General features: G+C 37.7%; 47 protein-coding genes and 1 tRNA gene (1 of these 48 running past the window's edge). 16 read left to right on the top strand and 32 right to left on the bottom strand.

The features are described from left to right. The 5 genes from EJF25_RS14110 to EJF25_RS14090 form a co-directional block, all read right to left on the bottom strand. Positions 1-545, bottom strand: partial view of a chain-length determining protein gene (locus EJF25_RS14110; RefSeq protein ID WP_125041706.1) — the 5' portion only. It extends 586 nt beyond the left edge of the window; the window shows 545 of its 1,131 coding nt (coding positions 1-545); its start codon is at positions 543-545; its stop codon lies beyond the left edge, outside the window. 12 nt (positions 546-557) lie between these two features. Beyond that, entirely contained in the window at positions 558-2,972 is a 2,415-nt protein-coding gene (locus tag EJF25_RS14105) for an SLBB domain-containing protein (RefSeq protein WP_200832913.1), read from the bottom strand. Positions 2,973-2,990: 18 nt separating this feature from the next. Continuing rightward, positions 2,991-3,356, bottom strand: coding sequence for a UpxZ family transcription anti-terminator antagonist (locus tag EJF25_RS14100; protein ID WP_125041705.1), 366 nt, complete (start codon positions 3,354-3,356; stop codon positions 2,991-2,993). 1 nt (position 3,357) lies between these two features. Then, positions 3,358-3,942 (bottom strand): UpxY family transcription antiterminator, encoded by a 585-nt coding sequence (locus tag EJF25_RS14095; protein WP_125041704.1) that lies wholly within the window; start codon positions 3,940-3,942, stop codon positions 3,358-3,360. A 299-nt stretch (positions 3,943-4,241) separates the two neighbouring features. Next, complete coding sequence (locus EJF25_RS14090; protein ID WP_125041703.1) at positions 4,242-5,186, bottom strand: tyrosine-type recombinase/integrase; 945 nt, start codon at positions 5,184-5,186, stop codon at positions 4,242-4,244. A gap of 267 nt (positions 5,187-5,453) precedes the next feature. Here EJF25_RS14090 and tilS point away from each other — a divergent pair, with 267 nt between their 5' ends. Next, positions 5,454-6,734 carry a tRNA lysidine(34) synthetase TilS gene (gene tilS / locus EJF25_RS14085; RefSeq protein ID WP_125041847.1) on the top strand — a complete coding sequence of 427 codons (1,281 nt, stop codon included), beginning with the start codon at positions 5,454-5,456 and terminating at the stop codon, positions 6,732-6,734. On the opposite strand, the gene EJF25_RS14080 is transcribed toward tilS, so the two are convergent. Then, entirely contained in the window at positions 6,719-7,555 is an 837-nt protein-coding gene (locus tag EJF25_RS14080; protein WP_125041702.1) for a 4Fe-4S binding protein, read from the bottom strand. The two genes, tilS and EJF25_RS14080, sit on opposite strands and share 16 nt — an antisense overlap. 236 nt (positions 7,556-7,791) lie before the next feature. Here EJF25_RS14080 and rho point away from each other — a divergent pair, with 236 nt between their 5' ends. The 9 genes from rho to EJF25_RS14035 all read left to right on the top strand — a co-directional run bounded on the left by rho (position 7,792) and on the right by EJF25_RS14035 (position 18,088). Then, positions 7,792-10,008 (top strand): transcription termination factor Rho, encoded by a 2,217-nt coding sequence (gene rho, locus EJF25_RS14075; protein ID WP_125041701.1) that lies wholly within the window; start codon positions 7,792-7,794, stop codon positions 10,006-10,008. A 270-nt stretch (positions 10,009-10,278) separates the two neighbouring features. After that, complete coding sequence (locus tag EJF25_RS14070; RefSeq protein WP_125041700.1) at positions 10,279-11,601, top strand: MATE family efflux transporter; 1,323 nt, start codon at positions 10,279-10,281, stop codon at positions 11,599-11,601. A gap of 59 nt (positions 11,602-11,660) precedes the next feature. Next, positions 11,661-12,983, top strand: a complete 1,323-nt coding sequence (gene ffh, locus EJF25_RS14065) for a signal recognition particle protein (protein WP_125041699.1) — start codon at positions 11,661-11,663, stop codon at positions 12,981-12,983. A 45-nt stretch (positions 12,984-13,028) separates the two neighbouring features. Further along, a complete protein-coding gene (locus tag EJF25_RS14060; protein WP_125041698.1) occupies positions 13,029-13,871 on the top strand; it encodes a DUF4886 domain-containing protein in 843 nt (280 codons plus the stop codon). Between the two features lie 102 nt (positions 13,872-13,973). Continuing rightward, positions 13,974-15,080: a TlpA disulfide reductase family protein gene (locus EJF25_RS14055; RefSeq protein WP_160119419.1), complete on the top strand. Its 1,107-nt coding sequence runs from the start codon at positions 13,974-13,976 to the stop codon at positions 15,078-15,080. Positions 15,081-15,092: 12 nt separating this feature from the next. Continuing rightward, complete coding sequence (gene folD, locus EJF25_RS14050; protein WP_125041696.1) at positions 15,093-15,974, top strand: bifunctional methylenetetrahydrofolate dehydrogenase/methenyltetrahydrofolate cyclohydrolase FolD; 882 nt, start codon at positions 15,093-15,095, stop codon at positions 15,972-15,974. Continuing rightward, positions 15,971-17,137: a CapA family protein gene (locus tag EJF25_RS14045; RefSeq protein ID WP_125041695.1), complete on the top strand. Its 1,167-nt coding sequence runs from the start codon at positions 15,971-15,973 to the stop codon at positions 17,135-17,137. Before folD ends, EJF25_RS14045 begins: the two co-directional genes overlap by 4 nt. 61 nt (positions 17,138-17,198) lie before the next feature. Continuing rightward, positions 17,199-17,274: transfer RNA gene (locus EJF25_RS14040), tRNA-His, on the top strand. A gap of 574 nt (positions 17,275-17,848) precedes the next feature. Further along, positions 17,849-18,088 carry a PspC domain-containing protein gene (locus EJF25_RS14035; protein WP_125041694.1) on the top strand — a complete coding sequence of 80 codons (240 nt, stop codon included), beginning with the start codon at positions 17,849-17,851 and terminating at the stop codon, positions 18,086-18,088. 169 nt (positions 18,089-18,257) lie between these two features. On the opposite strand, the gene EJF25_RS14030 is transcribed toward EJF25_RS14035, so the two are convergent. Next, positions 18,258-20,129: a DNA polymerase III subunit gamma/tau gene (locus EJF25_RS14030; protein WP_125041693.1), complete on the bottom strand. Its 1,872-nt coding sequence runs from the start codon at positions 20,127-20,129 to the stop codon at positions 18,258-18,260. A gap of 217 nt (positions 20,130-20,346) precedes the next feature. Between EJF25_RS14030 and EJF25_RS14025 the strand changes: the two genes are divergently transcribed. Next, entirely contained in the window at positions 20,347-20,649 is a 303-nt protein-coding gene (locus EJF25_RS14025; RefSeq protein WP_125041692.1) for an FtsB family cell division protein, read from the top strand. Beyond that, the gene (locus EJF25_RS14020) at positions 20,646-20,987 is read left to right on the top strand and encodes a hypothetical protein (RefSeq protein WP_125041691.1); all 342 of its coding nucleotides are present in this window, start codon (positions 20,646-20,648) and stop codon (positions 20,985-20,987) included. Before EJF25_RS14025 ends, EJF25_RS14020 begins: the two co-directional genes overlap by 4 nt. Positions 20,988-21,099: 112 nt before the next feature. Here EJF25_RS14020 and EJF25_RS14015 read toward each other — a convergent pair whose 3' ends face one another. Then, positions 21,100-21,717 carry an OmpH/Skp family outer membrane protein gene (locus tag EJF25_RS14015; RefSeq protein ID WP_200832918.1) on the bottom strand — a complete coding sequence of 206 codons (618 nt, stop codon included), beginning with the start codon at positions 21,715-21,717 and terminating at the stop codon, positions 21,100-21,102. 26 nt (positions 21,718-21,743) lie between these two features. Continuing rightward, positions 21,744-21,977: a hypothetical protein gene (locus tag EJF25_RS14010; protein ID WP_125041690.1), complete on the bottom strand. Its 234-nt coding sequence runs from the start codon at positions 21,975-21,977 to the stop codon at positions 21,744-21,746. 184 nt (positions 21,978-22,161) lie between these two features. Between EJF25_RS14010 and EJF25_RS14005 the strand changes: the two genes are divergently transcribed. Both EJF25_RS14005 and EJF25_RS14000 read left to right on the top strand, forming a co-directional pair. Further along, on the top strand, positions 22,162-23,571 hold the full coding sequence (locus tag EJF25_RS14005) for an aminoacyl-histidine dipeptidase (RefSeq protein ID WP_200832917.1): 1,410 nt from the start codon (positions 22,162-22,164) through the stop codon (positions 23,569-23,571). Then, positions 23,552-24,724, top strand: coding sequence for an endonuclease/exonuclease/phosphatase family protein (locus tag EJF25_RS14000; RefSeq protein ID WP_200832912.1), 1,173 nt, complete (start codon positions 23,552-23,554; stop codon positions 24,722-24,724). Before EJF25_RS14005 ends, EJF25_RS14000 begins: the two co-directional genes overlap by 20 nt. 265 nt (positions 24,725-24,989) lie before the next feature. Here EJF25_RS14000 and EJF25_RS13995 read toward each other — a convergent pair whose 3' ends face one another. The 8 genes from EJF25_RS13995 to EJF25_RS13960 all read right to left on the bottom strand — a co-directional run bounded on the left by EJF25_RS13995 (position 24,990) and on the right by EJF25_RS13960 (position 39,193). Continuing rightward, complete coding sequence (locus tag EJF25_RS13995; protein ID WP_125041689.1) at positions 24,990-26,165, bottom strand: mechanosensitive ion channel family protein; 1,176 nt, start codon at positions 26,163-26,165, stop codon at positions 24,990-24,992. A gap of 128 nt (positions 26,166-26,293) precedes the next feature. Beyond that, entirely contained in the window at positions 26,294-27,841 is a 1,548-nt protein-coding gene (locus EJF25_RS13990) for a sulfatase family protein (protein WP_125041688.1), read from the bottom strand. 4 nt (positions 27,842-27,845) lie between these two features. After that, positions 27,846-29,663 carry an alpha-L-fucosidase gene (locus EJF25_RS13985; RefSeq protein ID WP_125041687.1) on the bottom strand — a complete coding sequence of 606 codons (1,818 nt, stop codon included), beginning with the start codon at positions 29,661-29,663 and terminating at the stop codon, positions 27,846-27,848. Between the two features lie 40 nt (positions 29,664-29,703). Next, entirely contained in the window at positions 29,704-32,772 is a 3,069-nt protein-coding gene (locus EJF25_RS13980) for a glycoside hydrolase family 2 TIM barrel-domain containing protein (RefSeq protein ID WP_125041686.1), read from the bottom strand. Positions 32,773-32,837: 65 nt separating this feature from the next. Further along, a complete protein-coding gene (locus tag EJF25_RS13975; protein ID WP_125041685.1) occupies positions 32,838-35,165 on the bottom strand; it encodes a glycoside hydrolase family 20 protein in 2,328 nt (775 codons plus the stop codon). A gap of 18 nt (positions 35,166-35,183) precedes the next feature. Beyond that, entirely contained in the window at positions 35,184-36,764 is a 1,581-nt protein-coding gene (locus EJF25_RS13970; RefSeq protein WP_125041684.1) for a sulfatase family protein, read from the bottom strand. Between the two features lie 249 nt (positions 36,765-37,013). Next, on the bottom strand, positions 37,014-37,766 hold the full coding sequence (locus EJF25_RS13965) for a nucleotidyltransferase family protein (RefSeq protein WP_200832911.1): 753 nt from the start codon (positions 37,764-37,766) through the stop codon (positions 37,014-37,016). Further along, positions 37,763-39,193, bottom strand: a complete 1,431-nt coding sequence (locus tag EJF25_RS13960; RefSeq protein WP_125041683.1) for a RapZ C-terminal domain-containing protein — start codon at positions 39,191-39,193, stop codon at positions 37,763-37,765. Before EJF25_RS13960 ends, EJF25_RS13965 begins: the two co-directional genes overlap by 4 nt. A gap of 104 nt (positions 39,194-39,297) precedes the next feature. On the opposite strand from EJF25_RS13960, the gene EJF25_RS13955 reads away from it, so the two are divergent. Continuing rightward, the gene (locus EJF25_RS13955; protein ID WP_125041682.1) at positions 39,298-40,818 is read left to right on the top strand and encodes an arylsulfatase; all 1,521 of its coding nucleotides are present in this window, start codon (positions 39,298-39,300) and stop codon (positions 40,816-40,818) included. Between the two features lie 78 nt (positions 40,819-40,896). On the opposite strand, the gene fsa is transcribed toward EJF25_RS13955, so the two are convergent. The 3 genes from fsa to gpmA all read right to left on the bottom strand — a co-directional run bounded on the left by fsa (position 40,897) and on the right by gpmA (position 43,454). Beyond that, the gene (gene fsa / locus EJF25_RS13950) at positions 40,897-41,553 is read right to left on the bottom strand and encodes a fructose-6-phosphate aldolase (RefSeq protein ID WP_125041681.1); all 657 of its coding nucleotides are present in this window, start codon (positions 41,551-41,553) and stop codon (positions 40,897-40,899) included. A gap of 63 nt (positions 41,554-41,616) precedes the next feature. Continuing rightward, positions 41,617-42,669: a class I fructose-bisphosphate aldolase gene (locus tag EJF25_RS13945; protein ID WP_125041680.1), complete on the bottom strand. Its 1,053-nt coding sequence runs from the start codon at positions 42,667-42,669 to the stop codon at positions 41,617-41,619. Between the two features lie 38 nt (positions 42,670-42,707). Further along, on the bottom strand, positions 42,708-43,454 hold the full coding sequence (gene gpmA, locus EJF25_RS13940) for a 2,3-diphosphoglycerate-dependent phosphoglycerate mutase (protein WP_125041679.1): 747 nt from the start codon (positions 43,452-43,454) through the stop codon (positions 42,708-42,710). Between the two features lie 243 nt (positions 43,455-43,697). Between gpmA and EJF25_RS13935 the strand changes: the two genes are divergently transcribed. Then, positions 43,698-45,518 (top strand): PAS domain-containing sensor histidine kinase, encoded by a 1,821-nt coding sequence (locus EJF25_RS13935; RefSeq protein WP_125041843.1) that lies wholly within the window; start codon positions 43,698-43,700, stop codon positions 45,516-45,518. A 198-nt stretch (positions 45,519-45,716) separates the two neighbouring features. Here the strand turns inward: EJF25_RS13935 and glf are convergent, their stop codons facing one another. The 12 genes from glf to EJF25_RS13875 all read right to left on the bottom strand — a co-directional run. Next, positions 45,717-46,829 carry a UDP-galactopyranose mutase gene (glf, locus tag EJF25_RS13930; RefSeq protein ID WP_125041678.1) on the bottom strand — a complete coding sequence of 371 codons (1,113 nt, stop codon included), beginning with the start codon at positions 46,827-46,829 and terminating at the stop codon, positions 45,717-45,719. 8 nt (positions 46,830-46,837) lie between these two features. Beyond that, entirely contained in the window at positions 46,838-47,749 is a 912-nt protein-coding gene (locus tag EJF25_RS13925) for a glycoside hydrolase family protein (protein WP_125041677.1), read from the bottom strand. Positions 47,750-47,764: 15 nt separating this feature from the next. Beyond that, positions 47,765-48,478 carry a glycosyltransferase family 32 protein gene (locus EJF25_RS13920; RefSeq protein ID WP_125041676.1) on the bottom strand — a complete coding sequence of 238 codons (714 nt, stop codon included), beginning with the start codon at positions 48,476-48,478 and terminating at the stop codon, positions 47,765-47,767. Positions 48,479-48,582: 104 nt separating this feature from the next. After that, a complete protein-coding gene (locus EJF25_RS13915) occupies positions 48,583-49,575 on the bottom strand; it encodes a hypothetical protein (RefSeq protein WP_125041675.1) in 993 nt (330 codons plus the stop codon). 11 nt (positions 49,576-49,586) lie between these two features. Continuing rightward, the gene (locus tag EJF25_RS13910; protein ID WP_125041674.1) at positions 49,587-50,315 is read right to left on the bottom strand and encodes a hypothetical protein; all 729 of its coding nucleotides are present in this window, start codon (positions 50,313-50,315) and stop codon (positions 49,587-49,589) included. Between the two features lie 293 nt (positions 50,316-50,608). After that, the gene (locus tag EJF25_RS13905) at positions 50,609-51,484 is read right to left on the bottom strand and encodes a TIGR04149 family rSAM-modified RiPP (protein ID WP_125041673.1); all 876 of its coding nucleotides are present in this window, start codon (positions 51,482-51,484) and stop codon (positions 50,609-50,611) included. Between the two features lie 36 nt (positions 51,485-51,520). Then, a complete protein-coding gene (locus EJF25_RS13900; RefSeq protein WP_125041672.1) occupies positions 51,521-52,465 on the bottom strand; it encodes a glycoside hydrolase family protein in 945 nt (314 codons plus the stop codon). A 90-nt stretch (positions 52,466-52,555) separates the two neighbouring features. Further along, positions 52,556-52,891, bottom strand: coding sequence for a transposase (locus EJF25_RS13895; protein WP_262352042.1), 336 nt, complete (start codon positions 52,889-52,891; stop codon positions 52,556-52,558). 192 nt (positions 52,892-53,083) lie between these two features. Beyond that, complete coding sequence (locus EJF25_RS13890; RefSeq protein ID WP_125041670.1) at positions 53,084-53,800, bottom strand: hypothetical protein; 717 nt, start codon at positions 53,798-53,800, stop codon at positions 53,084-53,086. A 482-nt stretch (positions 53,801-54,282) separates the two neighbouring features. Beyond that, a complete protein-coding gene (locus EJF25_RS13885) occupies positions 54,283-55,155 on the bottom strand; it encodes a TIGR04149 family rSAM-modified RiPP (protein ID WP_125041669.1) in 873 nt (290 codons plus the stop codon). 40 nt (positions 55,156-55,195) lie between these two features. Then, entirely contained in the window at positions 55,196-56,140 is a 945-nt protein-coding gene (locus tag EJF25_RS13880; RefSeq protein ID WP_125041668.1) for a glycoside hydrolase family protein, read from the bottom strand. Further along, positions 56,137-57,671 (bottom strand): glycosyltransferase family 2 protein (locus tag EJF25_RS13875; RefSeq protein ID WP_125041667.1); only part of this gene is annotated, 1,535 nt, incomplete at its 5' end. The genes EJF25_RS13880 and EJF25_RS13875, both read right to left, overlap by 4 nt.

The raw sequence follows: 57,671 nt of genomic DNA, 5'->3' as shown, positions 1-57,671 counted from the left end.
ATTCCAGATCTCATTTTATCAACAGTACTCTCTTCATTGTCAACAGTAAATAATGATTTCACACCACCTATTACCATACCAGGTATACCAAAAACATAGCTCCACCAAGGAGAAGACTGTGTATCCAAATAAGATGTCAAAGTTGTGTTCCCGCCTTTATCTGAAACAGGAACATTGATCTCTAAAAGTTCCAATAAAAAAGGTGTAGAAGATACAATATCAGACGAAAGAGAGGCATTCAATGCATCCATACCATCACCAACTGTTGCTCCACTACCTAAAAAAGAAGCGGCAAGACCGGCAAGCCCATTGTTTCCTTTAGAGTTTCCCATTTCGGGAGATAAGGTAATTTGAACAGTATATTGTTTCGGAATACTTAAAGCAACTATAATGCCTATGATTAATCCTATCCCAGCAGCCTTATACAAAGTCTTGCGGATACCGATTATTTTGCGTAAAATATCCATCAGATCAATTTCCATCTCATCTGCTTTTGATGTGTTGGAAACAGATAGGGTTTCTTTATCTAGTTTCTGTTCTGTCATAATAGGTATCTATTATTTCTTTATCAAGTTAGCAATAGAAGCAATCATTATGCCCAAAGAACTGAAAGAAGTGGCATAACCCAAAATCTCACCCATATTAGTACGCTTCTTCGACTTGCTCGGAACAATGATCTCACAACCGGACTCAATCTGTTTTCTACCATTACCTTTTACCTTAGTCACCTGACCATTCATGTATACGATAAATTTCTTGCTCTTCTTGGCATTGTCAGAATATCCACCAGATTGGTTTAAATAATAATTAACATCCTTACCTTCTAAGTAAGATACTGTATTTGGCACCATTACAGCACCGTTGATAGTGACTGTATTCGTATTCTTCGGAATGGAAATGACATCACCCTCACGTAGAACAAGATCAACCGAGCTTTTAGGATTAGCTAATGCTTTCTCCAAATCAATGCCTACGGTAAAGGTATCCTCAACATCGATTCCCAAAGAATCAACCATCGCTTCTCCCAACTGACGTCGCATTAAATGAACCACATTCGCCATACGTTTTTTCTCACTGGCATTGGCTACTCGAGTCAGTTTGGCACCACGTAAGTAAGCGTAATTTGTAGCACCGCCGGCCTTATTCACCAAATCAGAGAGACGTTCTTCGCGGCTAGTCAAGGCATAAGTACCACCAAACAATATCTCACCTTCTATACCTACGTTTTGTTGTGCCTGGTAACCCGGACTGCGACGGACATAGACTTCATCATAGGGCTGAAGAACAAAACCGGACTGACCGTCGATGACAAAACCGTCTTTCAAGGAAAAAGAGAACATTTGGCCAATGGTGTCGTTATCGGCCGTACTACGGGGATTCTTGATGCGTCTGGTTACATCAACGCGAACGGTTGAAGCGGCCTCGCGTAAACCACCTGCTTGAATGATCAGGTCCTCCAAGGTCATGTTATCGGCATAAGGATAGGAATCGGGTTTGGCGACTTCACCATGAACGGTGATATTACCGCGGTCGGACAAATCATGAATGCTGGGGATATATAGGATATCGTTCTTTTGCAAGGCAATATTAGGAGAAGTGCCGTCCATGATGGACTTGATATCGATGGGTAATACTTCGGTGGTTAAATCATCATGCTGACGGTATAAAACTGAACGGTTCAGGAAAGCATCACCGGTCAGACCTTGGGCTTCATTCACCAGTTCACGAATGGTATTCAGGGTACCGCTCAGCTGGTAGATACCGGGACGATAAACTGCACCGCGAACTTCAAGCTTGTTGGTGAAGCGGTTCAGGATGGCTTCGGCGGTTACTACATCACCGTTACGCATCTTATAGATGCTATAATCGATATCTTTGACTGTATTTACTTCGTATTCCTCACCATTCTGGCGTACAACACGCAAAGAACGGGTATAGGCGTCGGCATCAAAGCCACCGGCGTATTTGATTAAGGTGGAAAGGGGTTCGTCTGGCTTCATTTCAAAACGCATCGGGCGTTTTACTTTACCGCTTAGCTTTACCAGAACGTCATAGGCAGGAACGATGACAACATCGCCTTCCTGAAGACGGATGTCATCTTGGGCGTTGCCTTTCATGATGAATTCGTAGACGTCGATGGTGGTAAGTTTCTTGCCATTGCGCACTAGTTGGACGTTGCGCAGACTACCGATATCACTCACACCGCCTGCACGATAGAGGGCGTGGAAGACTGTGGAGAAAGCGGAAAGGGCGTAGGTACCGGGCTGAACGACTTCTCCCATGATATTTATCTGGATGGTACGGATATTGCCCAGGGTCAGGCGAATATCGGAACTCGGATCGGTAGCGTTATTAAGGCCGTTATAGATTTTATTCAACGATTTCTTCAGATAATCATTGGCTTCAGAAACGGTCAGACCACTCAGATAGACAGGACCGATCTTCTGGATATTAATCGTTCCGTCAGGAGAGATAGCTTGACGGATGGTATTCTGGCTGGCGCCCCAGATATCAATAATGACTTCATCGCCGGGGCCCAAGCGATAGTTAGGCGGAGTAGCAAGATTGGAACTTGGTTCAAATGTCAGATTTCTAGTATTAAAGATATTGCGTCCGAATACTTGATCTTCGCGGGATAAATCTTGAGTACTGGGATGGTCTTCCAACATGTCGGAAGTGTTTTCTTTCATCTCTTCGCGAAGGCGAGATTCATTTATATCTGTACCGGTAGCATTGGAAGTGTTTACATTATTCTGTTTCTCGTATAATTCTTTTACTCGAATGGCTTGTTCCTTGGTTACACCTTTACGGGCTAATTCTGCGGCCATTTGTTTCTGTTCCTTGCCTTGTTTGATACCCTCTTTGACATATTCAAGGACTTGTTGGTCACTCATAGTCTGAGCCATCAGCAAAGAGGTGCTACTCAACACTAGAACTAATAGAAATAAGCGAAATAGGTTTTGTATTTTCATTTACTAATCAAATAAATATCAATTAATTGAGAATGAGTGTTGTAATTCATTATAAGTTAAAAGAAGGTCTTCTTTTAAAGGTGATGGGGGAAGAAGGGAAAGAATGTTACGGGTACGAAGTAAGATGGTGTGTTTTTTTAATTCGTCTTCGGGATTAGCATACATCGACACACTATATCCCATTAAAAGAGCTAAACACAAAGTGGCTTCCTCCTCCGAAGTTCTCCCATGCTGAAAATATAGCTCATTAATCTGGTCGTGAATGCTTTTATTTAAAAAAGATAGGTCATCGGCATAGATATCCAAGTTACTCCCGTCAGGAAGTAACTTATGAACTGAACTTAACAAGTTGTCGATTTTCTCCTGTAATACGCTCGTATCCATCTTAGACGCTTACCCGGCTTAGCAACGGTTCAACATAACCGATAGGCATATCGACACAGGCACAACCCAACATATCCAGGCGAACGGCAATTTTACTTTTGCCATCCATAGTCACCAGCTCACCAACAAGACCGGCCAAAGGACCTTTGATCACACGAACTTCTTCACCGCGAGCCAAAGGAGTGCTGTTCATGTGAACGGCTTCTTCTGAATAGTCGAGCATGAAACGGAAACGGGCCATCTGATCATCTGGAATGACCGTAGGAGTACTTTCACCGCGCATCACCATATAGCGGCTGACAGTGGAAAGAGTCAGAACTTCCATGCGTTCTTTAGGTGTAACATGGACAAAGACCATCATAGGAAGAAGAACAGCTTCTACTTTTTTACGACGGTCACTCCATTGATGGATTTCCTGCTGAACAGGAATAAAACTGTCAATCCCCATTTTGCCCAAACGCTCGGCGACTTTCTTCTCGTGATGCATACGAACCATTGCAACGTACCAACGTTTTGGGTGTGCTACGCCTTCCCCTGTCCCATAAATAGGCCCAGCAATTACTGATTTTTTTTCTAATGAAATCATATTTTTTACCCCATATTCATCCGTTACTTCTTAGGTAACGGATGAATATGGGGTAGCTATAAAAGAGTATTAATCTTTAGTGATCGAGGGTATTCTTTTGAAAACAAGACATATAACTGCTGAACATGAAGATTGGACCATTTCATGTTCAGATATTTATTTGCCATATATTGAGAAGAAAAAGAGATTTTTATTTGCTGTCTATATATAATTTTGTCTATCTTTGCGCCGAATTCACATCCGTTACCTAAGAAGTAACGCACATAATTCATTACTATAAATCAACAATTTACACAAATTCACTTAGTCACAAAATAATTTTTCACGTAAAATAAATTCTTCCTGTTAACTTCTGTACGATCTCTTAATTCAAAACCTTTAAGGTAAGTTTGAGTAGTTTTGATAGAGGTATGTCCCAAAGACTCACTTATCATTTCGACAGGGACTCCACGATATTTAGCTGTAGTAGCCCAAGAATGACGAAGTGTATAAGATGTGACATGGGAACGTAGCTTCAACGCCCGTGCCAGAGATTTCAGGCTATTATTAAAGTTACGGAGTGCTGATTGATATTCCCGATAAGAACGCACATCTTTTCGTGGCTTGTCACCGCATAGAATATCAAAAAGATAATCAGGGCAACCAGGTCGGGGAGGTAAACGATTACGAAGACTCCTTATTGTATCTCGGGCAGTATCAAGTATCTCTACGCACATAGGAGTTTTAGTTTTAATACGGTTATAATGGAGAATATTCTGTTCCAAAGCCGTTTTCTCCAAGTGAGCAAAATCGGCAAAGGACATTCCACAGAACTGAAACATTAAACCCGCAACGGACTGAGTACGTCGTAAACGTTCCGTACCGGGATCTTCATATAATAATCGATGGAGTTCCCCAACAGGCAAAGCTTTCTTTTGATGAACAGCCACCCCCGTATAAACCTCATGAAACAATAAAGGGACATAGTTAGCATTACCGGACTCTACTCCTCGATTGTAAATACTACGAAGCATACGCATATACGTTGAAACTGTGTTAGGTTTAAGACTACTCTCGTAAAGATAACGCTCATAATGACGCAGGCGATCTCGAGTAATCTGATTGAAAGATACGCCAGACACACCACAAAAACGAGTGAAAGACCTTAATGCACTCTCATACACATGGGCTGTAGCGTGACGACCCTCTCCTCTTAAACGGCCGATGTAACGCTCTGCACACCGGCTAAATCCATCTTTTCTCATAATTTTACTCTTGTTTTATTCATTACAACATGGAAAACAAGCAATGATTACTTCATCCATGAGCAGACAAAATTAACTAAATTACAGTTCTCACATTATTGATGTATCCATTGACACCGAACAGAATCTCTCCTCTTTATACATAATAAGAAAAAATGCTTTGATACACTCTGTATAAGACAGATAGCATTAAAATAATAAAATATGAATACTTACCTCCGATTATTTATTTTTTGCTTTTTCGATAAAAATCATACCTTTGCAGATATGATTGAACAGCGAGTCATACGATACATCGAAAAAGAACAACTATTTTCTCAAAACAGTAAAATACTTGTAGCATTGAGTGGTGGAGCCGATTCAGTGTCTCTATTGCGTATTCTTCATTCACTCGGCTATGATTGTGAAGCTGCACATTGTAATTTTCACCTACGAGGTAAGGAATCTGACCGCGACGAAATGTTTGTATGCCAGCTTTGCCAACAATATAATATTCCATTGCACATCATTGATTTCGATACAATCCGATATGCTGAAGAGAAACGTATTTCGATAGAAATGGCTGCCAGAGAGCTTCGGTACGAATGGTTTGAGAAGAAAAGAATTGAATGTCATGCAGATAGGATCGCTGTTGCCCATCACCAAGACGACAGTATAGAAACAATGTTATTAAATCTCATTCGTGGAACAGGGATCACCGGTTTATTAGGTATACGTCCTATAAACGGGTACATAGTCCGCCCACTTCTTTGTGTCAGCCGGAAAGAAATTATCTGCTATTTACAAAATATCAAACAAAAATATGTTACAGACAGCACTAATCTGGAGGACGAATATACTCGTAATAAAATCCGACTCCACTTACTTCCACTGATGCAGGAAATCAACCCAGCCATCAAAAATAGCCTAATTACAACAAGCAATCACCTAAATGATGTAGCTACCATATATAATAAAAGTATATCGGAAGCAAAAGCCAGGGTGATAACTTCGGAAGGTATTCTAATCAGCGCCATATTGCAAGAACCCGCTCCCGAAACCGTTTTATTTGAAATATTACACCCACTGGGATTTAACCCGACACAAATCAAAGATATCTACCATTCACTCGACGGGCAGTCGGGAAAACAATTCAGCAACAAAGAGTGGAAAGTGATCAAAGATCGTGATTTCCTGTTATTGGAAAAGATACGACCGGAGAGAGAAGATACACCTTCTTTTCAGTTAATCAGAGAAGAAGGTGAATACACAACCGATTTCCAAATTCCCCACGAAAAAGAAGTAGCTTGCTTTGATGCAGATAAACTAAGTGGAACCATTACCCTTCGCAGATGCCAAACAGGAGACACTTTTATTCCATTTGGAATGAAAGGAAAGAAAAAAGTAAGCGATTATCTGACCGACCGTAAATTCTCTATCACTCAGAAAGAACGCCAATGGGTACTTTGCTGCAACGAACAAATCGCCTGGCTGATAGGTGAAAGGACGGATAACCGCTTCCGCATTGATAAAAACACCCGAAGAGTAGTAATTTACAGAATGGTTTGAGGTAATTTCTGCTTTTTAAAACAATCAGATAATATAACAGAAAACGGAGTATCAAATACTCTTGCCTTTTTAGTACAAGATTTCACACATGCACAACACTTGATACATTTATCTGCATCCGTATGCAATTCATCCCCTTTAATAATAGCTCCTACCGGACAATGTGTTACACACAGTCCGCAATGAGTACACAAACTTTCATCTTCCACCCAAGGGGTACGGGGAAGTGGAGTACCACTCTTACGCAATTTAATAACCTTCCGCAGAAAACGAAACAAAGGAAAGAAAGGCTGACTGGGACGACGGATGGCACGTACATCTACCTGATAAAGTTTATCAGAAGTAGGAGCAGCCTGTATCTTTTCCATAACCTTATTTCCAAATTCATTAGCGAAATCCAAATCAGAATCATCCGGACGTCCCTGGGCTATCGGAGACTGAGCTGTACTATAAGAATGCTCTCCAACAAAGGTGGCTCCTGCTATCACTTTAAATCCATGAGGAATGGCAAAAGCATCCAATTCCATCAACGCCTTTTCATAAGCGCGGTTTCCATAGACTACAACCAATACAGCAGGAGTATCTACTCCACGAATATTTTCCAAACGTTCCATAGCTAATGGAGCTACATGTCCTCCATAAACAGGAACTACAATAATGGCCAATGCAGACGCAGGAATCACAGTTTCCTCAGCCATTTGCATAGTTAAATTCACCGGAATCACATTTTTTATGCCTGTTCCCTGAACAATCGCCTTTGCCACTTGTTTAGAAGTATGGGTAGGCGAAAAATAAATTAAATGAGCTTCATTTACTGTCATACTATTTTTTTTATACAGCAAAGATAGGCTTTTACATGGAAAAAAAAGGCTGATTGTATATGAAACCAAAAATATTTATTATCTTTGCCCCGTTGAAACTTTCTACGATTCAACATTAACATCCCTAATTCATAATTAAGAATAAAACATATGCATGCATATCTGTAGCTATCAAGCAACAGTAATGCCGTCCATATTTCAGCTTAAAAAGAAATATTAATAACTTACTATACTATATGTATAACATTATCCAATTAAACGACAAGAATCTGTCGGAACTTCAAGTTATTGCTCAAGAACTTGGCATAAAAAAAGCAGACTCATTTAAAAAAGAAGAACTTGTTTATAAAATACTCGATGAACAAGCGATAGTAGGAGCTACAAAGAAAGTTGCCGCAGATAAACTCAAAGAAGAACGTAAAGAAGATAAGAAAAAGCGTTCGCGTGTGACTCCAGTTAAAAAAGAAAATAAAGTAATGGCTGCAACGAAAGAGGGCGAAGTTACCAAGAATAAAGAAACTGCCCCCGTTGCTAAACCACAACCAAAAGAAGAAATTGTAAAAGAAGAAACTGTAGTCAAAGAAGTTATAAACAAGGAAGCTGCAAATAAGGAAGTTGTTACTAAAGAAAAAGGGACTCCTGTTGCCGAAACTAAGGCAGAGCAAAATGCAACTCCTAAACGCAAAGTGGGACGGCCGCGTAAAGAAGCTAAACCAGCTGTGAAAAAAGAAACAGAAGTAGTTAAACCTGTAGAAAAAGCAGTTGAAAATGCTCCGGAACAAAAAGGAGTTGCAGAAATAACAGTTATAACTACTGTGAAACCCATTCCAGTTGAAACAGAGAAAAAAGTGAAGGTAAACCAACCTATTGCAGAGCAAAAGCCAATATTAAAACCTAAGAAGGCTGAGCCTGTAATCGACGAAGAAAGCAATATTTTATCTGATTCCGACGACGAAGACTTTATTCCTATTGAAGATCTGCCTTCTGAGAAAATAGAACTTCCTACCGAACTATTCGGCAAGTTTGAAGCTACAAAAGTGGAATCTACTCAAACAGAGCCTGAACAAGCTCCACAACCTCAGCAACAACAGGTACAACAACCTCAGCAGAATATTCATCGCCAACGAGTGATCCGTCCACGCGATAATAATGGCAATAACAATGCTAATAACAGCAATAATGCCAACAATAATAATCCTAACAACAGCAACTTCCAACGTAACAACAACCAACGTCCACAGATGCAACGTCCTGTACCACAAAACAATACAGGTGAAAACCTTCCGGTACAACAGGAACGTAGAGTCATCGAACGCGAAAAGCCTTACGAATTTGACGATATCCTGAATGGAGTAGGTGTACTGGAAATTATGCAAGACGGATACGGATTCCTCCGTTCTTCCGATTATAATTACCTTTCTTCTCCAGATGATATTTATGTATCACAGTCACAAATCAAACTCTTCGGTTTGAAAACAGGTGACGTAGTGGAAGGAGTGATCCGTCCACCCAAAGAAGGAGAAAAATATTTCCCACTAGTTAAGGTTTCGAAGATCAATGGACGTGACGCTGCTTTTGTACGTGACCGCGTACCTTTCGAACACCTGACTCCTCTTTTCCCGGATGAGAAATTCAGACTTTGCAAAGGAGGTTATTCTGATTCGATGTCTGCCCGCGTAGTAGACCTTTTCGCTCCGATCGGTAAAGGACAACGTGCTTTGATCGTAGCACAACCCAAAACAGGTAAGACTATCCTAATGAAAGACATTGCCAATGCCATTGCAGCTAATCATCCGGAAGTATATATGATAATGTTACTTATTGATGAACGTCCGGAAGAGGTTACAGATATGGCTCGTAGTGTTAATGCCGAAGTTATTGCTTCTACTTTCGACGAACCGGCTGAACGTCACGTAAAAATTGCAGGTATCGTATTGGAAAAAGCAAAACGTTTGGTAGAATGCGGACACGATGTAGTAATCTTCCTCGATTCTATTACCCGCCTGGCACGTGCCTACAATACAGTATCTCCGGCATCCGGCAAGGTACTTTCCGGTGGTGTGGATGCGAATGCACTCCATAAGCCTAAACGCTTCTTCGGTGCAGCACGTAATATCGAAAACGGAGGTTCACTGACGATCATTGCTACTGCCCTGATCGATACCGGTTCTAAAATGGATGAAGTTATCTTTGAAGAATTCAAAGGTACAGGTAACATGGAACTACAGCTCGACCGCAACCTGTCCAACAAACGTATTTTCCCTGCTGTTAATATCACTGCATCAAGTACACGTCGTGATGACTTATTGCTTGACAAGACAACGCTTGACCGTATGTGGATCTTACGCAAATACCTTGCTGACATGAATCCAATCGAAGCTATGGATTTCGTAAAAGACCGTTTGGAAAAAACAAGAGACAACGAAGAATTCCTGATGAGCATGAACAGCTAAGCAACGATACAATTTAAATAATCGTATCAAAAAGCCGATAACCACTATTATTTTGCATTGTCATTCTAAGGGAATGCAATAAAAATCTACGAATGTTCATCAACATTATAATAAGTATAGTATAGGGCAATGGACAAAATATCCATTGCCCTTATTGTGTATAATATTATCTTATAGTTCCAGCAAGTATAATACTGTTTATCATAAACACTGATCAAGATATCAGAATAAAGCGCTATCTTTGCAAAATGCAAACTTAAACGCCTTATTATGTATACCAACAAACAGATTTGGAGTGTCAGTTACCCCATTTTACTCAGCTTGCTGGCACAAAATGTCATTAATGTCACCGATACAGCATTCCTTGGGCACGTAGGAGAAGTTGCCTTGGGAGCTTCTGCTATGGGAGGACTTTTTTATATATGTATATTTACAATTGCATTCGGTTTCAGTATCGGGTCACAGATTGTCATTGCCCGACGTAATGGTGAGGGACGTTACTCTGATGTCGGTCCGGTGATGATTCAGGGAATCATATTCCTATTAATCATGGCATTACTGCTGTTCGGCTTTACCAAAGCCTTCGGTGGAAATATCATGCGTTTGTTAGTTTCTTCCGAATCTATTTACGAAGGAACGATGGAGTTTCTGGACTGGCGTATTTACGGATTCTTTTTCTCGTTCGTCAATGTCATGTTCCGAGCTCTTTATATTGGTATCACACGTACTAAAGTACTAACCATCAATGCAATCGTTATGGCATTGACCAATGTCGTACTTGACTATATACTTATTTTCGGAAAATTCGGTTTTCCAGAAATGGGTATCAAAGGAGCCGCCATCGCTTCGGTATTGGCAGAAGCCTCATCTATTCTTTTCTTCCTTATCTATACTTATATCACTGTCAATCTGAAAAAATACGGCCTGAATCGCTTACGCACTTTCGACTTTTCATTGCTGATGCGGATTCTCAGTATCTCATGTTACACAATGCTTCAATATTTTCTTTCCATGGCTACTTGGTTTATCTTCTTTGTTGCTGTGGAACGATTGGGGCAACGAGAATTGGCTATCGCTAATATCGTGCGAAGTATTTATATTGTATTATTGATTCCGGTCAATGCATTGGCTACAACCACCAATAGCCTGGTCAGCAACGCTATCGGTGCAGGAGGCATTCAGTATGTAATGCCACTTATAAAAAAAATAGCCCGCTTCTCATTCTTTATCATGCTGGGATTAGTTGTTTTATCGGCCATATTTCCGCAGTTCCTGCTCTCTATTTATACCAGTGAAGCAGCATTAATCGCAGAATCCGTACCTTCCGTCTACGTGATTTGCTGCGCTATGCTTATTGCATCGGTAGCAAACATTATATTCAATGGAATTTCAGGTACGGGAAACACACAAGCCGCCCTATTGCTCGAAACCATCACAATTGCCATTTATGGTTCATACATTATTTTTATCGGAATATGGCTGAAGGCTCCTATCGAAATCTGTTTTACAATTGAGATTGTGTATTATACCTTATTATTAGTGACGAGCTATATTTACCTCAAAAAAGCAAAATGGCAGAATAAAAAGATATAAATACAAGAGATTTTTGTAAATTTGCAGCCTTAATTTAGTAATAAGTAATAAAAATAAATATGTTCGATAATTTAAGTGAGAGACTAGAACGGTCATTTAAGATTCTGAAAGGTGAAGGTAAAATCACCGAAATCAACGTTGCAGAAACGCTGAAAGATGTACGCAAAGCATTGCTCGATGCCGATGTAAACTATAAAGTTGCGAAAACTTTCACTGATACAGTGAAGGAAAAAGCTATCGGTCAGAATGTACTTACTGCTGTGAAGCCAAGCCAGTTGATGGTAAAAATCGTACATGATGAACTGACTCAGTTGATGGGTGGAGAGACCGCTGAAATTGACATTAATGCCCGCCCGGCGGTTATCTTGATGTCCGGTCTGCAGGGTTCTGGTAAAACTACCTTCTCCGGTAAGTTAGCACGTATGCTGAAGGCCAAAAAGAATCGTAAGCCACTACTGGTTGCATGTGACGTTTACCGTCCGGCAGCTATCGAACAGTTGCGTGTACTTGCAGAACAGATCGAAGTTCCTATGTACTGCGAACTAGATAGCAAGAACCCGGTAGAAATTGCTCAACATGCCATTCTAGAAGCCAAAGCCAAAGGATATGACCTAGTCATCGTCGATACAGCCGGACGTCTGGCAGTAGACGAACAGATGATGAATGAGATTGCTGCTATTAAGGAAGCTATCAATCCGAACGAGATCTTGTTCGTGGTAGACTCCATGACAGGACAGGATGCTGTAAATACCGCTAAAGAATTTAATGAACGCCTGGACTTCAACGGTGTGGTATTGACTAAGCTCGACGGTGATACTCGTGGTGGTGCGGCTCTTTCCATCCGTTCGGTAGTCAATAAGCCGATCAAGTTTGTAGGTACGGGCGAAAAGTTGGATGCAATCGATCAGTTCCACCCGGCACGTATGGCAGACCGTATTCTCGGTATGGGTGATATTGTGTCTTTGGTAGAACGTGCTCAGGAACAATATGATGAAGAAGAAGCAAAACGTTTGCAAAAAAAGATTGCCAAGAATCAGTTCGACTTTAACGACTTCCTCAGCCAAATTGCTCAAATCAAGAAAATGGGTAACTTGAAAGATCTCGCTTCTATGATTCCAGGAGTAGGTAAAGCTATTAAAGATATTGATATTGATGATAATGCCTTTAAGAGTATTGAAGCAATCATCCATTCGATGACTCCTGCAGAACGTTCCAATCCTGAGATTCTGAACGGTTCACGTCGTACTCGTATTGCCAAAGGTAGCGGAACGACTATTCAGGAAGTAAATCGTCTGCTGAAACAGTTTGACCAGACACGCAAGATGATGAAGATGGTAACTAACAGCAAAATGGGTAAGATGATGCCCAAGATGAAACGATAAACTTTTTATCTGATAGAATTGAAGTTAAAAACAGGAAAGATAATAGTGAAGAAACTAATTTTACTTTTATTGATATACCTGTCAATCTCGTTTTCTGCTCAAGCAAAAGTTATAAAAATATTAGCTATTGGCAATAGCTTTTCGGCTGATGCAATAGAACAATATTTATACGAATTAGCAGCTGAAGGCGGTGACAGTCTGGTTATTGGTAACGCTTACCGCGGTGGACAAGGTTTTGAGTCACATTGGAAAGTGGTTGAAAAGAATAAACCTGAATTCGAATATCATAAAGTAGTAGGTGGCAAGAACAGTAATCAGAGAAAAACTTTACTGGAGTGTATTCAAGATGAAGAGTGGGATTATATAACATTCCAACAAGTAAGTCAGGATAGCGGTGATTATCCAACCTACGAACCTTGGCTGACTCGTCTATTGGAATATGTAAAACAGCATGTACGCAATCCAAAAGTGAAATATGCTCTACACAGGACTTGGGCTTATCCACAAAATTCTGATCATGGGGCATTTAAGAAATACAACAAAGATCAATTGCAAATGTTTCGGAATATAGTGGATGCCACTAATCAATCAAAGAAGCAACATAAAGAATTCCGTATGATCATTCCTGCCGGAACAGCCATACAGAATGCACGTACAAGCTTTATAGGTGATAACTTTAATCGTGACGGTTATCATCTTACCTTCGGACTAGGACGTTATACAGCTGCCTGCACTTGGCTTGAAAAAATCACCAAGCAAAAGGCTATCGGAAAGAAATTCAGACCGAAAGGTGTCAGTGAAGAGGAAGCACTTATTGCACAGAAAGCTGCCCATTATGCAGTTCGTCATCCGGATGTGATCACTGAGATTAAAATAAAAAAGAAATGATTATATAAAGAGGGAGTTTAGGCTTCCTCTTTTTTTATGTCCGAAAGATTGCCGGGTTCGACAAAATATTCTATTTTTGTCCATCATCAAAAAACAATGTACATGAAACGTACTTTTTTATTAATTTTAATCATCATTTCTGCCTGTTTTTGTTATGCGCAGCAGAAGGTGGCAACGTACATTGTCGAAGGTCCCCTATCCGACCCCACTATGCAGGGAGAAACGATAGTTATGGTGAATTATGAAAATCCAGAAACAGTAAATAGTGCTAAAGTTTTAAATGGAAAATTTCAATTTACCGGAGAAGTAGAAGTTCCTTTTCTGGCAAGAATTTTTGCAGGAAAACATTATGGCATGTGCATAATAGAAAAAGGGACAATTACTCTAGATCTCGAAAAGACTCATACAACTTCTGGTTTTCCAATACTCAATCCGGGCTTCGGAACTCCACTAAATAATGAATTCGCAAATCTAAAGATTTTCGTAGATAGTTTATCATATGAAGCTATCGAACGACTGAACCAATTGCAAAAAGAATCTGCCGACAATGAAACAAAAGCAAAGCAAGAGGAAGAAATTAGGATAAAATTACGTAAGATCATTATTCCTCAATACCAAAAAGTATTTAAACGACATACGAATGATATACTTGGATTTTACACAATCAACGAACTTTCAAAAGAGCTATCTCCTGATGAAATGATGCCTATACTCACTCAGGCAGGTTCATATATTATGTCACTTCCCAGTGTGCAAAATATAATTAAACGGCTGGAGAAACTAAAACAGACTTCGGAAGGAAAGATGTTTGTCGATTTCGAAGGAAAAGACGAAAACGGGCAACCTCTTAAATTATCAAACTTTGTTGGTAGAGGAAAATATACGTTAGTTTCTTTTTGGTCAAGAAGCTGTCATGGTTGCCGGATGGAAATACCTATTATTGATGAAATTTATAAGCAATTCGGCAACAAAGAACTAGAAGTGGTCGGGGTGGCCGTTAATGAAGGGTCTATCAGCACAAAGAAAGCGATCAAGGAACTAAATATAACTTGGCCTCAACTATTTGAAACAGGTTCTCAGCCTTATCACTTATACGGATTTAGTAGCATTCCACAAATTATGTTGTTTAGTCCGGATGGTACAATTATCGCAAGGAATCTGCATGGAGAGGGTCTCAAAGCCAAAGTGAAAGATGTTTTAAAACCATAATAAATAAAGAATATGACATTAATAGACGGAAAAGCTATTTCCGAACAAGTAAAACAAGAGATTGCGGCCGAAGTGGCAGAGATCGTAGCCCGTGGCGGTAAGCGTCCACATTTGGCGGCAATTCTCGTAGGACACGACGGTGGCAGCGAGACGTATGTAGCTGCAAAAGTAAAAGCTTGTGAAGTATGTGGATTCAAATCTTCACTTATCCGTTACGAAAGTAATGTAACTGAAGAAGAACTGTTGGCAAAAGTTCGCGAATTGAACGAAGATGACGATGTAGATGGATTTATCGTACAGCTTCCGTTGCCGAAACATATTTCTGAACAGAAAGTGATCGAAACCATTGATTACCGCAAAGATGTTGACGGTTTCCATCCTATCAACGTAGGACGTATGTCTATCGGTCTTCCCTGCTATGTATCCGCTACTCCTAACGGTATCCTTGAACTGCTGAAACGCTATCAAATAGGGACTTCCGGAAAGAAATGTGTCGTACTTGGACGCAGCAACATTGTTGGTAAACCAATGGCCGCACTAATGATGCAAAAAGCATACCCGGGCGACGCTACCGTAACTGTTTGTCACAGCCGTAGCAAAGATCTGATAAAAGAATGTCAGGAAGCCGATATTATCATTGCTGCTTTAGGACAACCTAATTTTGTAAAAGAAGAAATGGTGAAAGAGGGCGCAGTTGTTATCGACGTAGGTACAACTCGTGTTCCGGATGCTACCAAAAAGTCTGGTTTCAAATTAACCGGCGATGTGAAATTCGATGAAGTGGCACCCAAATGTTCTTACATTACTCCCGTTCCGGGGGGGGTGGGTCCGATGACAATCGTATCACTCATGAAGAATACACTATTAGCCGGAAAAAAAGCTATTTATCAATGAAACAGATTCGGTTTCTGATAATAATCTTACTCTCTTTGTCCTGCACTTCACAGTCGCAGACAAAGAGAGAATCTGGAAATGACATTCCTCTGGACAGTCTTTCTCTTTCTGACAGTATATCACCTACCGACACACTCCGACTACTTTTCGTTGGAGACCTCATGCAACATCAAGGGCAAATAAATGCAGCATATGCAGCTAAAGGCTTCAAAGGATACGATTACTCTTCGTATTTCGAATATGTCAAAGAAGAGATAGGTAGAGCAGATTTTGCCATAGCCAATTTGGAAGTTACTTTAGGAGGTAAACCCTATAAAGGTTATCCTGCCTTCAGTGCCCCAGACGAATATCTTACAGCTATTCATGAAGCAGGTTTCAATGTTCTAGTTACTGCCAATAATCACAGTCTCGATCGTAGGCAAAAAGGTCTGGAACGTACTATACGTCTCATTGATTCTCTGAATATTCCTCATGCAGGTACTTATATAAATAATGAAGAACGGGCAAAGAAATATCCACTTATATTGGAAAAGAATGGTATTCGTATTGCATTACTCAACTACACTTATGGAACTAATGGAATTCCTGTTACTCCGCCCAACATCGTAAATTATATCGATACAACTATCATCACCAAAGATATTGATACTTGTAAAACACTACATCCAGATGTAATTATCGCTTGTATGCATTGGGGAGAAGAATATCAATCGCTCCCCAACAAACAACAGAAATTCCTTGCTGATTGGATGCTTCAAAAAGGAGTGAATCATATCATTGGCTCGCATCCACACGTCGTACAGCCAATAGAAGTACGTGAAGATAGCCTTACAAACGAAAGAAATCTTGTTGTTTACTCATTAGGTAATTATATTTCCAATATGTCAGCCCGCCGTACAGACGGAGGATTAATGGTCAAGATGGAATTAGTGAAAGACAGTACTACCCGTCTCAATAATTGCGAGTATAGTTTAGTATGGACAGCCCGTCCCACACAATCCGGGAAAAAAAATCATCAATTATATCCCGTCAATATACCTACAGATTCAATTCCTATAAATACTCGTAACTCATTGAAAATCTTCACAAATGATGCACGAAACCTATTCACCAAGCATAATCGGGGAATAAAAGAATATTTTTTCTACGAAAAAAAAGAGTAGATTTTTTTGGTAATTTAAAGATTATATCTATCTTTGCACCGCATTAGAGAAATGCAAACATGGTGGATGTAGTTCAGTTGGTTAGAGCGTCAGATTGTGGTTCTGAATGTCGCCGGTTCGAGTCCGGTCTTCCACCCAACAAAACCCTTGTAAGTTAAGTACTTATGAGGGTTTTCTTTTTGTTGGTGGCTAGCATTTTAGGGTGTAAATCAAGCCAAATTCTATCTAATTTCCCTTGCTGTTGACCTATTGTTTACCCCAAAATAGTTCACTGACAACACTGGACAGAATACCGAGAAGCTTACAGCTGACATGCCTATCAATATAATTCTTTTAAAAAAGATGCGAATTTAGGCTTAATCAGCACCCTTGTTTCCTAATTTAAACCCTCGCCATACTCTTGGTTGCTGTGCTTTTATACTGTATCTATTTATTAGATACTATATTAATTGAAGTATATCTATCATTTCTCAGATAGTTTTATTATATTTGCATTAACCACTATAAAACCTATAAAAGTATGAATAGATTCTTAACCTAATCGAACAAATGTATTGACTATTAAAAGAAACCAAGAAGGATGAGATTAAGAATTGATACAACTTACAATAAAAGGTCAATTAAATCATTAGAGATTCTCCATTATTGATTTATCAAAAACAGATATAACGAAAAAATCATTTAAGACTATAAACTAGAAAAATAAAACTTATGGAAAATAAAAAATTAACCCGTTCTTCCAATCGAATGATTGCGGGTGTATGTGCAGGAATTGCTGAATATTTTGGCTGGGATATCACCTTGCTAAGAATAGTCTATGTATTAGTAACTTTCTTTACTGCTTTTGCCGGAGTAATTATATATATTATCCTATGGATTATTATGCCGGGAAAAAGACCTAGCGACGGATATGAGGATCGTATGAATGAGCGAATACATAATGAAAGATAATTCACCAAATAAAGTAAGAATATAAAAGCAGATATTTATTATCTTTTAGATACGGATGATATAAAACTTAAAATATAAAGTTTTATATCATCCGTATCTAATATTAGGAATTCTCCTTTTCCCAACTCATTATTCAAATATTCTTCTTTAACAAAAAAGCCTTAATATACTAATAAAGCTCCAATCCAAATTCATCTTTTAATTGCATTAATGCTTGATTCTTTTGTGCCATCATCTGAAACTTTTCAACGCGCCCTACAGCTCGAACCGTCTCAGTGGGCGCACTTACCCGTACAGTCATCAATACTTTACTATTCTTTAGACCTTTACGAAGATAATCTTGAATTTCAGGAATCAAAGCCGTAAAATCCTTAGCAGCAATCTCATTATCAACTACTACTTCAAAGGAGGTCGAATTACCTATTAGCATAGGATGAAGTCCTTGCATGCGTTTAGCAATAGCTACTTGTTCTTTAGGTAACTGCCCAGCATATTCCTGCCAATAATAATTCAAATCCCGATCGTTAAATATAAAATCCTCTTTCGGTTGCACTTGAACATTGGTAACACTAGTTGTAGTTACATTTTGAGTAGTCTGCTCCCGTTGAGGATGTTTGATAGATACTCCCAAACTTGACATCTTCATTACTGGAATCTTCTTCTCTTCCCTAACTGTAGGTGAGATTCCTGCTCCCTGAGAAGCGACATTCGATGTACCCGCAGAAGGAGTTACAGAATTAGCAACTGTTGTTGCAGCCACCTGTGGTTGTTGAATTGCAGCAGTATTGTTAGGAGCTTTCGTTCCAACCGTTGATGAAGTTGAATGAACTACAGACTGATGAACAGGTGATGCAGTGCTAACCTGTGGTTGCTGAGCAACGGCAGGTTGAGTAAATACGGGGTTTAGAGTCTTTTTAGGGCTACGCCCACCACTCACGTCATCCCCTTCGGCAGTAAGTTGTGCAACCTGTATCAAAGTCAATTCAACCAGCAAACGTTTGTTCTTACTAGCACGATAATTTAAATCGCAATCATTGCACAGCTTCATAGCACGATATAAGAAAGGCAACGGACATTTCTGAGCCTGTTCCTGATAACGTTGGCGTATACTGGCTCCTACTTCTAACAACGAGATAGTAGCAGGATCTTTACTTACCAACAAATCACGAAAATGAGAAGAAAGACCTGTTATAAAATGACCTCCATCAAATCCCTTATTTAACACATCATTGAAAAGCAACAATGCATCACTCACCTTGTTTTCCAAAAAACAATCAGTCAAACGGAAGTAATATTCATAATCCAAGACATTGAGATTCTCAATCACACTTTTATAGGTGATATTTCCACCCGTAAAACTCACTACCTGATCGAAAATAGACAACGCATCACGCATACCTCCATCCGCTTTCAAAGCAATCACGTTTAAAGCTTCCGGCTCTGCCGTAATTCCTTCCTTTGAAGCAACATACGACAGATGTTCTAGCGTATCTTCAACGCTGATTCGGTTGAAATCATAAATCTGGCAACGCGAAAGAATCGTAGGAAGAATCTTATGTTTCTCTGTTGTAGCAAGAATAAAGATTGCATGACGAGGTGGTTCTTCCAAAGTTTTCAGAAATGCATTAAAAGCAGACGCTGAAAGCATATGAACCTCATCAATGATATAAACCTTATAATTACCAATCTGTGGCGGAATTCGCACTTGCTCCACTAACTGGCGAATATCATCCACCGAATTATTGGAAGCAGCATCAAGTTCGTGTATGTTATATGACCGCTGTTCATTGAAGGCAACACAAGATTCACATTCGTTACAAGCCTCACCATCTGCAGTAGGCGTCATACAGTTTATGGTCTTGGCGAAAATACGTGCACATGTCGTCTTACCCACTCCGCGTGGTCCGCAAAACAAATAAGCATGAGCCAGTTTCTGTGTAGCAATTGCATTCTTCAGTGTAGTAGTCAGTGCCCGCTGCCCTACCACTGATTCAAAAGTGGACGGACGATATTTACGAGCTGATACAATATAGTTTTCCATATCCGAGATTCTCTCTGTTTTGAATTTCTGAAAAATAGCGCGAATAAAATAAATTAAAGCATACCTAATCAATGCAGGTAAGACCTTTTATCGCTTTCAGTGCAAATGTACACAAAAAAGTGATAAGTAATAAAGGTTAGATAGAGAAGTTTTAAACCCGAAGCGACAAGTTTTTAAGTTATTAGTTTTATCTTTGCAGATACAAAAAAGAGAATTTATGGGCAAACTCATCACTATCTGGAATTTTATATGCAAGCACAAGTATATTATTACTATTAGTGCATTTGCTGTTATCATTGGCTTTCTGGACGAAAACAGTCTGGTTCGTCGCTTTGGATATGAACGGGAAATCAGCCAGTTAAAAGAAGAAATAGAAAAATATCGGGGAGATTACGAAGAGAACACCAAACGTCTCAACGAACTAAATTCTAATCCAGATGCAATCGAGCAAATAGCCCGTGAAAAATATCTGATGAAGAAGCCAAACGAAGATATTTACGTTTTTGAAGAAAATCAATGAAACAACTAATACCCGCCCTTTTTATTGCAGGAGCTGTAATGGCTCTCACCGGAGCTGCGATTTACATTACCGGTTGGATTTATGCTCCTTACATATATACTATCGGAGCCGGATTTATCGCATTGGCGCAAGTAAATACTCCAGTTAAAGGAAAAAGCAAAACCCTTAAACGTTTGCGTATTCAACAAATATTTGGTGCACTTGCATTGATCTTAACCGGGGCTTTTATGTTTACCACACATGGAAATGAATGGATTGCCTGTCTTACCATAGCAGCAGTTTTAGAACTCTACACCGCTTTCCGAATTCCTCAAGAAGAAGAGAAGGAGAAACAATAAAAAAAACCTATTTACAACTTCACAGTTTTAAACAGGCATACACAAACATAAGCAAAATAAGAAAATGAACTCCTCCCCCATAAATAGGGAAAGGAGTTACTTATGAATATTTTTATTTCTTAGAAGGCGATGAATATCTAGCATTCAACCCATCTACAATTTCTTTAGTAATATTAAAAACGCTATCAGCATAAAGCAGATTATCAAATCCTGTATTGCTGAAAATTAAATTATAACCATGAGTTTTATTATATTCTTTCAAGAAAGCATTGATAGAATCACGAAACATCAAACTGTTTTTATTATTTTCTTCCATCAAACCATTTTGAAGTTTATTACGAAGTGCCTCTAAATCCTGTTCCATTTTAGTCAGACGACTATATTCTTGTTGAGCTCTCTCTTGTGAAAGAAAGGCATTATTCTCATACTTCTTCTGAAAATCCTGTTGTTCTTTTTGCAAAGCAGTAGCTTTTTCAGTCAATGTCAGGCGGATATTCTCGCTCTTTTTCATCATTGCTTCATTCAAGTCAATACAGAAGTTGTATTTAGTCAATAACGTATCTATTTCAACATAAGCAATTTTGATTCCTGCAAGTTCGGCATTAGCTTGGGCTGTAGTAGTAGTAGTAGTAGTAGCAGTTTGATTATCAGCTTTGCCGGCGCATTGTGAAAATAAAATAATGAACGCAAGAGCAGCCAAACCGTTCATGAGGTAGTTCATTCTATTCATAACCATAAAATATTGTTTTTAATTAATTAGTTCATACTATCGTTTAAGGCTTTTTCTAATTCTTCAATAGAAAAACGTGGCTTCTTCTGCGCTTCCCGGTCTTGTGATTGTGCACAACCTATCCCCTTTTTACGCAACGCTTTATTTCCACTCACATGACCATTCGGGAACTTCCCACTCTTCGTAAAGAATACTTTCATCCCTAATAATACAAGGGAAATAGCAACTATTAACAAAGTTATCAGTATAGTCTCAACCATTTCTATTAATTTTGTGAGTGCAAAGATAGGCTTTAATGAGATATGAGTTCAGATAAGTCAATCAAATTAACCATATTTAGCAATAAAAGAGACTGAGAATAGCCTCTCTATTCCTATTTATAAATTAAAATAGCATGGAAAAAAAGATTTAAAGCCAGCTGGCGTATTTAAGTATTTCGAAGAAATTTGTCAAGTGCCGCGCCCTTCGAAGAAGGAAGAAAAAATGATTGCCTACCTGAAGGCATTCGGAGCTAAACATAACCTGGAAACCAAAATAGATGAAGCAGGTAACGTTCTGATCAAGAAAACTGCTACTCCAGGAAAAGAAAATCTCCAGACTGTCATATTACAGTCACATATTGATATGGTGTGCGAAAAGAATAACAATGTTCAACATGATTTCCTTACCGATCCCATTGAGACTGAAATAGATGGAGAATGGCTGAAAGCTAAAGGAACAACTCTTGGAGCTGACAATGGTATCGGTGTAGCCACCGAACTTGCCATTCTTGCTGACGACAGTATCGAACATGGTCCGTTAGAATGTCTCTTTACTGTAGACGAAGAAACCGGACTGACCGGAGCATTTGCCCTTAAAGAAGGCTTTATGAGTGGTGATATCCTGTTGAATCTTGACTCAGAAGATGAAGGAGAAATCTTTATCGGATGTGCCGGAGGTATTGACTCTGTTGCAGAGTTTGAGTACAAAGATGTAGAAGTTCCTGCGGGATATTTCTTCTTTAAAGTAGAAGTAAAAGGTTTGAAAGGTGGACATTCCGGTGCTGATATTCATCTGGGAAGGGGAAATGCAAACAAGATCTTAAACCGTTTCCTTAGTCGTATGGCCGCCAGACAAGATTTGTATCTTTGTGAGATTAATGGAGGTAATTTACGTAATGCCATTCCTCGCGAAGCATATGCCATCTGTGCTGTCCCCGAAGCTGCTAAGCATGATGTCCGCAGTGAACTGAACATATTCATCAGTGAAATAGAAAATGAACTTGCCGTTATCGAACCGGATATGGAACTGATCCTCGAATCAGAGTCTCCTCGTTCCACTGCGATAGACCAAGATACCACATCACGCTTGTTAAAAGCATTATATGCAGCTCCACATGGCGTATATGCTATGAGCCAAGATATTCCAGGATTAGTAGAAACTTCTACAAATCTTGCATCTATCAAGATGAAACCCAACCACATTATTCGTATCGAGACAAGCCAACGTAGTTCTATCCTGTCTGCACGTAATGATATGGCAAACACTGTTCGTGCCGTTTTCCAATTAGCTGGTGCTGTTGTTACTTTTGGTGAAGGGTATCCCGGTTGGAAACCCAATCCGCACTCAGCTATTCTGGAAGTAGCAACCGAATCTTATAAACGTTTGTTCGGAGTAGAAGCCAAAGTAAAAGCAATCCATGCAGGATTGGAGTGCGGTCTGTTCCTTGACAAATATCCTACACTGGATATGGTTTCCTTCGGACCAACTCTTATTGGAGTACACTCTCCGGACGAAAGGATGTTAATCCCTACTGTAGAAAAGTTCTGGAAGCACTTGTTGGATATTCTGGTACATGTTCCAGCCAAGAAGTAACAGACAGATAAGTTCACATAAAGAAGATTATGGCGATAGCAAAAAAGGATTAGCTATTGCCATAATCTTTTTTGCTATGTCTTTCTTTATCGTTTCTCTTTGTTTGGGACAGACCCAAGAAGTGTCTATAAAGACTCGCATACCATTTCGTGTCATGGAATGGAACTTAGAGAATCTTTTCGACACTCATCATGATACTTTAAAGAATGACTATGAATTTCTTCCCGATGCGATCCGCCATTGGAATTATACGAAATATAAAAAGAAACTAAATGACATTGCTCGAGTAATCACAGCAGTTGGAGAATGGACTCCTCCCGCTTTAGTAGGGCTCTGTGAAGTCGAAAATGATTCCGTATTACGCGATCTCACCCGACGTTCCTCTTTAAAAGAATTGGGGTATCGCTATATTATAACTCATTCTCCCGATCAACGAGGTATAGATGTCGCTTTACTCTATCAAAGAGATGTATTCAAACTCTTAACTTCCTGCTCTATAACGATTCCCCCTTTCAAACAACATCGTCCCACGAGAGATCTGTTACATGTCAGTGGTTTACTATTAACGGGAGACACTTTAGATGTAATAGTCTGCCATTTTCCATCACGTTCAGGTGGGGCTAAAGAATCTGAACCTTATCGTCTCTATACAGCTCAAATTCTACATACAACCGCTGATAGTATTTTACATACACGTCTTCATCCCCAGCTAATTATAATGGGAGATTTCAATGACTATCCTACCAATAAATCTATCCAGAAAATATTAGATGCACAAGAGGTTCCCATCACACAACTGATTTCTGTAACTTCAGGAAACTCTTCCACCTCTTCCATACCATCTATTTCTCCATTAAAACTCTATCACCTCCTTGCCCGTAAAGCAAAATCTCACCATTTTGGTTCTTACAAATATCATGGAGAATGGGGGTTACTTGATCACCTGATTGTATCAGGTACATTACTTAATAAATCCAGTGATTTCTACACTAGTGAAGAAAAAGCAGACATCTCTCGCCTTCCATTTCTTCTCACCAAAGACGAAAAATATGGTGATAATGAACCCTTTCGCACCTATAAAGGCATGAAATATCAAGGAGGAATCAGTGATCATCTACCTATTTATACTGATTTTGAATTAATCTTGCATTAATCAATAGATAAAATTCATCATATATAAACACAACAGGATGTTTTAAACGTATATTGTACACATTTTTCAGCACATTACGAAACAATCAAAGCCTATTAATGCCTGAGGAATTGATTATTAATATTTGAGACATAGACTATTAATACCTGAGAAGTAGACCATTAATACCTGAGAAACAACTAAGTAATGGTCTTAAAAAGCTTCTGAAAACTACTTGATGTAGTTGAAAATTAGATACTATGTTCAAAACGTAATTCAAGAAACACTAATCCGAATATTGATAAACCTTCAGATCGAATTTCGTCACCATTGCCAACAAATGATCGAATATATCTGACTGAATGCGCTCATATTCTTTCCAAATTTTATTTCTGGAAAAGAAATATACCTGTATAGGCACTCCGTACATTGTAGCTTCCTTTTGACTGATTATCAAATCCAAATCCTGATTTACGACCGGAAGACTACATAAATATCTTTCTATATATACACGATACACCTGAGAATTAGTAGGAATAACCCCTTGGTCAGGCTGATAATCGGCCATTAAAGGAATTTCTTTCCGATAACGGTCCAACATATCCGGAGTGCAAAATTGGAGTGTTGTCAAATCCAACGTAATATTCTTCATTACCCGACGTCCACCGGATTCCACCATCCCCCTCCAATTTTGAAAAGAACTACTCACCAATGTATAAGGCGGAATTGTAGAGATCGTATTATCAAAATTTTGAATCTTAACCGTATTTAGTGTAATTTCCTGCACAATACCATTTGCATCACCCGAAGGAAGAGTTACCCAATCCCCCGGTCGAATCATATCATTTGCAGAAAGTTGAATTCCTGCAACAAACCCTAGAATAGAATCTTTAAATACCAACATCAAAATAGCAGCAGAAGCTCCCAAACCAGCAAACAGACTAGCTGGCGATTTATTCACAATAATAGAAACGATAACAATTCCACCAACAAAGAAAAGAATTACTTGTAACACTTGAATAAACCCTTTCATCGGTCGGTTCTTCATTGACTTTTTCCCATCATAAATGTCCATTATCATCAATAAGATACCGTTAATAGCTAACAATAGGGAAAAAATAATATAAATGGTACAAGCTTTTTGAGAAATAAGTAACAATTCTTTCCCCCGAATAAAAGCCATTGGCAACATAGCATAAATCAGGATAGCGGGAATCGTATGAATCAAATTATGAAACACTCTACGTTTCATCAGTAACGTATTCCACAAATGTGGTTTCCGACGGGTATATTGTCGCATTCCTCCCACAAAAATCGCCTGACAAAGATAATCCAGTCCAATCGCAATAACAATCATTAATATAGCGATTATCGTTTCGTCAAACTGATTCGCTATTTTGGGTTCCATTCCCCAATCTATCAGGATTTTATTCATCCATTTTCCTAAATCAACTACTAGCATAAGTTCCATCTTTTTTATAAAGAATAACAGACAAGTAACGATTTAGTTTAGAAAAAAAGACCGGCAACCGATTCTCTAATCGAAACTACCAGTCCAACTGCTACTCTCTAAGCATTCCTTTTCTATCTCTATAAGGGCAGACCATAACGACCATCAACTATTTTGTCCAACTGTTCTGCCATCTTCTTAACTAATTCAGGTTTTTCTCCTGCCAAATTATTCTTCTCTACCGGATCTTTTCTCAAATCATAGAGCTGCGGTTCCTGGCTATTTCCCAATTCAATATTCACTTGTTTGTTATATTCCGGACCTTTTCCGGGACGAAGATATTTCCACACGCCATCAGTAACTGATAAATTATTTTGGGCATTCTGGAGCACTAGCCATTCTCTCCCCTTTTTCTGTTTACCCGTCCAAGCCTTCAACATCGGTTCACTATCCGGAGCTGCACCTTCGGGCAAACGGACATTCAGTATTTCTGCGAAAGTTGCAAACCAATCTATCTGGCAAAGCAATGCATTTGAAACAATTCCAGGTTTAATCACATTCTTCCAACTCCAGATACAAGGAATTCGTGTACCTGCCTCATAAGCACTATACTTTCCCCCTCGATAAATGCCCCCAGGTTTATGATCTCCCAATAGTTCTACAGCCTGGTCTTTATATCCGTCATCTACGACCGGACCATTATCACTGGAAAGTATCACCAATGTATTCTTATCCAATCCTAAACGTTCCAACGTATTCAAAATTTCACCCACCGACCAGTCAAATTCGAGCAAACAATCTCCACGAGGTCCCATTCCACTTTTCCCAGCAAACTGTGCACCCGGCACGCGAGGGACGTGTGCATCCTGAGTAGCAAAATACAAGAAGAAAGGTGTATCTTTATGTCTTTCAATAAAGGAAACAGCTTTATCGGTTAATGTCTCCGCAATCTGATCATCCTGCCACAAAGCCGACTTTCCTCCCTTCATATATCCAATACGGGAAATACCATTTACAATACTTTGATTGTGTCCATGAGAAGGGTGCATTTTCAGTAATTCCGGATTATCTTTTCCTGTAGGTTCACCAGGAAAATTCTTTTTATAACTCACTTGTAAAGGATCATTCGGATCTAAATTAATCACCTGATCGTTTTCCACAAACACACAAGGTACTCGATCGCCTGTGGCTGCCATTATAAATGAATATTCAAAACCTATATCATTAGTTCCAGGTTTCAAAGGTTTGTTCCAATCCTGTTCTCCCCCTTTGTCTCCCAGCCCCAAATGCCATTTGCCGACTACTCCTGTACGATAGCCTGCATCCTTAAACATATCGGCCATGGTATAACGCTCCGGACGTATAATAGAAGCTGCGTCACCATCCGCAATTCCCGTTCCTGCCTTTCGCCAAGCATATTCACCTGTCAACATTGCATAACGGGAAGGGGTACTGGTAGCAGCTGCACTATGTGCATTCGTAAAACGTATTCCCATAGCAGCAAGACGCTCCACATTCGGAGTATGAATTGTTTTTGTTCCGTTACAACTCAAATCTCCATAACCAATGTCATCTGCATAGATGAAAACGATATTAGGATGATTCTCTTGTTTTTCTTGTGCTGTTGCCTGAGAAGCCAAACAAGAAGTCAAAGCCAGTGGCAACATTCCGTAAATTTCTTTTTTCATATCATTATTTATTAACTGTTACTCCTATTTCATTCATCTCTATTTTAGCTGTAGTTGAAGTCAGTGTAGTAGCTTCCAGTCTAATAAAACGTGCCGGAACTTTCTTTCCGAAAGAAATCGTTTGGGGCAACGGATTATGCATAATATTGCTGAACTCACCATTAGTAGACACTTCCTGCCATTTTTTACCATCCACACTTACATAAAACTCATAACGATAAGCCATGGTCGGCTTCGCTTCTGCATTCTGTGGTGCATAGGTAAATGCTGACAAGACAACCTCCTTACCAAGATCAATTGTTAATGGAGAAGCTGACAACATTTTCCATTCCGAACGAGGCAATGTATTCCAATTTTCTCCCTGAACCCCTTCCCAAAGGGGCTCTGCATAGTATGCAGCAACCTGACTAATATTTGAATTCAGACGACATTTATCTATTTTGATTCGTAATTGACTGGCCTGGACCGTTGGGAAACGTAACAAACGCTTATACCCTATCGTCGTACCTTTTCCCACTTTTTTCCAACCATTATCCGTCAGCACCTCTACTGTAAAATCTTCCACCCGCTGACCTTTTGTTATATCTTCTTGAATCATCACTACATTAATCTGCGATTTCGGCCTCAAAGCGTATACTTTTTCACTTTCCGGAGCTGCATTCCAATATTTACGACCTTTCTTTATCTTATTATCAGAAAAGACCTGCTTCCGATAGGCAGCAAACTCCATCAAACGTTTAACATCCGCTTCATGAATCAATCCCCTACGATCAGGAGGTATATTCAATAAAAGCACTGAATTATAGCCAACTGATTGAAAATAAATATCAGACAAATGTTTGAGCGATTTCACTTTATTATCTTCTTCAGCATGATAAAACCACCCTGGACGAATGGAAACATCCACTTCTGAAGGATACCAAAACAATTCTGTCGCCTTCTCCAAGATGTCACGACTTCCCAAATCTTTCGACAAGCTAGATATCCCTAAGCGATTATTACTTCCATCCGAACGTTTGTAAATTCCCGGAGCTAATACTGTTGCACTCCATTCCGTTTCGCGTCCCACCCCTTTCTCATTACCTACCCAACGAACATCATCCCCCATTATCGCCATTACAGCTTTCGGCTGCAATCGTTGAATCGTATTATAAAAGGCCTCCCAATCATAAACCTGCTTCTTTCCATTCGGTCCCTCTCCGTTTGCACCATCAAACCAAACTTCATGTACTTCCCCATAATTAGTCAGCAATTCGGTCAGCTGCTGAATAAAGAATTCATTGTACCGAGGAGAGTCTCCATAACATTCGGCATTTCTGTCCCATGGAGAAAGATAAACTCCAAACCTCATATTATACTTATTGCACGCCTCTTTAAGTTCTTTCACGACATCTCCCTGACCATTTCTCCAGGAAGAAGAAGCGACAGAATGTTTTGTTGTAGCTGTGGGCCACAGACAGAATCCATCATGATGTTTCGCTGTCAAAATCACCATTTTGAATCCAGCCTCTTTAAGACTGCACACCCACTGCTCGGCGTCCAATTCGGAAGGATTAAAAAGCTCTGGATTTTCCTTTCCGTCCCCCCATTCACGTCCGGTAAAAGTATTGATACCGAAGTGAAGAAAAGCAGTTAGTTCCATTTGTTGCCAGGCATACTGTTGGGGAGTGGGGGTCAGTCTGGCAGCCAAATCTACTTTCTGCTCAAGAGTAGCATGCTGGGGAAATTCTACATGCTTCACATAGTAGTTTTCTTTCTTCTGTGCCTGTCCGCCTAACGCAATGACAGAGGACAGGAAAAGGGAAATCAGTAGCTTATTCATTTTTTCAATATATTAATTTGACACATCATTTATTTAATGCTTATTTCACCGGACAAAGAGTAAATTCAAAACTCTGTTTTTTTAACGGTACCAGATACTGTGGTAAAACGCCCGGTCCACAGGTTGCAGTACCTACTCCAGCTTGCTTGGCATCCAAATGTACTGTTACCATTCCATCCCGTTCTAATTCATTAATATGACGTGCCTTCTCTAATAATACATCTGAGAACGGAATTATACTCAATTGAAAAGGCAAATTTGATTCAAAAAATAGTCCTTCACCAGATTGATCTGTCAATTTTGCCCAGCGAACATCTGTCCGATTACCTGTTGATTGTGGAGCTACATAGTAGTGAAACATACGTTCGGGAGTTGTTCGATAGATACTGATTTTACCCGATTGGTCACGATCAATATACGTTTCATTATCACCACGTCCCAGATAAGAAATATCATTAAATGTATCGTTCATCCGAAAAGTCAGTCCCAAACGTGCCATTGATTTCACAATTGTCGTATCCGGTTGGAAAGTAGTACGGACTTTCACTGCTCCATTCTTACCAAGAGCATAGATGAATTCCGCCTGTCCGACTTTTTGTCCTTTTGCATTGAGAATTTCCACTTGTGCCGTAGTCGATTCCACATCCTCTTTCAGCGAAACAACCTTCTGCATCAAATTATCCAATCCGGCTTTCCGCCATAGTTTGGCACCGTTTTTATCCCGATTATCATTATCCGTAGCGGGACGGAAAAGACTCAACGTAACAGGAGTAGCTAACAATTCTTTCCCGTCTAAAGTCAAAGAGGTTAAAGATCCTGTTTTCTTATCTATCACAAATGCAGTTTCTCCTGTCTTCTGTGGACAATAAGTGACAAAGTTCTTATTGCCCGGAAGTATAAACTGATCATAAGCCACTTCCCAAGTATCATCAATCATTGGAGAAGGCTCTTTCCTTGTCCAGCTAATATTGAGATAAGCCTCACGAACAGTATCCGGAAGTTTCACGTTACCCAATGCTATGTCTATTATAGCATGAGGTTCACAATCCAACACTTTTGTTCCTTCCATCAGTTTCTCTCCCTGATCGGTAGTTATATTCCAATGCAAAACATATTCATTCAAATTAGAGAAGTCATACCAATTCTTGATACGAAGTTTCATATTTTTCGGAGTCAGCAAAGTGGCCTTGATATTCTGATAGACCTTTTTTACTTCAAGTAAATGCGGATGTGGTTCACGATCTGCATTTACCAATCCATTACAACAGAAATTACCAAAACTAGGTATTCCTTCCGGTCCGTAATCACCGCCATATGTCCAATACCATTTACCATCTTTGTCTATTTCACGAAAAGACTGATCTACCCAATCCCACACATTTCCACCTTGCGCCATCGGTTCATTCTCAAAAACATCCCAATATTCTTTCAATCCTCCACAGCTATTACCCATAGCATGAAGATATTCACAAAGTATAAAGGGACGGGTAATATCTTTTCTGGCTACATAGTCTTTGATTTCGTCCACACTACGGTACATACGACAATAAATATCCGTATTATAATTCAATTCGGCACGCTCATATTGAACAGGACGTGATTGATCTACAGATTTCAACCAATCATAAGTACGTTCAAAGTTGATACCGTTTCCTGCTTCATTTCCCAATGACCATATTACAATCGCAGGATGATTTTTTGAACGTTCATACATTCGTTGTGTACGGTCCATATGAGCTGTCAGCCAAGTGCTGTCTTTAGCTAAAGAGGCAGGACCATACCCCATGCCATGCGATTCAATGTTCGCTTCATCAATCATATACAATCCATAGCGATTACAAAGCTGATACCAATATGGATGGGTAGGATAATGCGAATTACGAACAAGATTAATATTATGCTGCTTCATCAATTTAATATCCTGTTCCATCAGTTCCTTGCTTACCGTACGTCCCATTTGTGAATGTTCATGGCGGTTGGTCCCCTTCACCAATATCGGAACACCATTGATACAAAAACGACCATCTTTGATCTCCGAAGTACGGAAACCAACTTCACATCCTGTCAATTCTGTCACTTTACCTTGTGCATCTTTCAACTCGAGAACTAGAGTATAGAGATTAGGATATTCAGCACTCCAAGCCTTCACTTCCGGTATTTTCTTTTCATCAAAGACAATAAAGTTACTCAAACCACGAGATTTTATGTTAATGTTATCCTGTAGAATAGCTTTTCCTGAAATATCTTTTAATGTATATGATATAGAACCGGAGGCAGTTGAAGGACCTTCCACTGTTACCTCCAACCCGAAAACACCATTCTTATATTTATCTTTATCTAAAGAAGCATCCACTTTATAATCAGCAATATACTGTTTCGGAGTACTATAAAGATACACATCCCGTTCTATACCACTAAGCCGCCACATATCCTGACATTCCAGATAAGATCCTGAACTCCAACGATATACTTCCATAGCTATTACATTCTCGCCTTCGTTCAACACATCAGTAATATCCCATTCGGCAGCAGTTTTAGATCCTTGATTATAGCCGAGTAGTTTTCCATTCACCCATATATAATAAAAAGAAGTTGCCCCTTCACAACAAAGTACTACCCGTCGCCCCTTCCAATCAGCAGGGATATTGAAAGTACGACGATAAGAACCAACTTCGTTTTCTTCAAATGGAACCAACGGTGGATTCTTTTTAAAATGAAACATCTTATCGTCAAATTCATAGGTCTCATTCACATAGATAGCGGTACCATATCCCTGACGTTCCCAATTACCTGGAACATTAGTATCTGCCCATCCTCCCGTATAATATGATGGTTGATAAAAATCTTTCGGACGATTATCCGGATTCTTCACCCAATGGAATTTCCACTTTCCGTTCAGGCTCATATAATATGGAGACCGTTCATATTCTCCGGGCTTCCCGATATCAGAAGCATTAACATATGGCCATACATAAGTATGAGGAGCGACTTTATTTAGTCCTACTGCATATTGACTTTGCCATTCCGGAAGTAACAGTTTCTGTGCTGTAGCCGGAATGATTGTTATTCCTGTCAATAAGATTAGACAAAATCGTTTCTTTAAATTCATCTTTGGATTCTTTTAAGAAGTAGTTAGTAGTCATGTGTGCTACACTACTGTTCAAATATACTTAATTATTGAATAATCACCTCATCAAAATATACTTTTGATTCTTCTCCTGGACGAACATGATTTGCAGGACATACTCCCGCACCTTCAGCAGTCACTTTAACATAACGGGCCGTCACTCCCTTCATATCGATTAAAAGATTCTCTGTGAATGTTCCTTCACGAAATATTTCTTCAGGAGTAAAGCTTAAACTTGCTACATCTCTGTATGCAACATTATCATCCGATACTGTAACATTGATTGACTTTGGCTTATGTACAGCCATGCCATAATTTGTAATGCTACCGATAATAACCTTTTCCAGTTTCTCACCTTTCTGTAAATCAACGGTAAAGGAAATATGATCGTTATTTTTCCAACCACACCACTCAAAATCCGTATATTTCAAACTACCACGCACTCCATTTGTTAATACCGCTTCATTCGGATTATTACCGAGCAATGGCTTACCGGTTACTTTATTATGAAATACAATTAGCGTCAGCATCTCTCCCATCTGCTTCCCCTTTAAGAACGTGGCACATTGAACTACCTCTGTTCCTTTTACTACAATCGTTTTTTTATAAAGTTCCGAATCTGCTGCAGGTTCCTTAATACCTCCCGTAGTAAAGCGAATTTCCACATCCGGTCGAATACATTCTAATTTAACTAATGATGAATCTATCTTTGCCGTTACTGTATGTTGGATGTTGTACATTGAACGGGCAACTGTGATTCCTTTCTTATCCAAATGAGTAGTAAAACAATCCAATGCCCCCAAGAAAGAAGGCCAATCCTTATCTTTAGGCTGTACCCAAGCCACTTCTGCCAATGCTGCCAATCGTGGGAATATCTGATACTCTACATCTTCAGGTTTATTACAAAACTCAGTCCACATGGAAGCCTGTACTCCCATTAACAAAGACGAATATTCTGGTTTCCAATTTTCCTGAATCGGTTCGTAATCATACACATCTTTCAAAGTATTATTGCCAAAGTAAGTCAGCGGCTCAAACCATTGCGGCCCCTGATAACGGATCAAATACATTACACGTGCCGGAGTCATGATAAAACGATGTCCCTCTTCTGCAGCTTTCAATGCCGCCTGTCCGTAACCTTGCCAGCCATAAATAATAGCTCCTTCAGGAAGCTTGCTATTTGTCAGCTCATCCCACCCCATTACTTCTTTGCCTTTACTACGTACATAATCAGCCATTCGATTCATAAAATAACCTTGAAGATCTTCCTCGTCAGCCAAATGTTCCTTCTTTATCCGCGACTGGCAAAGTGGACATTTCTTCCAGTTTGTTTTCCATGCCTCATCTCCTCCTAAATGAATGTACTGCGAAGGGAAGAGAGTAATCATTTCATCAATCACACCCTGAAGAAAAGTGAAAACATAATCATTTCCAGCACAATAGATAATATCGGCATGATCTCCTCCTAAACCAGGAAGTACACCTATAAATTTATCCACCACAGGACAAGCAAGTTGAGGATACGAAGCAAGAGCAGCATTACTATGTGCCGGCATCTCAATTTCCGGTATCACTTCAATTTGCCGCTGAGCAGCATAAGCAACAATTTCTTTCATATCTTCTTGTGTGTAGAATCCTCCTACCGGAGTAGGTTCTCCTAATTTCGGATTTCTGCGAGCAGGGAAAGGTATATCTTTGCGATCCACCCGCCAAGCTCCGACCTCTGTCAAACGGGGGTATTTTTTAATTTCCAATCGCCAACCATTATCGTCTCCCAAGTGGAAATGCAATTTATTCAATTTTAGCATTCCCATACAGTCGATGATACGCAATACATTTTCTTTTGGCATAAAATAACGTGCCACGTCAAGCATCATACCGCGATAACCGAAACGAGGCTCATCTGTAATAGTTAGTGTAGGGATTTCCCAATGTATATCTTCATGGGTTACTCGATCACTTTCAATATCAGAAGGTAATAACTGCCGGATTGTCTGCAAAGCATAGAAGAAACCTTTGTTACTAGAAGCTTTTATAAGTACTTCCTTAGGAGAAACTTTCAATATATAAGCCTCATCTTTCAGCGTAGTGTCTGTTATTAAGCAAATATCACCTTCCTGACTTTCTACTTTTATTTCCGGTGTAAATCCGGCTGCACGAGTGAACAATCCAGTCAGTAGTTCTACTACTTCTGCTTGTTCCTTATTTTCTACTGCAAATACAGTTTTTTTTGAGAAAAGGTAGTTCCCACTACCCGGCACTAATTGTGCCGGGCGCGGAACTAAAGCTACTGAGTGTGTTAAGTTAGCTTCAGCACATCCTGTCAGTAGGGGCGATAGGATGACTGTTAATAATATAAATAAATATTTTATCATCTGATCAATTCAAAAGATTCATTCTTTGTCACGTTCCGGCGAAAAACGAACAGGATCGTTATATTGTTCCTGAAGTTTCAGCAATTCATTTTTCAGTTCTTCTATTACAGGTTCATATTCAGCTTGTCCGTAGAGATTATGCATTTCTGTCGGATCTGCCTGTAAATCATAAAGTTCCCAACAGTCAATATCATTATAAAAGTGAATTAATTTATAACGTTCCGTACGCACACCATAGTGACGTTTCACCATGTGTTCGGCAGGATATTCGTAGAAGTGATAATAAAGTGCTTTACGCCAGTTCTCCGGATGCTCGCCTTTCAATAAAGGAATCAATGAAACGCCCTGTATATCCGCTGGAATTTTCACACCGGCAAGTTCAAGAAACGTAGGTGCATAATCAATATTCTGTACCATCTCAGTTACATCTCCTCTGCGCTCAAAACCCTTCGGCAAACGCATGATTAACGGAGTACGCATGGACTCTTCGTACATAAAACGTTTGTCAAACCAACCATGCTCACCCATATAAAAACCTTGATCAGAAGTGTAAACCACCAATGTGTTATCAAGCAATCCTTTTTCTTTTAGATAATCAAGCACACGCCCTACGTTATCGTCAAGCGACTTTACCGTCTTCATATAATCTCGCATATAACGTTGGAATTTCCAGTTAGCAAGTTCTTCTCCCTGTGGATTTTTCTGGTAGAAATCATCTATAATCGGACCATAAAACTTATCCCAAGCTGCTCGTTGTGCTTCATCCATTCTTCCAAGATATTTCTCGTAGAGAGATTTCAAACGGCTATTCTTGTCTGGTCGTAACATTTTGAGGTCATAGATCATATCCATGTCTTTCACGATACTCATCTCCTGTGCAGCAGCAGCCGGACGCCCTTCGTATTCGTCGAAAAAGTTATCGGGCAAAGGGAATGTCTTGTCTTCATAGAGAGCTAAATTACACGTATCTGCCAACCAGTTCCGATGAATGGCTTTGTGATGAATCAGCAAACAAAATGGTTTATCCGGATTACGTTGATTCTCCATCCAGTCAATGGCATCATCAGTTATAAGATTTGTAATGTAACCATGCTTCTTAATAGTGTCGTTGTCCTGTGTGATGAAGTTCGGATTGTAATAATCACCTTGACCGGGAACGATTTCCCAATAATCGAATCCGGATGGCAAACTTTCCAAATGCCATTTGCCCACTAATGCTGTCTGGTAACCGACTTTTTGCAGTAACTTCGGAAAAGTTTGCTGCGAACTGTCGAACACACAGGTGGTATTATCATAAAATTTATTGGCACAACTATGTTTACCGGTAATCATACAAGCACGACTAGGACCACTCAAAGAATTTGCGACAAAGCTTTGTGTAAAACGTACTCCATCTGCTGCAATACGATCAAGATTTGGAGTTTCCATATAGCGTGTGTCATAGCAACTCATCATTTGAGCAGTATGATCATCCGTCATTATATAGACAATGTTCAAGGGTTTCTGTTTCTCAGTCTGCTGACTATTACAAGAAGCCAGAGAGACAATAGCTACTACTCCGGCGAGAGGATAACATAAATTAGACTTTGTTTTTTCCATAATATTATTTGTTAGATAACCGAAAGCAAAGATAGGGAGCAATCGTAAGACTGATGTCTACAAATAACCAATGAATTTCCAATATTCTCCATTTTTACCGATTTCATCGGAAAATATCAAATAAATGAAAGAGAAATAAAAAAGAATATCCCAAAGTCTACATACATAACTTTTCAGACATGGAACGCGGAGTTAAAGATTTAGTTCCTGAAATCTAAAAAATCCGCGTCTGAAAAACTCTTTAAATAGTTAATTTACTCTTGATACGTTAATAAACTCTTCAGCACATGCCAATGTTTCAGGTTTACCAATATCAATCAGTTGCAAATTTTCGGTAAGATAACCATTATATTCCGTCTCTTGGCAAGTAGCAAGATAAAAATCCATAATAGAAAATTTTCCTTTCCAACATGGAACATCCATCAATCGGAAAATAGCTGGTGAAAGCACATGAATGCCACTGAACGCATATTCTTTATAAAGAGTCTCGTCATAATGAAAACCCGCCGGTTTTACTTGCGCCGTATCCTTGTTAATCCATCCGCAAAGTCTTTTCTCTGCATCAAAAAGCAAGTAACGGGAAGTTTTACGCTGACTAGCCAATAAAGTTGCCACGCCACCTTTTTGAATATGATAGTCATATAACTCTTTCAGATTGATATCCGAAAGAATATCGACATTATGAATTAAAAATGGTTCGTCAGAATCCTCAAAAAAAGAACGGGCTTTCTTGATACCGCCCCCTGTATCCAGTAAGTAATCTCTCTCGTCAGAAATGAGAATATTAATCCCAAAATTATGATTAACTTTCAAAAAGTCAAGGATCTGATCACCAAAATGATGAATATTAATCACAATCTTAGTGAATCCCGATGCTTTCAATTTTAAGATAACATGTTCCAACATGGGACATCCGGCCACTGGAACCAGGGCTTTAGGCATCGTATCGGTCAAAGGCTTCAGCCGACTGCCCAAGCCAGCCGCAAATATCATAGCTTTCATACTGTTGCTTCAAATATCTTTTCTATATTCTGTTCACGATGCACCAATTCAACTTTGACTCCGAATTTACGATTCAGATGTTCAGCCATATGTTGAGCAGAATAAACAGAGCGGTGTTGTCCTCCCGTACAACCGAAACACACAGAAAGATTACTGAATCCACGCTCCATGTAACGCTTTACAGAAGCATCTACTAATGCATAGGCAGAATCCAAAAAATGAAGAATCTCACCATCTTCCTCTAAGAAACTAATAACAGGTTCATCCAATCCGGTAAAAGGTTTATAACGTTCATATTTACCCGGATTATTCACTGCACGACAGTCAAAGACATATCCACCGCCATTGCCCGTCGGATCGTCAGGAATTCCTTTCTTATAAGCAAAACTCATCACCTTAACAGTAAGTTGCCGTTTTTTCAGATCGTCAGTAAATTGTTTCAGTTCGGTTAATTCTCTCAATACTTTGCAAAGATATGGATATTCGGGATAGTCATCTTTCAGTAATTCCCGTAAATTCTCAATAGCATAAGGTACACTCTGAATAAAATGAGGCTTCTTCTCAAAGTATCCCCTAAAACCATAAGCTCCCAATACCTGCAAAGTACGAAAAAGCACAAAATGTCGTAACTGGCTATAGAAATAAGATTCGTCAATCGGTTTATACTTTCGCAAAGCATTCATATATTCCTCCAAAAGTTCTCTCCGCAAACTATCAGGATATTTAGCTTTCGCTTGCCAAAGGAAAGAAGCGACATCATAATAAAAAGGACCTTTTCGTCCTCCCTGAAAATCTATAAACCAAGGCTCTCCGTCTTTGATCATTACGTTACGGCTTTGGAAATCACGATACATAAAGGTAGCAGAAGAACTACGCAACAAAACATCACTCATTTTCTGAAAATCATCCTCCAGTTTATCCTCCTGAAACTCCATTCCAGTAGCCTTAAGGAAGCAATATTTAAAGTAATTCAAGTCCCAAAGTATAGAACGCTGATTGAATTCGGGCTGGGGATAACAACGGGAAAAATCAAATCCATTGGCCCCGGCAAACTGAATAGCAGGAAGCAAACGTATCGTTTTTCGTAACAACATTTTTTCCTCTTCGGAAAAAACACTTGTGGCACGCCCTTTCTCGATAGCATTGAACAGGAGAGTATCATTCAAATCCTCCTGCAGATAATAATTTTTATCGTCTGAAGTACAATACACTTCAGGAACAGGAATCCCAGCTTTCCGGAAATGATCTGCCATATAAAGAAAAGCCTCGTTCTCTTCAACAGAAGTACCGTAAACAGCAATTAATGTTTGTACACCGGTAAGACGAAAGTAACGGCGATTAGAACCGGAAGACGGTAACTCGATAATCGTTTCTGCAGGAACTCCTGTATATTTTTGATATATTTTCTGTAATTCTTCAGTTATCATAGTCGTACATTTTCGAGCAAAGATAGAAATTAAGATTGTAGTTTTAACAAATATTCAGTTGAAAGTAGTATCTTTGTTTCAAATACCTCCAAATAATGAATATTATGAATTATCAATCACTTTCTCTGGTTAGTGGTGCACTATTACTTTCTACATTATCCGTCAGTGCACAAAGAAATAGTACTAAACCAAATATTATTTTCATCCTTTGTGACGATATGGGATATGGAGATTTAGGATGCTATGGCCAACCTTTCATCAACACCCCTCATTTGGATGCAATGGCCAGTGAAGGAATGCGATTTACACAAGCTTATGCAGGTAGCCCGGTCAGCGCTCCTTCCAGAGCGTCATTCATGACAGGACAACATACAGGACATTGCGAAGTCAGAGGAAATAAAGAATACTGGAAAAATGTACCCACCGTAATGTATGGCAATAACAAAGAGTATTCTGTTGTAGGGCAACATCCTTACGATCCTAATCACATTATTTTACCCGAGATAATGAAAGATAACGGATATACTACCGGCATGTTCGGTAAATGGGCAGGAGGCTATGAAGGATCTTGTTCTACTCCCGACAAACGGGGTATTGATGAATATTTCGGTTACATCTGCCAATTTCAGGCCCATTTATATTATCCTAATTTTCTAAACAGGTATAGCAAAGCATTGGGAGATACAGGCACAGTACGTGTTGTCATGGATGAAAATATCAAATATCCGATGTATGGTCCCGATTATCACAAAAGACCACAATACTCCGCTGATATGATCCATCAAAAAGCGATGGAATGGTTGGATCAACAAGGTGGTGAGCAACCATTCTTTGGAGTATTCACCTATACTTTACCTCACGCAGAGCTAGTTCAGCCGGAAGATTCCATCCTGAACGGATATAAAGCAAAATTTAATCCGGACAAAAACTTTAGTGGACAAGAAGGTTCCAGATACAATGCCATTACCCACGTACACGCACAGTTCGCCGGGATGATTACGCGATTGGATTATTATGTCGGAGAAGTATTGAAAAAATTGAAAGAAAAAGGTTTGGATGAAAACACATTGGTTATTTTCTCCAGTGACAATGGACCTCATGAAGAAGGAGGTGCAGATCCGACTTTCTTTGGCAGAGATGGCAAATTACGAGGATTAAAACGACAATGCTATGAAGGAGGAATCCGTATACCATTTATTGCCCGTTGGCCGGGGCACATTTCTGCAGGTACTGTAAATGACCATATCTGTGCCTTCTACGATATCATGCCTACTTTCTGCGAATTAATTGGTGTGAAAAATTATGAAACGAAATATGCCGATCCAAAGAAAGCAATCGACTACTTTGACGGAATATCCTTCGCTCCTACTTTATTGGGTAAGAAAGGACAAAAAGAACACGGCTTTTTATATTGGGAATTTAACGAGACAGATCAAATTGGATTACGAATGGGAAATTGGAAGTTAGTAGTAAAAAAAGGGGAACCTTTTTTATATAATCTCACAGCAGATATCCACGAGGATAATAACATAGCTGCGGAACATCCGGATATTCTAAACCAAATGATCTTTATTATCCATACACAACACACCCCTAATCCACATTTTCAGATTACCTTACCCTAAGTCTGTTTATATTAAACAAATAATTGCAATTGGGCGCGAATTATACAAAATCCGCGCCCAATAACATTCAATATTAAACTATCCATTCACCTTTTTATAATCTTCCAGAAATTTCTTCAATCCTGCATCCGTTAGCGGATGATCCAGTAATCCTTTGATTGCACTTAACGGACAAGTAGCCACATCAGCACCTGCTTCCAAGCACTCTACAATATGTTTAGTATTGCGAATAGAAGCAGCCAACACCTGAGTCTTATAATCATAAAAATGATACATTCGTACAATATCTGCAACCAGCCCTACTCCGTCCTCGCAAATGTCATCCAAACGGCCGACAAAAGGTGATACATAAGTAGCACCTGCTTTAGCAGCCAATAGAGCCTGGCCTATTGAAAAGACAAGTGTACAATTAGTACGAATACCCTTTTCTGAAAAAAACTTGATTGCTTTAATCCCATCAGCAATACAAGGAACCTTCACTACAATATGGGGATTGAGACCTGCAAGTACCTCACCTTCACGAATCATTCCTTCGTAATCCGTAGCTATCACTTCGGCACTCACATCACCATTGACAATCTCGCATATCTTAATGTAATGATCATGCTGATTTTGAACTCCTTTGATACCTTCCTTCGCCATTAACGAAGGATTGGTTGTCACTCCATCAAGTACTCCGAGATCATACGCTTCCCGAATTTGCTCTAAATTGGCTGTATCAATAAAAAATTTCATACATTTAAGTTATTTAAGGATTAACTATCTGATCTCCAAAGATAAAGAATCGTTTTCTAAAAATCAAGCAATAGTAATTGCCGGATCAAGATATACATCCTGAATAGCATTCAACAATTCCACTCCCTTATTCATCTGCTTCTGGAAAGCTTTACGTCCACTGATCAATCCCATACCACCGGCACGTTTATTTACTACAGCAGTTATAACAGCATCCCGTAAATCGGAAGCTCCATGAGATTCCCCACCAGAGTTAATCAGTCCGACACGTCCCATATATCCATTCGCTACCTGATAACGACAAAGGTCAATTGGATGATCAGAAGCCAATTCCGTATACATCCGTTCGTCTATCTTACCGAAATTAAGAACTTTAAATCCACCGTTATTAGTTGGAAGTTTTTGTTTCACAATATCAGCTTTGATAGTAACTCCCAGACGATCGGCCTGTCCCGTAAGGTCAGCTGCAGAATGATAATCAACTCCACCTTTTTTAAAGTCACTATTACGCAAATAACACCACAGGATAGTTGCCATACCCAACTCATGAGCATGTTCAAAAGCCTCAGCGACTTCCACCAATTGACGTCGACTCTGTTCGGAGCCAAAATAAATTGTAGCCCCCACTGCTACAGCCCCCATATTCCAAGCTTCTTTTACTGTTCCGAAAAGAACCTGATCATAGGTATTTGGATAAGACAATAACTCATTATGATTCAGTTTCACCACAAAAGGTATTTTATGCGCATATTTTCGAGCCACAGACCCTAAAATACCGAAGGTAGAAGCCACTGCATTACAACCTCCTTCAATAGCTAATTTTACTATATTTTCAGGATCAAAATAAATCGGATTGGGAGCAAAAGAAGCCCCTGCAGTATGTTCTATATCCTGATCAACAGGTAAAATGGATACATAACCGGTGTTTGCCAACCGTCCATGTCCTAAAATAGTTTGAAGACTATTTAATACCCTCGTATTCCTGTCAGAATCAATCCAGATTTTATCAACCATATCTGGAGAAGGAACATGAATTAACGACTTATCAATAGTCTTGCAAGTATGATCCAAATAATAACTGGCCTTGTTACCCAGTAAATCTATAATTTTACTCATAATAAAAATAATTTAGTTTAGGCAAAATATCTTATATGCTATTTTTTCTTTCCCTGATTAGCTACAGCTTCCATCAGTTTTTTTATTTCTTCCGGATTTCCCAAGAAGTAGTCATTTACGACTTTCAAGTTCTCATCAAACTCAAAAACATATGGAATAGCCGTAGGCAAATTCAGTTTTACGATATCCTCATTAGATATATGCTTCAGATGTTTGATAATCCCTCGCAAACTATTACCATGTGCAACCACTAATAAAGTATTTGCTGTTTTTAAATTAGGAAATATATCCGATTCCCAATAAGGCATAATACGATCTATCGTATCTTTCAGAGACTCTGTACGAGGCAACTCTGCATCCGGCACTTTGTGATAACGATAATCAAAGCGTGGATTTCTTAGATCACTCTCCGATAACGGGTTCGGAGCAATATCATAACTACGACGCCAAATCAATACTTGTTCTTCACCATATTTTTCTGCTGTTTCTGCTTTATTTAATCCTTGAAGGTCACCATAATGTTTTTCATTCAATCGCCAACTCTTTTCTACCGGAATCCAATCCAGATCCATCTCGTCCAACACGCAGTTCATCGTTTTCACCGCACGTTTCAAGTAAGAGGTATAAGCTTTATCAAAATTGAAACCATATTCTCTGAGAGTAATTCCCGCTTTATTGGCTTCTTCAATTCCTTTTTCGGTTAGATCTACATCAGTCCATCCCGTAAAACGGTTTTCCTTGTTCCATACACTTTCTCCATGACGAAGCAATACAATTTTTTTCATTTGTTCTCCTTTCTTTTTTCTAATAGAACACTTTGATTGTCTCATTTATTAAGAACACTTCATACTTTCACAAAGTTCATAAAAGAAAGGAAGAGCATCAATACCTAAAAACTATGATAAACTTAATCACAATTCAACAAAAATGATTATTTTTATCCACAAAATAATACATTGCATAACCTTAAGAAAAATAAGATATTGGAAACTAATAAACAAGATGAATGTGAGTTCCTGCACAAATTAATGAACAATGCTCACATTGGTTGGTGGATAGCAGACTTAAAATCAGAAACCTATCTCTGCTCAGATTTCATAGCTCAGCTCTTAGGACTGGATGAAACCCGCACGATAAGTTTTCAGGACTTTAACAATCGTATTCTCAAAGAGGATCATAATCATACAGCTTCATTATCTTTTCATGAACTGCAACAGACGATCGAAAAAGTTTATCTCCTCGACACTCCGAAAGGAAACATATGGATTCGAAGTAAAATTAGTTACCAAGAAGCAGATGAAGAAGGAAACGTAAAAATATATGGTATTTCAGAAACACAAGACGGTCCTCAAGTCGCTTCTGCTTATCAAGCATTACAAAATAGCGAACACATTCTTCACTACATTTATAAAAATCTCCCTGTAGGCATTGAATTGTATGATAAGAATGGAAATTTAAGCGACTTGAATAAGAAAGAATTAGAGATGTTTCACATATCCGACAAAGAAAAAATATTAGGGATCAATCTATTCAAGAATCCCGTACTCCCAGAAGAAATCAAACAAAAACTCAGAGACCATGAAGACACTGACTTCACATACCGATATGATTTTTCCAAGATTAACGGATACTATAAATCGGCAATAACAACCGGTAGTATTGACCTGATGACAAGAGCTACAACACTATACGACCTTGATCATCAACTTACCAATTACCTATTAATCAACGTAGACCAAACAGAAAACACGATTGCTTATAATAAGATTAAAGAATTCAAAAGTTTCTTTGATTTGATAGGCGACTATGCCAAAGTAGGCTATGCACTCTTTGATGTTCAAAGTCGAAAAGGATATGCACTGGATAGTTGGTACCAGAATATGGGAGAGAAAAAAGGTACACCTTTATCAGAAATCATTGGTTTATATTCCCACTTCCACCCAGAAGACCAAGCACGTCTGCTTAGTTATTTCCCTGAAATATTAAACGGAAAAAAGAATCATGTTTTTGCGGATGTACGAATATGCAGAGAAGACGGAAGATATACCTGGACACGTATCAATGCAATGGTCAGAGACTATCGCCCACAGGACAATATAATTGAAATGATCTGCATCAACTTTGATATCACCGAGCTGAAAGAAACCGAACAAAAACTCATTAAAGCTAAAGATAAAGCAGAAGAATCCGACCGGTTAAAATCCTCATTCCTTGCAAATATGAGCCATGAGATACGTACTCCTCTCAATGCCATCGTAGGTTTTTCCAGTATGTTACTAGAAACAAGCGATGAAGAAGAGAAATTGGAATATGCCAATATCATTGAAGAAAATAATCAGCTCCTATTGCAACTGATTTCAGATATTCTCGACTTATCGAAGATTGAAGCCGGGACTTTTGATATGACTATGGAAAAGGTAGATGCACGACAACTCTGTTCTGAATTAGTCCAGACAATGCGACTAAAAGCCAAGCCTAATGTAGAACTTCGGTTAGCTCCCAATTTGCCTGAACTTAGCTTCATCAGTGACAAAAATAGAGTACGGCAGGTTTTACTGAACTTTATTACTAACGCTTTAAAATTCACCAAGGAAGGTTATATTACCATTAATTACCAGATCGATGGAAAAAATGCAAAATTTGTTGTTCGAGACACAGGAATTGGCATTGCTCCTGACAAACAAAAAAGTATATTCAACCGTTTTGTAAAACTCAATAATTTTATATCAGGTACAGGTCTCGGGCTTTCCATCTGCCAGAGCATCATTACACAGTTAGGAGGAGAATTAGGAGTGGAATCGGAATTAGGAAAAGGGTCTTGTTTCTGGTTCACACATCCATTGAATTAATACATTTTTATACAGCAACCTTAATATATTCCCATTGAAGATGCCAGAAGTATAGTTATCTTCATTCATGGCATTGTGAAGGGTTACTACTGTCCAGACATGGAGAAAGCAATAAAGAGTTTGCCCAGACCAGTAAACGAGCACACATTTTGTATATGCAAAAGAAGATTAAAACATGTTACATACTTCCATAAAATACTATTTTTTAAGTTCCAACAAAGTTACTAAACACAATGCACGTTCAATAACCTGATCCATATTATAATATTTATATTCAGCAAGTCTCCCGCCAAAATACACGCTTACCTGTCGTCGCAATAACTCACTATATTTCTCATAAAGAGCATTATTCTTATCATTATTAACAGGATAATAAGGTTCATCACCTAATTGAAATGTCAGAGGATACTCTTTAGTAATCACAGTATCCGGCTGACGACCGAATTCAAAATGTTTATGTTCAATAATGCGTGTATAAGGAGTTTCCGAATCTGTATAATTGACGACCGCGTTACCTTGAAAATTAGATTGATTTTCTAACACAGTCGTTTCAAATCGCAAACTACGATATTCCAAAGCACCATAACAATAATCGAAGTATCGATCAATCTCTCCTGTATAAACCACCGTATCAGCTAAACTATCCAGATATTCTTTATCTAAAAAATAATCAGTATTCAATACAACCTCACTTTTCGATAACATCTTTTCTATGATAGGAGTATATCCTCCAATCGGAATACCCTGATATCTATCATCAAAATAGTTATTATCAAAAGTAAAACGTACCGGTAAACGCCGAATGATAAAAGCAGGAAGATCAACAGCTTTCTTTCCCCATTGTTTTTCTGTATATCCTTTTATCAACTTTTCATAAATATCCTTTCCCACAAGAGATATAGCTTGTTCTTCTAAATTAGAAGGGACACCAATACCCGCTTTTCTCTTCTGAGATTCTATTTTTTCTAAAGCCGCAACAGGAGTTTTCACTCCCCACATCCAATAAAATGTATTCATATTAAAAGGCAAATTATATAGTTCACCTTTATAATTTGCTAAAGGAGAATTGGTATATCTATTAAATTCAGCAAACGAATTTAAATAATCCCATACTATTTTATTATTAGTATGGAAGATATGAGCTCCATACGTATGAACTGTAATATCTTTCATCTTCTCTGTATAGATATTACCGCCAATATGACTACGTTTATCAATTACAATACATGATTTCCCTTTCTCTGTCAATTCACGAGCAACTACAGAACCGAACAACCCACTTCCAATAATTAAATAATCATACTTTCTCATATTGACTCCTAGTTGATTTTATTCATATTCATCAAATATATTCCTAATGGGGCCCAAATTCCTTTTGAATTTTGTTTCTCATTATCTATAAGATACAAAAGTTTATCAATATCCAGAATGATAGCGTTATCACTCCATTGAAAAAAAAGAATTTGTTGCCATAATATTTTTCTATAAGCTTCGATACTCCAATCTTTATCTTTTAAATTACCCAATCTAGCCATTACTTCTTTTTTCAAAAAAGTAGTATCAGGCATCTGATGCAACAAATTAAAAAGAATAACAGTATCACCATATATATCTTTCTCAATATCTTTATAGTCCATCAAATAAGTTAAAATTTTCCAGATAAGTTTATCAGATTCCCAGACATGAACATTTTGTTTTTTCAACTCTAGAAGAAAGTATAACATTGAATTTATCAGATCCAAAGGCTTCTTTTTATTATCATATATACTTAAACAATAATACCTACAAGTATTCAAAAGAGCTAATACATAAGTATCATAATTCTCCAGCATTTTTTTACCTCCATATTTTGACAGAAGATAAACAGCAGGAGATAACATAGAGAAGTGAATGCCAAAATCCACAGATTCCCCCCAAAAAAGGTTACACTCCAAATCAATAAGAGCATCCTCAGTTACTTCTACAAACTCATTACGAATAAGATAATTTATTCCCCAACCAATCCCAGCAAGTCCCTGTTCAATACTATTAGTACTTATTTTCCCAATTTCACTAAACACTTCATCTAACAAATTATCCGCAATATTATTATAAGTCTCATCATCTATAGATTTAGATAACTCATAATAAAACAATATTACTTCCATTTTCCCTTCGATCAGACCAACACTTCTCATATTCTGTAAACGGATAGCTATCATATCAACAATTTTCAATAGTTCTCTGTTCATACGTATAAAATTCATTTAATCCGTCCAACTTCCAAAATAATAATGTATAGCATAAGCGTCTTTTATACTATATTCAAGACGTTTATCCCAGCTCCCTCTTTTAGCAATACCCGCAAGAGGAAGATCAAAAGGATTAATATAGGAAGGAGGAATAAGATAAACATCACTACGTTCCTCAGTAGATAAACCTTCATATACATCAACCAAGACCCACTGCCCTGTTGTATCAAATACAATATCTTTATTACGAGCAGTGAATGAAAGTTCTAAATTTTCTTTCGAAAATACTTTCTCAATAATATTTTTCAAATAATTATGATATGGAACAGATGCCATTAAAGAATTATTAATTATAAAATTCCGTTTAAAAATACCACAATGAGATATCGGCTCTTGAGGGAAACAGCACTGTTTATCACATAATAATCCATTCAAAGGTTTCAAAGACTCAAAATCAAAATCCACATACATACCCCCCATTTTATAAAGTATCAAATACCTGATAGCATCCCAACGCTGTATATCATAAGGAAAACTGTTATAAATCTCCCAATATTGCGGAAAATGCTCTAATATAAATGAATTCATTTTGTAATCATTCCAATAAATATATTGCCAGTCAGGATAATCATACTTCCAAGTATCCGCCATTTTAAGAAAATGTTCTGGTAATGGTATCTCTTTGTCTGACCAAATCTGATGAATAATCTTAGGTATTTGATTTTTCATATTCTATATAATAGTTTGATAATTCCATTCACTACAAAACATCTTCTTTTTTTCAAATCCGTTTTCTACATAAATTCACACCATGAAAAAAATTAAGCCAAACATTATTTCTTGCCCAACAGAGCATCCGCAGTTTCCTTGATCAAAGTATCATAAGTCACAAAAGGAAGACCCGGTCCTTTATCCAATTTCAATTCTGATATGTATTGCAATCTTTGCTTATTTTGATTGATAATTCCCCGACGCACTTCTTCAAATTGCTGCCGAGGTAGAGCATGATAAAGTACATAATATACATCGACTTCATATACAACAATATCACCAAAGGAAAATGCTGATACTTTTAATTCTTTTGGATGGGCATCAGGTTCACGACGAATTTCCCTCATAAGCTCTCTTCTGATTAACTTTTCCTGGCCTTCTTTCAACAAAGTATAAGAAGATACCAAAGAAATAAACCTGTTTACGACATTCATCGTATCAGTAGGATTATGCCGCTCATGTATCAAATAATCGTTCTTTAGAAAAGATACCATTTCGTTTTTATCATCAGAATAAATTGAAATGCCGCTATCTTCCTCGTTCATAGTTAAAAGCCGATCATTAATATAACCCTTATAAATCTCCTTAAACTTCTCTACAGATCCATAACGAACCTCCAACATTTTTTTAAACGGATACAATTGTGTTTCCCCATCAGTGAGTAGCCCAAAAAGATATTTACCATCTTTTTTTATACCATAAACTCGATATATAGGTAGATATGGTACATTGATCGCCTCATTTCGGAAAGAAACGATAAATACACTATCAGGAGTAAAAAATGGTTTAGTATCAATGTGATTCACTGCAAAAAATTTACTCTTATAATCCCTTAACTCCCCAAATCTGTATTGAACATATAGAGTATCGTCATCTTGGATATATATATTTAAATATTCAATACTATGTATAAAAGATCCATCAATAGCAGGTAAAAAAGCATCGGGAATATACCTGACAACAGGAATGGTTTTATACAAATTATCCCTACTTTGGCTATAGGCTATGCTAAGCACAAAGAATCCCATCAGAAAAAATAATAGTATTTTTTTCATATTTCAACATACTATTTTTTTGATTTATGAGGTAGCTCATATAACAATGTCTTCAATGCTTTTTCATGGTCATAAGACCAATTATTATTGTTTCGATATCTTATTGTCTCATAAAATTTTAAAAGAGACTCTTTCTCTCTTGTTTTCCCCTCATTTGTAAAATAATACTTAAATCCCATAGGCATTCGTCCTGATTTACAAGCATAAATCCCTACACAATATGTATATTTCCCTAAGTAGGGTTCTTTAAGAGGTATTTGTACTATAAAAACCGTATCTGCATTAAACGGTACATCCTTTCCTACAATTCTAATTATATCCTCACCAACAAGATCTATTAAATCTGAAGGAAGTGTCTCTTCTGAAGCCTTTCCCATATCATAAATCATCTGTCTTCGAACAAAATTACAACCACATTCTAACGAAGAAGACTTACCCGTACTCAACATTGCAGCAATAGGATTGGGATACAATATAAGATAGTTTCCATCTTTCGATTGCATTTTTCCAATATAACTGGAAACAAACATCTTCCTCTCCCAACTTCCTTGCATTTTAGGAGATGTTCTTATTGTCTCCCAAATAAAATTTTTAGGTTTTTTGCAAGATACATCTATAGATTTTGATAAATAAGTAGAATAGTCAGAAAAAGAATCTATTAGACTATATTGAGCAAAAATCTCTGTTATCGTAAAATTGAGAAAAAGCACAAACAGCAATATAAATTTAAACGATTTCATATTACACTCCTTTATTTTTATAAAATTATTTTTATCAAACTTATCCTATAATCTACACTCAGTTTTTTTGAAATATTTGTAATCTCTATTCATAAAACACAATTATATGATCTGCAAAAAAGAAAATCTAGAAATATACTTTCCTTAGTTTATACTCTCTACTTTGAAACAAAGTCAAGAAACTAAAGTCAATTCAAACAGTCACACAATTAAATTCTTTTAAAACCACGATATACAAAATATTTCAAAGAACTAATTTAAAACTCAATATATACCTATAAATATAACTAAATTTATTTCTTTCCTTCCACTCTATACAAATATACAATATCAAGGGTAGAACAAGTACCCCCACCACCATTTTGAGGATCAGCATATGTAACACTAGTACCATTAATCTCTGTTATATAAACAGAATGTCCTCCACCACCTGGAACTTTTATGGCAGCTAATAATGTAGGACCCGGATTTTCTCCAAAACGTTGATAATGATAAGGAGGAACAGGGGTAGGACTACCTTTACAGAAATGGCTTAAAGCTTCATAATATTTATCTCCTGGAACCCCACCTTTTCCATATTTACCTTCCAACCATGCTATAACCTCTGCTGGATCTATACCAAGAGCAAACGCGATAGTTTGTCCAACACAATCTGTTCTTCCAATAATAGGATTATCCATATAATACCCATCCGTTTCATATGAATATCCCCCCGAATACCAATAACCATCCCCATAACTATCATTCCATCCAGGATAACCGCTAACATCAGGATAATAATTATTATCCGGTTTATGTCCATAAATTACCACCTCATCAAGATATCCATAATCAATATCCCACCCATAACCTCCATAATCATCTCCATAACTCCCACCAGAGCCACCATAAAAACTATAGCCACCAGATCCATAACCACCTGCTGAGAATGCACTAACTCCTAAATCTGATGACCAAACATCTTCTTCCATCTCATTATCCTCGTCACTTCCTACAGCCGAACAATCATTTATGTCCAAATCTAAAGTATAAGGATTTAAAAGTGCTAAATCACTCTCATCGTACAGAGTAGTAGAGTTACCACCCACATAGCGACGCATCTCTTCTTTGTTTAAAACAGGGTAACGCTGACGCAACCCTTCAAAATTCGCACGAGTAATCTTTTTCATAAAATCATTTTTTTATTAATACAATTACGTATATCTTTACTTTGACATTAACCACAATCCGACAGAAGATAATTTACTATTAATCATTGATATATCATAAAAAGAGTCTTGAATCTTTTTATCTATATATATTTTCACATTTTCGAAGGATAATTTTCTCAGAATAGGTATATTATACAATATTCCCCACCATGCATTATCATACCACACATCTAATGTATCCATATCTACAAAGCAATCTAAACAATCTATCTTCTCCAAAACTGATACACTGATCACTTTCAAATTCACCTGATTTTTTTCTACAAGTTGTTTAAGCAAAATGATATCAATATCCTGATATTCCCCTTCATCAATACTTTGAATACAAAGATTTAAAATATCATTTAACAACTTCCTAATTCCTATTTTATTCACTTCAAGTCTTTCATAAAAACCACAAAGCACATACAACATAGAATTCAATAAAGAAAGTTTTAATTTCCTTTTATTATTAATGCCACTTGCTATTATCGAACGTGAGTTCTCAATCATGCCTGCAATCCAAACATTATCTATATCATCCATTCGCCAAGACATCCGAGAAAGTAAATACATTCCCGAAGAAAACAAGGGAATCGGGAAATTTATTTCTTTCATTAATGGAGACCTTACATCACGAAAAAGAGCTTCATCAACATAATGAAAAACAGATTCTCTTGGATCAACTTCCAGGAATCCATCTTTTATAAGATTAGTTAAACCCAATCCGATACCAAAGCCCCCATCTATGGCACTAGGAGACAAATCGGGCTTTAATTGACCAAAAATCCCATCTAACAGATTGGAAGCAATGTTCTCATATATTCCGTTACCCGAATATTGAGCATATCTATACAAAAAAAGACAGACTCCTATTTTCCCATCAAACAACCCTACTTGTTCCGTATTCGCCAGATTAGCGACAATGGCGTTTGCTGTCTGAAGTAGTATTTTATTCATAAAGTTTGTGCGTTTTGAGTTTTTATAATATATTTGAACAATTGAATAAGATGAGGAACATGATAATCAAAACTAAACACCCTTCTACATTCACACATATATTATCTGTTCTTTTCTACCTTTGACTTTCTTACCACCATCAATGCCATACTCACGACTATCTCTATGATGAGTTGTCCTTACACTTCTATAATCTATCAATTCAACACGAGGACTGACTGATTTACCGAAAACTTTTCGAACTGATTCGTGAAGATAATGGATCAATTCTTTAAAAATTCCTTCCAACTTCCATTTACGGAAATAGAAGTAAACGTTTTGCCAAGGTCCAAACCCTGTGGGAAGTATACGCCACTGACGGCCGTTTTTTGCAATATATATCATAACATTTATCATAATGTTTTCGCTTCCTTTCTTTGGTCTCAGAACATTCTTTTTATAACTTGCTACTATTTATCAATCAGGTTGGTTGGATAATTACTCATAACTTAACTTATGTCTTGCAAACCATAAAGTTACGAAACAGCATACAATTAGCCAACTGACAAACAGTATATTAAATAATTATTTTTTAAAATTCAAAACAGCTTCTAAATAATACAAGTGTATTTCAGCATACTATTTTTTAAATTTGAGATATAATTCATGTAAAATTATTAAGTCTTTTTCATGATCATAAGAACTATTTTTTCGGTACTTTATTGTCTTATAAAACTTCAAAAGATATTTTGTTTCTTCCGCTTTTCCATTATCTGTAAAATAACACTTAAAACTAATAGGAATCCTCCCGGATTTACAGGCATAAATTCCTAGACAATATATATATTTTTCCAAATAAGGTTCTTTAAGAGGGATCTGCACTATAAAAACTGTATCAGCATTAAATGGTGTATCCTTACCTACAATTCTAATTACACCCTCCCCAACATCAGGATAATCTGATAAAAGCATTTGCTCTGAAACTTTCCCCATATCATAAATCATTTGTCTTCGAATAAAACTACAACCACAATCTAATGAAGAACCCTCACCTATATTCAATGTCGCAGCAGCAAAATTAGGATATAATATAAGAAAATTTCCATCTTTCGATTGCATCTTCCCATCATAACTAGAAACTAAAGATCTTTTTTCCCAGGTACCTTGTGTTTCAGCTACTGTTTCAATTTTTTCCCAAATAAAGTCTTTGGGCTTTTTACAAGATATACCCACAGCTTTAAATAAATAAGTAGAATAATCCGAGAATGAATCCATTATACTATATTGAGCGAAAATCTCCGTTACTGTAAAATTAAAACAAAATACAAACAGAAATATAAATTTTGTTATTTTCATGTTATTTCTTCGTTAAAATAAATAATACAATTCAACAGTCCAATTTTTTTATACTGATAGCCAAAATATTATCATCAAAATTCATCAACATTTTAATTCTCTAGAGAATCAACATATTTGAAGAATAAAATCATCCATAATTATAATTATTAAGGAGAAAGAAGTAAAACTTATATATTTGCGATATTTATAAGTATTCACAAAAGTTTATCATTACAATGTAAACCCTATTCTCATAGAAAAAAAATAATTTACAACACTTCTATTCTGTAGAACATATAAGCATTACTTTAACATCATAAAGATACATATATTCACTAAAGAAGATTAAATCTTCCTCCCTATCAACATCCAACTATTAGTTAATCGAATTTCAGACATTTAATGCACTAGTGAGACATCTCATTACATCCTTTAAACCAGCAAATTACAATTCAGAAACATCATCTATAGATTCCATATCAATTGGAAATAGATATTTTTTATTTTTTCCCTTCCACTCTATATAAATGTATAATATCTAAAGTACTACAAGTACCCGTATTCTTATATTGAGGATCTATATATTCAACATGCGTACCATTAATTTCTGTTATAAAAACAGAATGTCCGTTGTTTTCCCCCCATTTAATTGTACCTAACAATGTATATGCTGGATTTTCACCAAAACGTTGATAATGAAAAGGAGGAATAGGGGTAGGACTACCTTTACAAAAATGACTCAAAACTTCATAGTATTTATCTCCAGGAACCCCATCTGTTCCATATTGGCTCTCCACCCATGCTACAACCTCTTCCAAAGGTATATTAAGAGCAAATGCAATAGTTTGCGCAACACAATCTGTATATTGTATAGTAGAAATTCCTACATATCCATCATAAGTCCCATATGAATATTCCCCCCAATAAGAATAACCATATCCATATCCATCGCCCCACCCGGGATAAGCACTACCACCATAGTAACCATAGTCATTATTAGGCTTATTTCCATAGATAACCACCTCATCAAGATACCCATAATCAACATCCCAGCCGTCCCCCTCATAGCCATAACTACCATCAGAGTTACCATAAAAGCTATAACCACCAAAGCCATAGTCATCGGCAGAGAATGCGCTAATTCCCAAATCCGATGTCCAAACATCTTCTTCCATTTCATCATCCTTGTCACTCCCAACAGCCGAACAAGCATCCATGTCTATATCTAAAGTATAAACATTTAAAAGTGCCAAATCACTCTCATCGTATAGAGTGGTAGAGTTACCACCCACGTAACGACGCATCTCTTCTTTGTTTAAAACCGGATAACGTTGACGCAACCCCTCAAAATTTGCACGAGTAATTTTTTTCATAAAATCATTTTTTAATTAATACAATTACACATATCTATCTTTACTTTGACATTAACCATAATCCAGCCGAAGATAATTTACTATTAATCATCGATATATCATAAAAAGAACCTTGAATCTTTTTATCTATATATATTTTTATATTTTCGAAGGATATTTTTTCCAGAATAGGTATATTATACAATATTCCCCACCATGCATTATCATACCACACATCCAATGCCTCCATATCCATAAAGCAATCCAAATAATCTATCTTCTCCAAGACCGGTCCACTGGTCACTTTCAACTCCTCAGGAAGTTTCTTTATGATTTGCTCAAGCAATATGATATCAATATCCTGATAATTATGTCCGTCAATGCTCAGAACACTAAGATTTAAAATATCATTTAACAACTTCCTAATTCCTATTTTATTCACTTCAAGTCTTTCATAAAAACCACAAAGCACATACAACATAGAATTCAATAGAGAAAGTTTTAATTTCCTTTTATTATTAATGCCACTTGCTATTATCGAACGTGAGTTCTCAATCATGCCTGTAATCCAAACATTATCTATATCATCCATGCGCCAAGACATCCGAGAAAGTAAATACATTCCCGAAGAAAACAAGGGAATCGGGAAATTTATTTCTTTCATTAATGGAGACCTTACATCACGAAAAAGAGCTTCATCAACATAATGAAAAACAGATTCACTTGGATCAACTTCCAGAAATCCCTCTTTTATAAGATTAGTTAAACCAAATCCGATACCAGCAACCCCGTCTATAGCACTAGGAGACAAATCGGGCTTCAACTGGCCAAAAATCTCATCTAACAGATTGGAAGCAATGTTCTCATATATTCTGTTACCCGAATATCGAGCATATCTATACAAAAAAAGACATACTCCTATTTTCCCATCGAACAACCCAACTTGTTCCGTATTCGCCAGATTGGCGACAATGGTGTTTGCTATCTGAAGTAGTATTTTATTCATAAAGTTTGTGCATTTTGAGTTTTTATAATACGCCTAAACAATTGAACAAGACGAGGAACATAATAATCAAAACTGAACACCCTTCTACATTCACACATATTATCTGTCAATTCTTTCATCATAATCTTATTCTTCAATTGGGAACACAATCTCAAATTATTATCAAAAAGAATACCGACATGCAATGTTTTTACAAGTTCCTGCGTAGCTACAATATGACCAGAATTATCACGCAAAATTACTGGCAATCCTGCCGCTGCATATGTACTGATTCGAGCTGGAATATTAAGATCATCCCATGAGGCTTTCAACAAATTACCATTGTTGTGACTTTGCAGACAATGCAACCATCCAGCATCATATTGAGACAACTCTTTAGTCCAATTATCTGCAGAGACATGATCATGAACATGAAAATGCTTAGGAGCTATCCGAAGTCGATAAAGATTCTCCTTTTCACGATTATTATGGTAGTTTTCCGTATACAAATGAACATGTATATTATTTTGTGCCAAAAACGCTAAATCATCTCCCGACATTCCGATCATTCTTCCAGTTACTACTGTATGCACCGCACCGTCCTGCGCTGACAGTTTAGGAGAAAAATCATTCTTAAAGTAATCTCCTTTAGGTAAATCACCATCCATAATAAATGATAAACTCTTAGTGGGTGGTAAGTATTGTTCAAACCAAGCTTTCACTGTATCATTCAAGAATATTTTTCCCGCAGCATGAGTATATAAGTATATTAATTTATCCCACATACCTTGTCGAAGACATATAGATGGTCCTTCCTTAAAATGCCAAACAAACGGAATATCCGGACATGCTTTCATTACATCATAAGCCAAATGAACTGCACCAAAATTCAGCATTCCATAAATAATATCAGGCTTTATTTCTTGAATCTTCTCTTTCCAGTTTTCAAAAGGTATATCTTCCACATGACCAAAAGGCAAAGGTCCTACAGTAGAAAAACAAAATATTGGATTCGGAATCCAAAGCCCGTATAACTTATGTCCAGCTTGTTCTAAAGCATAGATACGTTCCGGATTATATGCAAGCTCTCCTAATATCAATATTTTTAAAGGAGACTCGCAAAGAGGACACTCCATTCTAAAATCAGCATATAATTTTTCTTCATCAACAAATTTATATTTGGAGACTCTCATTTTAATCGGAGACTTCACTTGATAGTGACTTCTGTATTTATTTAGACCTCCACCATATTTTTCACCAATTAAACGATGACGCTGGGCAGGATGAGAAGTCCAATAACAAGTAATTTCATTCGTCATATCGAAACTCCCAAGAGATGTCAGCTTATACCAAAACATAGCAAATAAATCTTCACTTACCCACTCTTTTCTCTCCACCCAACGTTTATTATTATTCCTGTGAGCAGTCTGAACTAATTGCAAACAATAGTTTTTCCTTAATCCTTTACTTTCTGTAGAATCCGTATAATATAATGTATCTGTAGAATCAAATTTCATTCCTGTATATACAAGAAATATATTATTATTATCCT

It is taken from the genome of Bacteroides faecalis (assembly GCF_003865075.1).
In the GTDB taxonomy this organism is placed as follows: Bacteria; Bacteroidota; Bacteroidia; order Bacteroidales; family Bacteroidaceae; genus Bacteroides; species Bacteroides faecalis.
The sequence above is the reverse complement of the archived record's forward strand: the minus strand, read 5'-3'. Positions and strand labels throughout refer to the sequence as shown.

Excerpts from the sequence above, each read along its gene's own strand:
- EJF25_RS14105 (WP_200832913.1), bottom strand. The coding sequence starts at position 2,972 with ATGAAAATACAAAACCTATTTCGCTTATTTCTATTAGTTCTAGTGTTG.
- EJF25_RS14100 (WP_125041705.1), bottom strand. The coding sequence starts at position 3,356 with ATGGATACGAGCGTATTACAGGAGAAAATCGACAACTTGTTAAGTTCA.
- EJF25_RS14095 (WP_125041704.1), bottom strand. The coding sequence starts at position 3,942 with ATGATTTCATTAGAAAAAAAATCAGTAATTGCTGGGCCTATTTATGGG.
- EJF25_RS14090 (WP_125041703.1), bottom strand. The coding sequence starts at position 5,186 with ATGAGAAAAGATGGATTTAGCCGGTGTGCAGAGCGTTACATCGGCCGT.
- tilS (WP_125041847.1), top strand. The coding sequence starts at position 5,454 with ATGATTGAACAGCGAGTCATACGATACATCGAAAAAGAACAACTATTT.
- EJF25_RS14080 (WP_125041702.1), bottom strand. The coding sequence starts at position 7,555 with ATGACAGTAAATGAAGCTCATTTAATTTATTTTTCGCCTACCCATACT.
- rho (WP_125041701.1), top strand. The coding sequence starts at position 7,792 with ATGTATAACATTATCCAATTAAACGACAAGAATCTGTCGGAACTTCAA.
- EJF25_RS14070 (WP_125041700.1), top strand. The coding sequence starts at position 10,279 with ATGTATACCAACAAACAGATTTGGAGTGTCAGTTACCCCATTTTACTC.
- ffh (WP_125041699.1), top strand. The coding sequence starts at position 11,661 with ATGTTCGATAATTTAAGTGAGAGACTAGAACGGTCATTTAAGATTCTG.
- EJF25_RS14055 (WP_160119419.1), top strand. The coding sequence starts at position 13,974 with ATGAAACGTACTTTTTTATTAATTTTAATCATCATTTCTGCCTGTTTT.
- folD (WP_125041696.1), top strand. The coding sequence starts at position 15,093 with ATGACATTAATAGACGGAAAAGCTATTTCCGAACAAGTAAAACAAGAG.
- EJF25_RS14045 (WP_125041695.1), top strand. The coding sequence starts at position 15,971 with ATGAAACAGATTCGGTTTCTGATAATAATCTTACTCTCTTTGTCCTGC.
- EJF25_RS14035 (WP_125041694.1), top strand. The coding sequence starts at position 17,849 with ATGGAAAATAAAAAATTAACCCGTTCTTCCAATCGAATGATTGCGGGT.
- EJF25_RS14030 (WP_125041693.1), bottom strand. The coding sequence starts at position 20,129 with ATGGAAAACTATATTGTATCAGCTCGTAAATATCGTCCGTCCACTTTT.
- EJF25_RS14025 (WP_125041692.1), top strand. The coding sequence starts at position 20,347 with ATGGGCAAACTCATCACTATCTGGAATTTTATATGCAAGCACAAGTAT.
- EJF25_RS14020 (WP_125041691.1), top strand. The coding sequence starts at position 20,646 with ATGAAACAACTAATACCCGCCCTTTTTATTGCAGGAGCTGTAATGGCT.
- EJF25_RS14015 (WP_200832918.1), bottom strand. The coding sequence starts at position 21,717 with ATGAATAGAATGAACTACCTCATGAACGGTTTGGCTGCTCTTGCGTTC.
- EJF25_RS14010 (WP_125041690.1), bottom strand. The coding sequence starts at position 21,977 with ATGGTTGAGACTATACTGATAACTTTGTTAATAGTTGCTATTTCCCTT.
- EJF25_RS14000 (WP_200832912.1), top strand. The coding sequence starts at position 23,552 with ATGTTCCAGCCAAGAAGTAACAGACAGATAAGTTCACATAAAGAAGAT.
- EJF25_RS13995 (WP_125041689.1), bottom strand. The coding sequence starts at position 26,165 with ATGCTAGTAGTTGATTTAGGAAAATGGATGAATAAAATCCTGATAGAT.
- EJF25_RS13990 (WP_125041688.1), bottom strand. The coding sequence starts at position 27,841 with ATGAAAAAAGAAATTTACGGAATGTTGCCACTGGCTTTGACTTCTTGT.
- EJF25_RS13985 (WP_125041687.1), bottom strand. The coding sequence starts at position 29,663 with ATGAATAAGCTACTGATTTCCCTTTTCCTGTCCTCTGTCATTGCGTTA.
- EJF25_RS13980 (WP_125041686.1), bottom strand. The coding sequence starts at position 32,772 with ATGAATTTAAAGAAACGATTTTGTCTAATCTTATTGACAGGAATAACA.
- EJF25_RS13975 (WP_125041685.1), bottom strand. The coding sequence starts at position 35,165 with ATGATAAAATATTTATTTATATTATTAACAGTCATCCTATCGCCCCTA.
- EJF25_RS13970 (WP_125041684.1), bottom strand. The coding sequence starts at position 36,764 with ATGGAAAAAACAAAGTCTAATTTATGTTATCCTCTCGCCGGAGTAGTA.
- EJF25_RS13965 (WP_200832911.1), bottom strand. The coding sequence starts at position 37,766 with ATGAAAGCTATGATATTTGCGGCTGGCTTGGGCAGTCGGCTGAAGCCT.
- EJF25_RS13960 (WP_125041683.1), bottom strand. The coding sequence starts at position 39,193 with ATGATAACTGAAGAATTACAGAAAATATATCAAAAATATACAGGAGTT.
- EJF25_RS13955 (WP_125041682.1), top strand. The coding sequence starts at position 39,298 with ATGAATTATCAATCACTTTCTCTGGTTAGTGGTGCACTATTACTTTCT.
- fsa (WP_125041681.1), bottom strand. The coding sequence starts at position 41,553 with ATGAAATTTTTTATTGATACAGCCAATTTAGAGCAAATTCGGGAAGCG.
- EJF25_RS13945 (WP_125041680.1), bottom strand. The coding sequence starts at position 42,669 with ATGAGTAAAATTATAGATTTACTGGGTAACAAGGCCAGTTATTATTTG.
- gpmA (WP_125041679.1), bottom strand. The coding sequence starts at position 43,454 with ATGAAAAAAATTGTATTGCTTCGTCATGGAGAAAGTGTATGGAACAAG.
- EJF25_RS13935 (WP_125041843.1), top strand. The coding sequence starts at position 43,698 with ATGAACAATGCTCACATTGGTTGGTGGATAGCAGACTTAAAATCAGAA.
- glf (WP_125041678.1), bottom strand. The coding sequence starts at position 46,829 with ATGAGAAAGTATGATTATTTAATTATTGGAAGTGGGTTGTTCGGTTCT.
- EJF25_RS13925 (WP_125041677.1), bottom strand. The coding sequence starts at position 47,749 with ATGAACAGAGAACTATTGAAAATTGTTGATATGATAGCTATCCGTTTA.
- EJF25_RS13920 (WP_125041676.1), bottom strand. The coding sequence starts at position 48,478 with ATGAAAAATCAAATACCTAAGATTATTCATCAGATTTGGTCAGACAAA.
- EJF25_RS13915 (WP_125041675.1), bottom strand. The coding sequence starts at position 49,575 with ATGAAAAAAATACTATTATTTTTTCTGATGGGATTCTTTGTGCTTAGC.
- EJF25_RS13910 (WP_125041674.1), bottom strand. The coding sequence starts at position 50,315 with ATGAAATCGTTTAAATTTATATTGCTGTTTGTGCTTTTTCTCAATTTT.
- EJF25_RS13905 (WP_125041673.1), bottom strand. The coding sequence starts at position 51,484 with ATGAAAAAGATTACTCGTGCGAATTTTGAAGGGTTGCGTCAGCGTTAC.
- EJF25_RS13900 (WP_125041672.1), bottom strand. The coding sequence starts at position 52,465 with ATGAATAAAATACTACTTCAGACAGCAAACGCCATTGTCGCTAATCTG.
- EJF25_RS13890 (WP_125041670.1), bottom strand. The coding sequence starts at position 53,800 with ATGAAAATAACAAAATTTATATTTCTGTTTGTATTTTGTTTTAATTTT.
- EJF25_RS13885 (WP_125041669.1), bottom strand. The coding sequence starts at position 55,155 with ATGAAAAAAATTACTCGTGCAAATTTTGAGGGGTTGCGTCAACGTTAT.
- EJF25_RS13880 (WP_125041668.1), bottom strand. The coding sequence starts at position 56,140 with ATGAATAAAATACTACTTCAGATAGCAAACACCATTGTCGCCAATCTG.